The 56,942-nt window shown below is 62.4% G+C and carries 51 protein-coding genes, 1 tRNA gene and 1 pseudogene (1 of these 53 running past the window's edge); 21 read left to right on the top strand and 32 right to left on the bottom strand.

The window, feature by feature from the left end; genetic code table 11:
- The 4 genes from ACNA1V_RS09260 to ACNA1V_RS09245 all read right to left on the bottom strand — a co-directional run.
- Positions 1-142: the 5' portion of a JmjC domain-containing protein gene (locus ACNA1V_RS09260; RefSeq protein WP_415833318.1), read on the bottom strand. Its footprint begins 1,061 nt before the window's first position; the window shows 142 of its 1,203 coding nt (coding positions 1-142); its start codon is at positions 140-142; the stop codon falls past the left edge of the window.
- Positions 139-2,766: a DNA mismatch repair protein MutS gene (gene mutS, locus ACNA1V_RS09255; protein ID WP_415833316.1), complete on the bottom strand. Its 2,628-nt coding sequence runs from the start codon at positions 2,764-2,766 to the stop codon at positions 139-141. Before mutS ends, ACNA1V_RS09260 begins: the two co-directional genes overlap by 4 nt.
- A 263-nt stretch (positions 2,767-3,029) precedes the next feature.
- Positions 3,030-4,328, bottom strand: a complete 1,299-nt coding sequence (locus ACNA1V_RS09250) for a DUF2254 domain-containing protein (RefSeq protein ID WP_415833315.1) — start codon at positions 4,326-4,328, stop codon at positions 3,030-3,032.
- A gap of 157 nt (positions 4,329-4,485) precedes the next feature.
- Positions 4,486-5,109: a LysE family translocator gene (locus ACNA1V_RS09245; RefSeq protein WP_415833314.1), complete on the bottom strand. Its 624-nt coding sequence runs from the start codon at positions 5,107-5,109 to the stop codon at positions 4,486-4,488.
- A 282-nt stretch (positions 5,110-5,391) separates the two neighbouring features.
- On the opposite strand from ACNA1V_RS09245, the gene ACNA1V_RS09240 reads away from it, so the two are divergent.
- Entirely contained in the window at positions 5,392-5,829 is a 438-nt protein-coding gene (locus ACNA1V_RS09240; RefSeq protein WP_415833362.1) for an Lrp/AsnC family transcriptional regulator, read from the top strand.
- Positions 5,830-5,935: 106 nt separating this feature from the next.
- Here ACNA1V_RS09240 and ACNA1V_RS09235 read toward each other — a convergent pair.
- A partial coding sequence (locus tag ACNA1V_RS09235) for a hypothetical protein (RefSeq protein WP_415833313.1) occupies positions 5,936-6,145 on the bottom strand: 210 nt, incomplete at its 5' end.
- Positions 6,146-6,510: 365 nt separating this feature from the next.
- On the opposite strand from ACNA1V_RS09235, the gene ACNA1V_RS09230 reads away from it, so the two are divergent.
- From ACNA1V_RS09230 to ACNA1V_RS09205, 6 genes are all read left to right on the top strand, one after another.
- The gene (locus tag ACNA1V_RS09230; protein ID WP_415833311.1) at positions 6,511-8,157 is read left to right on the top strand and encodes an AMP-binding protein; all 1,647 of its coding nucleotides are present in this window, start codon (positions 6,511-6,513) and stop codon (positions 8,155-8,157) included.
- Between the two features lie 145 nt (positions 8,158-8,302).
- Positions 8,303-9,472 (top strand): ABC transporter substrate-binding protein, encoded by a 1,170-nt coding sequence (locus ACNA1V_RS09225; protein WP_415833310.1) that lies wholly within the window; start codon positions 8,303-8,305, stop codon positions 9,470-9,472.
- Positions 9,469-10,383, top strand: coding sequence for a branched-chain amino acid ABC transporter permease (locus ACNA1V_RS09220; protein WP_415833309.1), 915 nt, complete (start codon positions 9,469-9,471; stop codon positions 10,381-10,383). The genes ACNA1V_RS09225 and ACNA1V_RS09220 overlap by 4 nt, the downstream gene beginning before the upstream one ends.
- Before the next feature lie 3 nt (positions 10,384-10,386).
- Positions 10,387-11,373 (top strand): branched-chain amino acid ABC transporter permease, encoded by a 987-nt coding sequence (locus tag ACNA1V_RS09215; RefSeq protein WP_415833308.1) that lies wholly within the window; start codon positions 10,387-10,389, stop codon positions 11,371-11,373.
- A complete protein-coding gene (locus ACNA1V_RS09210; protein WP_415833307.1) occupies positions 11,363-12,148 on the top strand; it encodes an ABC transporter ATP-binding protein in 786 nt (261 codons plus the stop codon). The genes ACNA1V_RS09215 and ACNA1V_RS09210 overlap by 11 nt, the downstream gene beginning before the upstream one ends.
- Positions 12,142-12,840, top strand: coding sequence for an ABC transporter ATP-binding protein (locus ACNA1V_RS09205; protein ID WP_415833306.1), 699 nt, complete (start codon positions 12,142-12,144; stop codon positions 12,838-12,840). Before ACNA1V_RS09210 ends, ACNA1V_RS09205 begins: the two co-directional genes overlap by 7 nt.
- Positions 12,841-13,036: 196 nt before the next feature.
- Here ACNA1V_RS09205 and ACNA1V_RS09200 read toward each other — a convergent pair whose 3' ends face one another.
- The 15 genes and pseudogenes from ACNA1V_RS09200 to ACNA1V_RS09130 form a co-directional block, all read right to left on the bottom strand.
- Positions 13,037-13,228 (bottom strand): 2-hydroxymuconate tautomerase, encoded by a 192-nt coding sequence (locus ACNA1V_RS09200; protein ID WP_415833305.1) that lies wholly within the window; start codon positions 13,226-13,228, stop codon positions 13,037-13,039.
- 82 nt (positions 13,229-13,310) lie between these two features.
- A complete protein-coding gene (gene dmpH, locus ACNA1V_RS09195; RefSeq protein WP_415833304.1) occupies positions 13,311-14,099 on the bottom strand; it encodes a 2-oxo-3-hexenedioate decarboxylase in 789 nt (262 codons plus the stop codon).
- A gap of 98 nt (positions 14,100-14,197) precedes the next feature.
- The gene (gene dmpE / locus ACNA1V_RS09190; protein WP_415833303.1) at positions 14,198-14,980 is read right to left on the bottom strand and encodes a 2-oxopent-4-enoate hydratase; all 783 of its coding nucleotides are present in this window, start codon (positions 14,978-14,980) and stop codon (positions 14,198-14,200) included.
- Between the two features lie 389 nt (positions 14,981-15,369).
- The gene (locus ACNA1V_RS09185) at positions 15,370-16,296 is read right to left on the bottom strand and encodes an alpha/beta fold hydrolase (RefSeq protein ID WP_415833302.1); all 927 of its coding nucleotides are present in this window, start codon (positions 16,294-16,296) and stop codon (positions 15,370-15,372) included.
- Positions 16,277-17,737: a 2-hydroxymuconic semialdehyde dehydrogenase gene (locus ACNA1V_RS09180; RefSeq protein WP_415833300.1), complete on the bottom strand. Its 1,461-nt coding sequence runs from the start codon at positions 17,735-17,737 to the stop codon at positions 16,277-16,279. Before ACNA1V_RS09180 ends, ACNA1V_RS09185 begins: the two co-directional genes overlap by 20 nt.
- Before the next feature lie 49 nt (positions 17,738-17,786).
- Positions 17,787-18,194, bottom strand: coding sequence for a GlcG/HbpS family heme-binding protein (locus ACNA1V_RS09175; RefSeq protein ID WP_415833360.1), 408 nt, complete (start codon positions 18,192-18,194; stop codon positions 17,787-17,789).
- Positions 18,195-18,286: 92 nt separating this feature from the next.
- Positions 18,287-19,117, bottom strand: a complete 831-nt coding sequence (locus ACNA1V_RS09170; RefSeq protein WP_415833299.1) for an acid phosphatase — start codon at positions 19,115-19,117, stop codon at positions 18,287-18,289.
- A 128-nt stretch (positions 19,118-19,245) separates the two neighbouring features.
- Entirely contained in the window at positions 19,246-20,196 is a 951-nt protein-coding gene (locus ACNA1V_RS09165; RefSeq protein WP_415833298.1) for a catechol 2,3-dioxygenase, read from the bottom strand.
- A gap of 274 nt (positions 20,197-20,470) precedes the next feature.
- Positions 20,471-20,812, bottom strand: a pseudogene (locus ACNA1V_RS09160) (2Fe-2S iron-sulfur cluster-binding protein); the annotation flags it as partial.
- Positions 20,813-20,885: 73 nt separating this feature from the next.
- Positions 20,886-21,950: an NADH:ubiquinone reductase (Na(+)-transporting) subunit F gene (locus ACNA1V_RS09155; protein ID WP_415833297.1), complete on the bottom strand. Its 1,065-nt coding sequence runs from the start codon at positions 21,948-21,950 to the stop codon at positions 20,886-20,888.
- 31 nt (positions 21,951-21,981) lie between these two features.
- Positions 21,982-22,338: a phenol hydroxylase subunit P4 gene (locus ACNA1V_RS09150; RefSeq protein WP_415833296.1), complete on the bottom strand. Its 357-nt coding sequence runs from the start codon at positions 22,336-22,338 to the stop codon at positions 21,982-21,984.
- A 14-nt stretch (positions 22,339-22,352) separates the two neighbouring features.
- Entirely contained in the window at positions 22,353-23,897 is a 1,545-nt protein-coding gene (locus ACNA1V_RS09145; protein ID WP_415833295.1) for an aromatic/alkene/methane monooxygenase hydroxylase/oxygenase subunit alpha, read from the bottom strand.
- 38 nt (positions 23,898-23,935) lie between these two features.
- Positions 23,936-24,217, bottom strand: a complete 282-nt coding sequence (locus tag ACNA1V_RS09140) for an MmoB/DmpM family protein (protein WP_415833294.1) — start codon at positions 24,215-24,217, stop codon at positions 23,936-23,938.
- 15 nt (positions 24,218-24,232) lie between these two features.
- A complete protein-coding gene (locus tag ACNA1V_RS09135; RefSeq protein ID WP_415833293.1) occupies positions 24,233-25,231 on the bottom strand; it encodes a ferritin family protein in 999 nt (332 codons plus the stop codon).
- A 41-nt stretch (positions 25,232-25,272) separates the two neighbouring features.
- Positions 25,273-25,506: a phenol hydroxylase subunit gene (locus ACNA1V_RS09130; RefSeq protein ID WP_415833292.1), complete on the bottom strand. Its 234-nt coding sequence runs from the start codon at positions 25,504-25,506 to the stop codon at positions 25,273-25,275.
- 304 nt (positions 25,507-25,810) lie between these two features.
- Between ACNA1V_RS09130 and ACNA1V_RS09125 the strand changes: the two genes are divergently transcribed.
- Both ACNA1V_RS09125 and ACNA1V_RS09120 read left to right on the top strand, forming a co-directional pair.
- Complete coding sequence (locus ACNA1V_RS09125) at positions 25,811-27,556, top strand: sigma 54-interacting transcriptional regulator (protein ID WP_415833291.1); 1,746 nt, start codon at positions 25,811-25,813, stop codon at positions 27,554-27,556.
- A 2-nt stretch (positions 27,557-27,558) separates the two neighbouring features.
- Positions 27,559-28,317 carry a GntR family transcriptional regulator gene (locus ACNA1V_RS09120; RefSeq protein WP_415833290.1) on the top strand — a complete coding sequence of 253 codons (759 nt, stop codon included), beginning with the start codon at positions 27,559-27,561 and terminating at the stop codon, positions 28,315-28,317.
- Here ACNA1V_RS09120 and ACNA1V_RS09115 read toward each other — a convergent pair.
- The 8 genes from ACNA1V_RS09115 to ACNA1V_RS09080 form a co-directional block, all read right to left on the bottom strand.
- A complete protein-coding gene (locus ACNA1V_RS09115) occupies positions 28,314-28,958 on the bottom strand; it encodes a Maf family protein (protein WP_415833289.1) in 645 nt (214 codons plus the stop codon). The genes ACNA1V_RS09120 and ACNA1V_RS09115 overlap by 4 nt on opposite strands.
- Before the next feature lie 116 nt (positions 28,959-29,074).
- A complete protein-coding gene (gene rlmH, locus ACNA1V_RS09110; protein ID WP_415833288.1) occupies positions 29,075-29,545 on the bottom strand; it encodes a 23S rRNA (pseudouridine(1915)-N(3))-methyltransferase RlmH in 471 nt (156 codons plus the stop codon).
- A 90-nt stretch (positions 29,546-29,635) separates the two neighbouring features.
- The gene (gene rsfS, locus ACNA1V_RS09105) at positions 29,636-30,046 is read right to left on the bottom strand and encodes a ribosome silencing factor (RefSeq protein ID WP_415833286.1); all 411 of its coding nucleotides are present in this window, start codon (positions 30,044-30,046) and stop codon (positions 29,636-29,638) included.
- 107 nt (positions 30,047-30,153) lie between these two features.
- Positions 30,154-30,756, bottom strand: a complete 603-nt coding sequence (nadD, locus tag ACNA1V_RS09100; RefSeq protein ID WP_415833359.1) for a nicotinate (nicotinamide) nucleotide adenylyltransferase — start codon at positions 30,754-30,756, stop codon at positions 30,154-30,156.
- Between the two features lie 32 nt (positions 30,757-30,788).
- Entirely contained in the window at positions 30,789-31,700 is a 912-nt protein-coding gene (gene hemF, locus ACNA1V_RS09095) for an oxygen-dependent coproporphyrinogen oxidase (RefSeq protein ID WP_415833284.1), read from the bottom strand.
- A 29-nt stretch (positions 31,701-31,729) separates the two neighbouring features.
- Positions 31,730-33,025, bottom strand: a complete 1,296-nt coding sequence (gene purD, locus ACNA1V_RS09090; protein ID WP_415833283.1) for a phosphoribosylamine--glycine ligase — start codon at positions 33,023-33,025, stop codon at positions 31,730-31,732.
- Positions 33,026-33,154: 129 nt separating this feature from the next.
- Positions 33,155-33,886, bottom strand: coding sequence for a YebC/PmpR family DNA-binding transcriptional regulator (locus tag ACNA1V_RS09085; protein WP_415833282.1), 732 nt, complete (start codon positions 33,884-33,886; stop codon positions 33,155-33,157).
- Positions 33,887-34,054: 168 nt separating this feature from the next.
- Positions 34,055-35,566 (bottom strand): amino acid permease, encoded by a 1,512-nt coding sequence (locus ACNA1V_RS09080; protein ID WP_415833281.1) that lies wholly within the window; start codon positions 35,564-35,566, stop codon positions 34,055-34,057.
- Positions 35,567-35,812: 246 nt separating this feature from the next.
- Between ACNA1V_RS09080 and ACNA1V_RS09075 the strand changes: the two genes are divergently transcribed.
- Positions 35,813-37,342, top strand: a complete 1,530-nt coding sequence (locus tag ACNA1V_RS09075; RefSeq protein WP_415833280.1) for a helicase HerA-like C-terminal domain-containing protein — start codon at positions 35,813-35,815, stop codon at positions 37,340-37,342.
- Positions 37,343-37,357: 15 nt separating this feature from the next.
- Here the strand turns inward: ACNA1V_RS09075 and ACNA1V_RS09070 are convergent, their stop codons facing one another.
- On the bottom strand, positions 37,358-38,287 hold the full coding sequence (locus ACNA1V_RS09070; RefSeq protein WP_415833279.1) for a DMT family transporter: 930 nt from the start codon (positions 38,285-38,287) through the stop codon (positions 37,358-37,360).
- A 141-nt stretch (positions 38,288-38,428) separates the two neighbouring features.
- Between ACNA1V_RS09070 and ACNA1V_RS09065 the strand changes: the two genes are divergently transcribed.
- The 3 genes from ACNA1V_RS09065 (at position 38,429) to ACNA1V_RS09055 (ending at position 41,584) form a co-directional block, all read left to right on the top strand.
- Positions 38,429-39,412, top strand: a complete 984-nt coding sequence (locus ACNA1V_RS09065; protein WP_415833278.1) for a quinone oxidoreductase family protein — start codon at positions 38,429-38,431, stop codon at positions 39,410-39,412.
- Positions 39,413-39,648: 236 nt separating this feature from the next.
- Complete coding sequence (locus ACNA1V_RS09060) at positions 39,649-40,206, top strand: hypothetical protein (RefSeq protein WP_415833277.1); 558 nt, start codon at positions 39,649-39,651, stop codon at positions 40,204-40,206.
- The gene (locus tag ACNA1V_RS09055; RefSeq protein ID WP_415833276.1) at positions 40,199-41,584 is read left to right on the top strand and encodes a YfaP family protein; all 1,386 of its coding nucleotides are present in this window, start codon (positions 40,199-40,201) and stop codon (positions 41,582-41,584) included. Before ACNA1V_RS09060 ends, ACNA1V_RS09055 begins: the two co-directional genes overlap by 8 nt.
- A gap of 149 nt (positions 41,585-41,733) precedes the next feature.
- Here ACNA1V_RS09055 and ACNA1V_RS09050 read toward each other — a convergent pair whose 3' ends face one another.
- Together ACNA1V_RS09050 and pepN are read right to left on the bottom strand one after the other, a co-directional pair.
- Complete coding sequence (locus ACNA1V_RS09050) at positions 41,734-42,753, bottom strand: class 1 fructose-bisphosphatase (RefSeq protein WP_415833275.1); 1,020 nt, start codon at positions 42,751-42,753, stop codon at positions 41,734-41,736.
- A gap of 39 nt (positions 42,754-42,792) precedes the next feature.
- Positions 42,793-45,501 carry an aminopeptidase N gene (gene pepN / locus ACNA1V_RS09045; RefSeq protein WP_415833274.1) on the bottom strand — a complete coding sequence of 903 codons (2,709 nt, stop codon included), beginning with the start codon at positions 45,499-45,501 and terminating at the stop codon, positions 42,793-42,795.
- Between the two features lie 279 nt (positions 45,502-45,780).
- On the opposite strand from pepN, the gene ACNA1V_RS09040 reads away from it, so the two are divergent.
- From ACNA1V_RS09040 to mnmA, 6 genes are all read left to right on the top strand, one after another.
- Complete coding sequence (locus ACNA1V_RS09040; protein ID WP_415833273.1) at positions 45,781-46,425, top strand: DUF4136 domain-containing protein; 645 nt, start codon at positions 45,781-45,783, stop codon at positions 46,423-46,425.
- Positions 46,426-46,736: 311 nt separating this feature from the next.
- Entirely contained in the window at positions 46,737-47,570 is an 834-nt protein-coding gene (locus ACNA1V_RS09035; RefSeq protein ID WP_415833271.1) for a carbon-nitrogen hydrolase family protein, read from the top strand.
- A gap of 78 nt (positions 47,571-47,648) precedes the next feature.
- Complete coding sequence (gene tldD, locus ACNA1V_RS09030) at positions 47,649-49,106, top strand: metalloprotease TldD (RefSeq protein WP_415833270.1); 1,458 nt, start codon at positions 47,649-47,651, stop codon at positions 49,104-49,106.
- Positions 49,107-49,458: 352 nt separating this feature from the next.
- Positions 49,459-50,520, top strand: coding sequence for a 3-deoxy-7-phosphoheptulonate synthase AroG (gene aroG, locus ACNA1V_RS09025; protein WP_415833269.1), 1,062 nt, complete (start codon positions 49,459-49,461; stop codon positions 50,518-50,520).
- Positions 50,521-50,800: 280 nt separating this feature from the next.
- Complete coding sequence (locus ACNA1V_RS09020; RefSeq protein ID WP_415833268.1) at positions 50,801-52,210, top strand: FAD-binding oxidoreductase; 1,410 nt, start codon at positions 50,801-50,803, stop codon at positions 52,208-52,210.
- A 66-nt stretch (positions 52,211-52,276) separates the two neighbouring features.
- Positions 52,277-53,407 (top strand): tRNA 2-thiouridine(34) synthase MnmA, encoded by a 1,131-nt coding sequence (gene mnmA / locus ACNA1V_RS09015; protein WP_415833267.1) that lies wholly within the window; start codon positions 52,277-52,279, stop codon positions 53,405-53,407.
- A 180-nt stretch (positions 53,408-53,587) separates the two neighbouring features.
- On the opposite strand, the gene ACNA1V_RS09010 is transcribed toward mnmA, so the two are convergent.
- Complete coding sequence (locus ACNA1V_RS09010; protein ID WP_415833266.1) at positions 53,588-54,190, bottom strand: glutathione S-transferase family protein; 603 nt, start codon at positions 54,188-54,190, stop codon at positions 53,588-53,590.
- Positions 54,191-54,505: 315 nt separating this feature from the next.
- On the opposite strand from ACNA1V_RS09010, the gene purB reads away from it, so the two are divergent.
- Positions 54,506-55,882, top strand: a complete 1,377-nt coding sequence (gene purB, locus ACNA1V_RS09005) for an adenylosuccinate lyase (protein WP_415833265.1) — start codon at positions 54,506-54,508, stop codon at positions 55,880-55,882.
- A gap of 76 nt (positions 55,883-55,958) precedes the next feature.
- Positions 55,959-56,034: transfer RNA gene (locus ACNA1V_RS09000), tRNA-Thr, on the top strand.
- The last annotated feature ends 908 nt before the right edge of the window (positions 56,035-56,942 follow it).

Genomic DNA, 56,942 nt, shown 5'->3' with positions numbered 1-56,942 from the left:
TGCGCAAGCCGGGAATCTTGACGGGAGGCTTGATGCCGGGAACGGCCTGGCGAATCAGCAGGGGTTTGCGCTGCCAGTAAGTGCGCATGAATTCTGCGGGGCTGATGCCGCCCAGCAGGGTCAGCGGGGTATCCAGGTTCATTGCAGCAGGCCTTTCAAGCGGTAGAGGGCGTCCAGGGCTTCCCTGGGTGTGAGGCTGTCCGGGTCGATGTCGGACAAGGCGGTGATGGCGGGATGGGCTTCGGTGTCGGCCTCAAGGGTGGCGGGCTCGGGTTCGTCGAAGCTCTGGCTGAACAGACCCAGTTGCGGCGTGGGCTGCCCCTGGCTTTCCAGGCGCTCCAGTTCGCGGCTGGCATGGCGGATCACGGCCGCAGGAATGCCGGCGCGCTGGGCGACCTGAATCCCGTAGCTGCGGCTGGCGGGGCCTTCACGGACTTCATGCAGGAACACGATGCCGCTGGCCGATTCCGCTGCGGCCAGGTGCACATTGGCCGCCAGCGGAAACTCGGCGGGCATGCGCGTCAGTTCAAAATAGTGGGTGGCGAATAAGGTCAGCGCGTGGTTGTGCGTCAGCAGGCGGTGGGCAATCGCCCAGGCCAGCGCCAGGCCGTCATAGGTCGAAGTGCCGCGGCCGATTTCATCCATCAGCACCAGGCTGTGTGCCGTGCTGGCGGAGAGAATCGTTGCCGCTTCGGTCATCTCCATCATGAAGGTGGAGCGGCCGCCGGCCAGATCGTCGGCAGCGCCGATGCGGGTGAAAATGCGATCCAGACTGCCGATGCGGGCTCGGGTCGCCGGCACGAAACTGCCGATGCGGGCCAGCAGCGCAATCAGTGCCACCTGCCGCATATAGGTCGATTTACCGCCCATGTTCGGCCCGGTGACGAGCAGCATCAGGCGCGTCGGATCCAGCTGGCAATCATTCGGCGTGAAGCGTTCTATGGCATTTTCCACGACTGGATGGCGGCCCGCTTCAATACTGATTTCTGCCTGTGCAGACAGCTCCGGCCGCACCCAGGCGTGGGTACGGGCGTGGTGGGCCAGGGCGCCCAGGGCGTCAAGTTCGGCCAGGGCTGCGGCGCAGGACGATAGTGCCGGCGCATGGGGGGCCAACGCGTCGAGCAACTGTTCGTAAAGCCATTTTTCACGGGCCAGTGAACGGTCTTTGGAGGACAGAATCTTGTCTTCCCAACTCTTCAATTCTGGCGTGATGTAACGCTCGGCATTCTTGAGCGTCTGGCGGCGCCGATACTCCGTCGGCACTTTCTCGGCATGCAAGCGCGAGACTTCGATATAGAAACCGTGGACGCGGTTGTACTCCACCTTCAGGTTGTTGATGCCGGTACGCTCGCGTTCGCGGGCCTCCAGGCGCATCAGGAACTCGCCGTTATCGCTGGCCAGGGCTCGCAGCTCATCAAGCTCGGCATCGTAGCCGCTGGCGATCACGCCGCCATCACGAATGGCGGCGGCAGGCTCTGCCGCAATGGCGCGCGCCAGCAATTCACCCAGGCCGGTGTCGATTTCCAGACTGGCGGCCAGGTAGTGCAGGTGGGGCACATGGCTATCCTGCGCCTGGGGCGCCAGCGCTTGCAGCACGCCAGGCAGGGCCAGCAGCGCTTCGCGCAGGCTGGCCAGTTCGCGTGGGCGCAGCGTGCGCAGCGCCAGACGGGTGGCAATGCGCTCCAGGTCGGGAATGGGCCGCAGGGCTCGCTGCAAACCGTTGAGCAGGGCTTCCGTCTGCCAGGCCGATGCGCCCGGCGCGGCGGCCAGCAGCGCTTCAATCGCCTGCTGGCGCGCCAGCACCGGCGTATTGTCACGCAAGGGATGGTGCAGCCAGCGCTTGAGCAGGCGGCTGCCCATGGGCGTATTGCAGTGATCCAGCAAGGAAAACAGTGTTGGGCTTTCCTCTCCTGACAGCGTACGTGTCAGTTCCAGATTGCGCCGGGTATAGGGATCGAGCACGACATACTGGCCGCTGCGATCCACCTTGAGCGACTGCACATGGGTCAGGGTCTGTGCCTGGGTGCGGGTCGCATAGCGCAGCAGGGCGCCGGCGGCGCACTGGGCTGCGTCCAGGTCCTCGGCATCGAATCCGGCCAGCGAATCCGTGCGGAAATGGGCCAGCAAATGGCTGCGCGCACCCTCATATTCGAAATGCCAATCCGGCGTACGGGCGATGGCGCCCTCGAAGGCCACGGGCAGTTCTGCCTGATCGGCAATGATGAGTTCCGCGGGAGCGATGCGGTGCAGCTCCGCTTCCAGCTCGCTGGGGTCGCATTCCGAAACGCGGAAATCGCCGCTGGCCAGATTCAGCCAGGCCAGTCCGTGACGCAGCTTGCGCGGCGCCTTGCCCGTGGTGGCAAGGGCAGCCAGAATACGGTCGGACTTGCTGGGCAGCAGGGCGTCGTCCGTCAGGGTGCCGGGTGTCACGATGCGGACAATCTTGCGCTCCACCGGCCCCTTGCTGGTGGCCGGGTCGCCGATCTGCTCGCAAATGGCAACGGAAATATTCTGCGCAACCAGCTTGGCGATGTATTGATCCACGGCGTGCACCGGGATCCCGGCCATGGGGATCGGGGAGCCCGCCGAATTGCCGCGTTTGGTCAGCGTCAGATTCAGCAAACGCGCACCGCGCTCGGCATCCTCATAAAACATTTCATAGAAGTCCCCCATGCGGTAAAGCAGCAGCAGCGGGCCGGCCTCTTGCTTGAGTTCCAGGTACTGCCGCATCATCGGCGTGTGGGCGGAAAGATCGTTCTTTTGCATCGAAACTTTGGAAATGGCTGGGTAACAGCGGCGAAAATGCCTGGATTTGGCGCATGGCAGGACTGCAGCGGTCGCTGTTCAGGCGGCGGGAGCATGCGACTCCGCTAGCCCGCCTGTGACGGAATAGGGTATTTGACCATGTTAGGGCGGCGAGATGCTACCTGTTGTGGGCTGGCATGTGTCCACCCCTGGCATGATCCGTTTGTTGGTTGGTGGAGCAGGCACTGACCACGCGCCTGGCAACATGACACTCGCAGCAGCGTTCAGAGCGATTCATGCGCGGCACGGCGCAACTGCAGCTTTTCCTGCTCAAGCACCAGCACCTGTTCGGCGCGGGCCAGTGCCAGCTCCGCTTGCTCCAGCGCAGCAGCGCGGAAATCGGTGCTGCCGGTGCGTGCCAGCGCATGCAAAGTACGTTGCAGGCGCAGTTGAACTTCTATCATCCCGGCGCTATTGCGGGCGATCAGCGTAAAGGCATCCGCAAACAGTTCGGCGGCGGTGATAGGCGCGACATGCACATGTGGATAGAGCACGGGTTCGGCCAGCGGCTCCTGGCAACCGTCTGCCCAGCGTTGCAAAAGCCGCGCCATCCGCCCGATGATATCTATGGCGGTACCGGGATCGTTGACGGCACGGGCGCCGATTTCACCGATAACCGTCAGGCAGAAACGCGGATCCTGGTCAAAACAGCGCTCGGCGCCCAGCGTAAAACTGGCCCGGCAGGTTGACATCGTGGCGTCGTCCGGGCCTTGCTCCGTCTCGGGTTGCAGCCAGACCAAAGGGGAGTCGGCATAAACAAAGGTGCCGGGAATGGCCAGCACATAGGCCTTGCAACCCGCCTCTTTGCAGCATTGCGCCAAGGCATTCATATCCAGGAACTGAACATTGCCGATACTGCCGGCGCGTACCGCAATGGCGCCGGCGGGAATATCCGTCTTGGGAGACCACAGCGGCAGGCCGCCCAGATAAGGATGAACCAGCCGCGCCTCCAGCGCTTGCCTGGCGGTCTCCTCGATGCGGCTGGAAGTATCGGTCACGCGGCCCAGGCGCGTCAGATGGTCAATCCAGCGCAACAGGGAAATGACAACCAGCGCAATCACCGCAACCGTCACGACGAACATGACAAAGCGCCCGCGCTCACCGTAGGCACCGGTCTGCAACACAATAATGCCCACAATACTGAACAGAAAAGAACCGATAAAGGCTGACAGGGCATTCTGGGTAATCCTGTCCTCCATCAGCAAGCGGGTCGCCCTGGGGGTCACATTATTCGTTGATGCATCATAAGCAGCGTTCATGATGCTCAGAGAGAAAGTCGTCACGGCCAACATGCTGGAGGCCATGATCTGCAGCAGCGTGAACACCGAGTTATCGCCGATATTAGACGGCACCTCCCAGGGGGGCAGATAGCGCTCCACCAGGGCAGCCAGCATCGCCGCCACGATACCGAGCAAACCGATGAGTGTCGTATGCACCCACAGCCTGCGCGACAACTGCTGGAGGAACCAGCGCCAGCTGGACGGAATGGCGGTTGCCAGCCTTGTACTACCGTGCTTGCTCATGGACGCCCCTGTGTATGGAACAGGGCAATTCAGCTGTCGGCCTGCCTGCCCCGGTGACTTTCCTTCAGAATCAGATCAAGTATAGCGGGCGCCCCGGACAAATGAATGCCCCTGTCGGCAGCGTGCCGGCAGGGGCAGAACAGGTACGGAAAATTATTCAGCGCGTGAAATACTGCACGGAAGCCTGCATGGATGGCAGCACTGAACTTGCCAGCAACAAGGCCATGCCCCAATTGAACCAGCGCATCCGGTTGGCATCGGCGGCCAGATCCTGCAGGCGTGAACCCATATAGGCCCAGGCGCTGATGGCCGGCAGGCTGACCACCGTATAAATCAGGCCCAAGGTCAGGAACAGCGTCAGACTGCCATTGGTATTACTGGTATAGGAAGTGACCGCGCTCAGCGTAATGATCCAGGACTTCGGGTTCACCCACTGAAACAGGGCGGCACCGACAAAACCCAGCGGCCGCCCGCGGGCGCTCTTGGAAGAAGGCGCTGCGCCAGCCGTTGCAATACGCCAGGACAGGTAAAGCAAATACAAAATACCCAGCACGCGAATGGTCTCGAACAGCGCGGGGGAGGCCGTCAGCAAATTGCCAATCCCCAGGCCAACGACCGCCACCATAATGCCGAAGCCCATGGCGACGCCCAGAATATGGGGAATACTGCGGCGGAAACCGAAATTCAGACCGGAAGCGGTCAGCATAATGTTATTCGGCCCCGGCGTGATCGCAGTGACCAATGAATAAACCAGGAAAGAATAGAACGTAGCCAGTTCCATGATGCGATACGAATCAAAAAAACGAAACCAGGAAAGCAAGAAAAAGACTTGCCGGGGGGATGCAGCCGTGACGAACCGGCATCACGCTCGTGGCGGCCCTGCTTGACCGGAATGGCCATAGAAACGCTGCAGGACGGAGAACGTGGGAAACATGGCTATTGATTTAAAATATTCAGTGTTTTTTGTAATTTAACTTATATTGTTCTGGTGTTTGAAGGGGGGAGATCATAGGTGGAAGAAAAAACGAATCGCGTTAGGAAAGGCGTTGGGGCGGGTGCGGCCTTGGATGATGTTGACCGAAGATTGTTAAGCCTGATTGCGGCAGACGCGACACGCAGCTACGCTGCCCTGGGTGAAGCCTTGCATCTCTCTGCGCCGGCGGTACATGAACGGGTCAAACGACTTAAACAAGACGGCGTCATAAAGGGAACGGTTGCCGTACTCGATGGCCCCTCGATTGGCCGTCCCTTACTCGCGTTCATCCAGGTCAAAACCCGCAACTGGGCCACCACGCTGGAGCAGAACGACTTCACGGGCTTTCCGGACATCGAAGAAGTCCACACCATCACAGGCCAGAGTGACGTACTCCTCAAAGTACGCACCCGCGACACCCAGGCCCTGGAAGAAATTCTGGCGCGCATCCAGGGCTTCGAAGGCATAGACGGCACTCACTGCATCGTTGCCTTATCCACCTACCTGGAACGGGGACCCAGCCCCTGAAGAAAATCAGGCGTACTTTTCCCTGATACGTATTCTGATTTGATACGTGTTCTGACATGCCAGCGTTGGGGCAAGCCCGGGATGCAGGGCAGTGGAGCGTGCCGAGTCAGGTGGTGTCAGCGGGGAGGCAAGGACGCACATGTTTGAGCGAGACGCTTGCGGACAGTCCGGTGGACTGTCCGCCTCGCGAGTTGTGTGTCCGCCCCGCTGGCGCCGCCTGACTCGGGAAGTTCTGGCGCAGCCAGAACCACGCGATCTGCCCTGCATCCCGGGCTTGCCCCAACGCGTCCTTAGCAGTGACTCCCGCTGCGCCAATNNNGCANAANATCCAGCGCGTCCTTAGCAGNGACTCCCGCTGCGCCAATACAGCAAAAAATCCAGCGCGTCCTTAGCCGTACCCCCACTGCGCTCGTCCACCCGCGCCCCCGCTATGCCCACATCGCAGCACTTGCAGCGCGACCTCTCCCGCAAAGCAATACATGAACAAGCAAGCAAACCCCGCCTCCTGGAAAAACTGAGCAACACCAGTCCTGACGCGGCCTGGGGCGGCTCACCCGAGGGTAATTCCTAGATAGTTCCAGTGCCTGAATTTAGCTACATTGCTTTAAAAGTAAAATATGTATTTATAAAATAAATTTCCGGCCGGGCACCCTCCTGGCGGGTTCACAACCCGAGGTAAGCATGGAAGTCTCCGCACACGTTGACACCTTCGCACGCGACAATCTCCCGCCCCAAGACACCTGGCCGGTCATGCTTGACTCCCCGGACACCCGCTACGCCGCGCGCCTGAACTGCGCCGTAGAACTGGTAGATCGACACATCAGCGAAGGCCGTGGCGAAAACATCGCACTGCGCTGGCAAAACCACGACGGCACCCACGCCGCCATGAACTACCGCGAACTGCAGGCCCTCACCAACCGCATGGCCCGCGTCCTCATCGACGACATGAAACTGGTACCGGGCAACCGCATCCTCCTGCGCGGCGCCAACCACCCCCTCATGGCCGCGGCCTGGCTGGCCGCAGTCAAAGCAGGCCTCGTCACCGTCCCCACCATGCCGCTCCTGCGTGCCAAAGAACTCAAACAAGTCATAGAAAAAGCGCAAATCAGCGCCATGCTCTGCGACGCGCGGCTCGCTGAAGAAGCCGAATACTGCCGCACGCCTGGGCATGAACACTACTGCGAAAGCCTCCAGCAAATCTGCTTCTTCAACCAGCCTGGCACCGAATCCCTGGAAGCCCGGGCAGCGGCGCAACCGGACGACACCTTCACCGCCTGCGACACGGCGGCCGACGACGTCTGCCTGATCGCCTTCACCAGCGGCACCACAGGCATGCCTAAAGGCTGCATGCACTTTCACCGTGACGTACTGGCCATGTGCGACCTCTTCGCACACCACATCCTCCAACCCGGCCCGGACGACATCTTCTGCGGCACGCCACCGCTTGCCTTCACCTTCGGCCTGGGCGGCCTCCTGTGCTTCCCGCTGCGTGTCGGCGCCAGCGTCGTCCTGGCCGAAAAACTCTCGCCCGCCAGCCTGCTGCAAACCGTCCAGGACTTCCGCGTCTCCATCGTATTCACGGCGCCCACCTTCTACCGCCAAATGGCCGCCCTGGCAGGCAACTACGACCTCTCCAGCCTGCGCCGCTGCGTCTCGGCGGGCGAAGCGCTGCCCGATGCCACACGCCAGCTCTGGAAAGAAGCCAGCGGCATAGAAATGATAGACGGCATCGGCGGCACGGAAATGATCCACGTCTTCATCTCCAGCCGTCCCGAAACCGTGCGGCGTGGTGCGATCGGCCAGGTCGTCCCTGGCTACGAAGCCTGCATCGTCGATGCACAAATGCAACCGGTGCCCGACGGCACGCCGGGCCGCCTGGCGCTGCGCGGCCCCACGGGCTGCCGCTACCTGGCCGATGACCGCCAGAAGGTATTCGTCCAACAAGGCTGGAACCTGCCTGGCGACGTCTTTGTCCGCGACAAAGACGGCTACTTCTTCTACCAGGCGCGCAACGACGACATGATCGTCTCGGCGGGCTACAACATCGCCGGACCCGAAGTCGAAGACGCACTGCTGCGTCACCCTGCCGTAGCGGAATGCGGCGTCATCGGCTGGCCGGACGACCTGCGCGGCCAGGTCGTCAAAGCCTACATCGTCCTCAAAACCGGCCATGCCGGTAACGACGCCATGGTCGAAACCCTGCAGCGCTTCGTCAAAGAAAGCGTGGCGCCCTACAAATATCCGCGCCTGATCGAATTTGTCGAAAGCCTGCCCCGCACCGAAACAGGCAAATTACGCCGCTTTGCCTTGCGCCAGGAAGCGCACTGAACCGCGCATGGCGCCCACTCTCGGTGTTTACCCGAGAGGCGCGCTGGGCGTACCTGGGCGGAACGCGGGACAGCGTAGTATCGAGCAGTGCCAGCCGGCCAGCACACCCATCGGCCGGTTCCATCACCCTACTGGAGACACACACATGATCAGGAAAACCATTGCTGTCGGCGCCATGCTGGCAGGGGCCTGCGCAGTCGCACAGGCCCAGGATCCGGTACGTATCGGTTTCATCACCACCCTCTCCACGCCGGCAGGCTACATCGGCGAAGACCTGCGCGACGCCTTCAACCTGGCCATCGAACAAGGCGGCGGCAAACTGGGTGGCGTACCCGTGGAGCTGGTCGTTGAAGACGACGCCCTCAAACCCGCCAACGCCAAACAGGCGGCCGACCGCATGGTGCAATCCGGCGTGCCCATTTTCACCGGCGTCATTTTCTCGAATGTGCTGGCAGCGGTAGTCCCCAGCGTGACCAAGGCAGACGACTTCTACATCAGCCTCAACCCAGGCCCGTCGAACTTTGCCGGTCAGCGCTGTGACCCGAACTACTTCGTGGTGTCCTACCAGAACGACGCGTTCTACTCGGCCGGCGGCGTGGCAGCCAATGAACTGGGCTACAAAAAAGTGGCCGTGCTGGCACCCAACTACCAGGCCGGCCGCGACGCCATCGCGGGCTTCAAGGAAAACTTCCAGGGCGAAATCGTCGCGGAAATCTACACCAAACTTGATCAATCCGACTTCTCTGTCGAACTCGCCCGCATCCGCTCCATCGCGCCTGATGCGGTGTACCAGTTCCATCCGGGCGGCACAGGCATCAACTTTGCCAAGCAATACGCCGCAGCCGGCCTGACCAAAGAAATCCCGATGATCATCCCGAGCTTCTCGATGGATGCCCATATGCTCAAGGCAACCGGCGATGCGGCCGAAGGGGTGTACACCACCGGTATCTGGGCACCGGATACCGACACACCGCAGTCGCGTGCCTTTGTGGAAGCCTTCCAGAAAAAATATGGCCGTGTGCCCACCGACTACGCCATGCAGGCCTATGACACGGCGCAGCTGATGGGCACCGCGCTCAAGGCCGTCGATGGCGACATGTCGCGCAAGGACGAATTCCGCGAAGCCATGCGCAAGGCGGACTTCGACTCGCTGCGCGGCAACTTCCGCATGAACGTCAACCAGCATCCCATCGAAGACTACTACCTCATGCAAATCGTCCGCCAGGACTCGGGCGAGCTCGCACCGCGTACCGTGCGCAAGCTGATGACGGACCATGAGGACAGCTACGCCAAACTCTGCAAGATGCCATCATGACTTTTTTTCTCGAACAGTTGCTCAACGGCTTGCAGTTCGGCGCCATGCTTTTCCTGCTGGCAGCCGGACTGACCCTGATCTTCGGCATCATGGGGGTCGTTAACCTGACACACGGCTCGTTCTATATGGTCGGGGCGTACTGCGCGGCCTACGCCATTGCCAATACCGGCTCCTTCCTGGCCGGCATCCTGGCGGCCCTGCTGGGCGCAGGCATTTACGGGCTGGTGGTTGAAGTGCTGGTGATACGCCGGCTGTATCAGCGTGACCACCTGTATCAGGTGCTGGCAACGTTTGGGTTGCTCTTATTCACCAACGAGGCGGTCAGCCTGATTTTCGGGCGCCGCCCGCCCTTGGTGAATATTCCTGAAATTCTTCAGGGGGCTGTGACGCTGGGGACGGGGTTCCAGTACCCGGTCATCCGCCTGGCGTTCATCCTGGTCGGCGCGCTGGTGGCGTTGGGCTTGTGGCTGCTGGTCAACCGCACGCGCATCGGCATGCTGATACGCGGCGGCGCCGACGATCACGGCATGGTGGAAGCGCTGGGCGTGGACATCCGCCGCCTCTATACGCTGGTATTCGGCCTGGGCGCATTGCTGTGCGGCCTGGCGGGCGTCATGGCGGCGCCGCTGCTGGCCGTGGAAATCGGCATGGGCGAACGCATCCTGATCACCACCTTCGTCGTGATCGTGATCGGGGGTGTCGGTTCGGTGCGCGGTGCGCTGGCCGGTGCCTTGCTGGTGGGCATGGTTGACAGCCTGGGGCGGGCCTATCTGCCGACCCTGCTGGGGGAAATGTTCCCGCCGACGATTGCCGACCCGCTGGCGGCCGGTTTCGCTTCGGCCAGCATCTATGTACTGATGGCCATCGTCCTCATCATCAAGCCGTCAGGTCTGTTCCCGGCGCGGAGCTGAAACATGATTCAAAACTCCTTCAATTCCAGGCGCGCCCTGTTCGGCTGGGGCGGCCTGCTGGTGTTGGCCCTGCTGCCGGTACTGGCCGACATCTTCGGCTCTCCGTACTGGGTCAATCTGGCCACGCGCTTTCTGATCTATGGCCTGGTGGCGGTCAGCCTGGACCTGGTCATCGGCTATGGCGCCATGGTCAGCTTCGGCCATGCCATGTTCTTTGCCATGGGCGGCTATGTGGTGGGCATCATCTCCTTCCACACGTTTGAAGCCGGCCCCCTGTTTGGCTGGGCAGGCAGCAACGAGGCGCTGGTGGTCTGGCCGCTGGCCCTGGCCTGCAGTGCCTTGCTGGGGCTGGTAACCGGCTGCCTTGCGCTGCGTACCCGTGGCGTACAGTTCATCATGATCACCCTGGCATTCGGCCAGATGCTGTATTTCATCCTGGTCTCGCTGCAGGTCTATGGCGGCGACGATGGCTTGTTGCTCAATGAGCGCAACCATTTGCCTGGCGTGGATCTTGCCAGCGACAGGCAGCTTTATTACGTTTGCCTGGCCTTGCTGGCCATCTGGACGTTGCTGTGCATCCGTGTGGTCAACTCGCGCTTTGGCATGGTGTTGCAAGCCTTGCGCCAGAGCGAACGGCGTGCCGTGAACCTGGGCGTGGCGCCGGTGCCGCACCGCTTGACGGCCTTTGTGCTGTCCGCCGTGGGGACGGGGCTGGCCGGTGTCCTGTGGGCCAACTATTCCGGCCTGGTAACGCCGGACATGGCAGCCTGGACCAAGTCCGGGGAATTCATGGCCATCGTCATCCTCGGGGGCGTGGGTACGCTGCTTGGACCGATTGGCGGCGCGGCCGTCTTCCTGGGGCTGGAGCAGGCGCTGTCTGCCGTGACGGAGCACTGGCTGCTGTACATGGGGCCGTTGCTGGTATTGGTGGTGCTGCTGGCGCAGCGCGGCTTGTTCGGACGACTGCTGGAGAAGCGCAATGGCCAATGAACCTCTCACGCAAAGAGCGGATGGCGCTGTTCCCTTGCTGCGCATTGCCGGCCTGCACAAAGCCTTCCATGCGGTCAAGGCGACCAACGGCGTGGATCTGACGGTGTTCAAGGGTGAGATCCATGCCATCATCGGGCCCAATGGTGCAGGTAAATCGACCTTGATCACGCAAATCTGCGGGGAAATCCTGCCGGATTCGGGTGTCATCGAACTGGAAGGGCAAGACATTACCCGCTTGCCCCCCTATCAGCGCGCCAGGATGGGCCTGGGGCGTTCATTCCAGATTACCGAGCTGTGCCAGGAATTCACGGCGCTGGAAAACGTGATTCTTTCCGTCATGCTGCTGCAATCGCGCGGCTTCGGGATGTGGCGCAACCCGCGCAATGACCGGGACCTGCATGAACGCGCAATGCATTGGCTGGACAAGGTCGGGCTGGCTGACCGGGCGCTGGCGCGCACGGCAGATATGGCGCACGGCGAAAAGCGCCAGCTGGAGCTGGCGGTTGCGCTGGCGCGTGAACCGCGGCTGTTGCTGCTGGATGAGCCGATGGCAGGCATGGGCGGGGATGAGTCCGCACGCATGACCCGCCTGTTGGCGGAAATCAAGCAGGATTACGGCATTTTGCTGGTCGAACACGATATGGATGCCGTGTTCGCGCTGGCGGATCGGGTCAGTGTCTTGGTGTATGGCCGCATTATTCACACCGGAGACCCGGCCTCCGTACGGCAGCATCCAGATGTCCGTGCGGCCTACCTGGGAGAGGAAGCATGCTGAAAGTACAGGAACTTGCCGGCGGCTATGGCGGCAGCCAGGTGTTGTTCGGCATGTCGTTCGAGGCCGACCAGGGCGAGGTGATTGCCCTGATCGGACGCAATGGCATGGGCAAGACCACCACAGTGAAAACCGTCATGGGTATGTTGCCTTCCCGTGGCGGGCAGGTCAGTTTCCGGGGCAAACCGCTGGCGCGCCTGGCGCCCAGCGTGGTGGCACGCCTGGGCGTAGGGCTGGTGCCGGAAGGCCGGCGCGTGTTTGGTTCCTTGTCGGTAGAGGAAAACCTGCTGGCGACGGCGCGGCGCGAGCCTGGGCGCGACAGCTGGGATCTGAAGCGGGTCTATGCCTTGTTCCCGCGTTTGCAGGAGCGCCGCAAACAGTCCGCGCGCACCTTGTCCGGTGGCGAACAGCAGATGCTGGTGGTAGGGCGTGCGCTGATGACCAATCCGCACTTGCTGATTCTGGATGAAGCCACCGAAGGCCTGGCGCCATTGATCCGCCAGGAAATCTGGACTTGCCTGCGTCAGCTCAAGACGGAAGGGCAAACGATTCTGGTGATAGACAAGAACCTGCCGGAAATGGCGACGCTGGTGGATCGCCATTACATCGTGGAGAAAGGCAAGGTGGTGTGGTCAGGCAGTCCTGCGGCCCTGGCCGGGGAGACAGGCCTGGCCAGCCGTTACCTGGGGGTTTAGCGCCCGGGCGTCAGCGCCGGCATGGGGGCAGACACGCCTGGCGGGAGATCCCGCCAGGCGTGTCTGTTTTGCAAGTCTTGTCATGACCAGCGCCGCGGATGTCAGGCCCTTGCGGGTCAGGCAGCGTGGGCCGGCGCCCCGACGCAGCTGCTTCCGAATGCCGCAGCAACCCGCTGGCAGGCAGGCGGGGTGAGGGTCAGCGGCCCAGATCCTTGGCCGTGACCCCGGCAATGCCCCAGTTTTCCTTGGGCACTTCCTGAATCCAGACACGGACGTTGGCGACCGGTGCGTCCAGCGCTTCTACCAGTGCCTGGGTGACTTTTTCGATGACGGCTTTCTTCTGCTCGGCCGTACGTCCTTCGAGGATATGGATTTGAGCAAATGGCATGGTGTTGTCCCGGCAGGGTTTCGTATCAGGCAGCGATGCTGCCGCCGGAGCGGCGGACAGCATCCGATCAGACGGACAGCGTTCAGGCAAAACGCAGCGAGACGCTGCCCATTCCGTGCACCCGCAGGCAAACGTGGTCGCCAGCCGCCACGGCCACGGCTTCGGTCACGCCGCCAGACAGAATGACGCTGCCAGCCGGAATTTCCAGGCCCTTCTTGCCCAGGTGGTTGGCCAGCATGGCAATGGCGGCTGCCGGATGTCCCAGCACGGCGGCGCCTGCCCCCAGTGCAACCGGTTCACCGTTCTTTTCCAGCACCACGCCGACCGTGCGCAAATCCGTCTGGTCAGGGCGCAGCGCCTGGCCGCCCACCACAAAACGGGCCGCCGAGGTGTTGTCTGCCACCACGCTCTTGAGGTCGAACTTGAAGTCGCGGTAGCGGCTGTCGATGACTTCAATGCCGGGCAGGACGAACTCCGTGGCCGCCAGCACCGCACCGATATGGCAGCCCGGACCCTTGAGCGCGTGCTTGAGCACGAACGCGATTTCCGGCTCCACCTTGGGGTGAATCAACTCGCTGGTCTTGATTTCCGCGCCTTCGGGCACGCTGTACTCATCGACCAGGAAACCGAAAACCGGCGTTTCCACGCCCATCTGCTTCATCTTCGCATGCGAAGTCAGGCCGGCTTTCAGGCCCACCACACGCGCGCCACGAGCCAGCTTGCGGCGCAGGATTTCGTCCTGGATGGCGTAGGCGTCATCCCAATCCATGTCCGGATGGTCGTTGGTGATTTTCGGGGTATCGCGCACTTCCAGCTGGCAGTTTTCCAGATGTTCAGCCAGTTGCTTGATGGTTGCAGGAGTCAATGCCATGTCGTCATTCCTTGTGTATAGATTGGGGGATCCATCCGTCCGGCGGAGGGATCGGGAGTGCATGGAGAACTTGAACTGAGACGTTTGAACCAAGGGGCTCAAACGAAGCGCACCGAGCAGCCGCCGATGCCGCCGATGGTCACGCGCAGGTTGTCGCCGGCCTTGACTGGCACCATGGCTGCCAAGGAGCCGGACAAAATGACTTCACCGGCTTCCAGTGCGATGCCCAGGCGGCCCAGCGTATTGGCCAGCCATGCCACGGCATTGGCCGGGTGCCCCAGGGCGGCAGCGCCGGCGCCAGTGGCGACGACTTCACCATTTTTTTCCAGCACCATGCCGCAGGTATAAAGGTCCACATCGCGCACATCGACCAGCCGGTCGCCCAGGACGAACACGCCGCAGGAGGCGTTATCGGCCACGGTATCCTGAATCTTGATTTTCCAGTCGCGGATACGCGAATCCACGATTTCAAAGCAGGCCATCACGCCCTCGGTGGCTGCCATGACATCGGCAGCGGTAACGCCCGGCCCCTTCAAGGTCTTTTTCAGGACAAAGGCAATCTCGCCTTCGGCCTTGGGCTGAATCAGGCTGTCAGCGGCGATCGGTTCGCCTTCGTTATAGACCATGCCGTCGGTGAGCCAGCCGAAGTCCGGCTGATAGACGCCCAACATGTTCATGACGGCCTGGCTGGTCACGCCGATTTTTTTGCCGACCACGCGTTCGCCGTCAGCCAGGCGCAGTTGCTGCATTGCCTGCTGGACGGCATAGGCATCTTCGATGCTCATGTCCGGGTGGCGTTCGGTCAGCGGCGCGATGACCTGGCGTTGCCGCAAGGCCTGATAGAGTTCGGCGCCGAGTTGCTGGATCAAAGGCTTGTCCATGGCTATGTTCCTGTGGTGCTTTAGGGTTCGAGGTTGAGGACGGTACGGAAACCGACATGCTAAGTGGACATGGCGGCTTCCTGAGGCTGGCGCGACGCAGGGCGGTAGCGCACGCAGAAATTCTGGGCGCAGGGAAAGGAGCCCCCCTTGACGACGCGGGTGGGCGCGCTTGCCTGGGCTGTTGTCCGGGCTGTTGTCCGGGCTGTTGTCCGGGCGTTTGCCGGGCGGGATGCGGATGCCTGCGGGTCGTGATAAGGGCGAGAAAAAATGAAACGGTTGACGCAAAGCGATTCTTCATGGCACTGCCGCCAGAGCGGGTAAAAACCGGGCCGGCACAGCCAGCCCGGGGGAATCCAGGGCCGCTTGAGCGGCCCTGTTACGCAGGCCGCTCAAGCGGCTTCTTTTGTATCCTGGCGCGTGCCGGTTTGCCGGTCTGCCAATGCCTTGGGTTCTGCCTGGTCCGCTTCGGCGAGGAAGTCTCCTACCAGGCGGGAAAAGCGCGCCGCATGCTCGATCTGGGTCCAATGGCCGCAGTGCCCGAACACATGCAGTTGAGACCGTGGAATCCATTGCGACAGCGTGAGCGAGTTCTGCAGCGGAATGACCTGATCTTCGCGGCCATGAATCACCAGGGTTTCATGCGGCAGGGTGCGAATGTCCTCTTCGTGGCTGGCCAGCGCATCGACCCAACGCTGGCGCGGGGCGGGGAACATGGCGCCGAAGGCTTCCTGCACGCCAGGGCGGATGCTGGCCTGGTAGCGCAGCTGGGCCAGTTCATCGCTGACCAGATTGCGGTCGTGAGCGAAGATATCCAGTACCTGGCGCATGCTTTGCGGTGAGGGCGTGTAACCCCAGACGGAATCCAGGCCGGGCGTCAGGGCGAAGGGCACGCCTACGCTGCCCATCAGCACCAGCCGGCGCACCCGCTCCGGGTGGCGGATGGCCAGCGCCAGCGCCAGGGCGCCGCCAAACGAGTTGCCGACGATATCGGCCCGTTCGATGCCCAGGGCATCCAGCACGCCCAGCGCCTGTCGTACCCAGACCCAGGAAAACAGGTCATGGCGCACGCCCGGCAGCGACAGATCCAGCCCTTCGCTATAGCCGAAGCCCGCCATGTCGGGCGCGATGACGCGGGCACCTTGGGCCAGCGTCGGCATGACCGTGCGCCAGTTGGCCCAGGCCGACACGCCGGGGCCGGAGCCGTGGATCAGCAGTACCGGCGCACCCGAGCCCATGTCATGAACATTGGTGCGCAGGCCGCTGGCCATGACGCTGCGGCCGATCTCCGGATTGGTATCAGAGCTTGATGCAGACATTTTTCAACTCCGTGTAGAACTCCAGCGAATGCACGCCGCCTTCGCGGCCGATGCCGGAGTGCTTGGCGCCGCCAAACGGCGTGCGCAGGTCGCGCAGGAACCAGCTGTTAACCCAGGAAATGCCCACTTTCATACGCTGCGCCACGCGATGCGCGCGTGCCACATCGCGTGTCCAGATCGCTGCGGCCAGGCCATACTCGCTGTCATTGGCCTTCTTGAGCGCTTCTTCCTCGGTGTCGAAGGGGGCGATGTGGCAGCACGGGCCGAAGATTTCTTCCCGAATGACCCGGGCCGTTTCCGGCAGGCCCGTCCATATCGTCGGTTGCACCCAGGCGCCGTCGGCCAGTGCGCCCGCCATGGCCGGCTTGCCGCCACCGGTCACGACCGTCGCCCCTTCCTCTGCCGCCAGCTGATAGTAGGACAGCACCTTTTGCTGGTGCTCACGGCTCACCAAGGGGCCCAGCTTGGCATCCGGGTCGTCCGGCAGGCCGATCTTCCAGCCCTCGATCTGGCGCGCAAGTTCCGCGACGAATTTATCGAAGATGGGGCGCTCCACATAGACGCGCTCGGTGCCCAGGCAGACCTGGCCGCTGTTGACGAAAGCCGAACGCAGCGTTCCTTCGATCGCGGCATCGAAATCGCAATCGGCAAAGACGATGGCGGCGTTCTTGCCGCCCATTTCCATGCTGACCGGACGGGCGCCCTTGGCGGCTGCCTTCATGATGACTTCGCCCGTGCGGGTTTCGCCCGTGAAGGTGATGGCATCCACATGCGGGTGGGTCGTCAGGAATTCGCCGGCTGAATCCGGGCCAAAGCCATGCACGACGTTATAGACGCCCGGCGGGATACCGGCTTCGTTCATCACTTCGCCCAGCAGCGCCGCCGTCTGCGGGGTTTCCTCCGAGGGCTTGACCACGACGGTGTTGCCGCAGGCCAGCGCCGGGCCGACTTTCCAGGTCATCAGCAGCAGCGGCAGGTTCCACGGGCAGATCACCCCGACCACACCCACCGGGCCACGGTAGCCGTAGTTGATCGCGCCACGGCCGTCCGGCGTCTGCATTTCAAAGAACTCGGTCGGCACATTCTTGATGACGTCGGCGAAGATCTTGAAGTTGGCCGCGCCACGAGGGATGTCGATGTGGCTGGCGATGCTGCGCGGCTTGCCGGTATCGGCGCACTCAGCCGCCAGGAACTCGTCGAAGCGGCGGTTGATGCCATCGGCCACGGCATACAGGCGCTCGACGCGCTCGGCCACCGTCATCCGTGCCCAGGGGCCGTCCAGCGCGGCGCGGGCAGCGGCCACAGCGCGATCGACTTCGGCCTTGCCGGCTTCATGCACCTGCGCAATGACGCTGTGATCCATGGGCGAGTGCTTGGCGAACTGTTTCTGGGTCGCCACATATTGGCCGTCGATGAAATTGAGAATCTGTTTCTGGGTCATGGCTGATATTCCTTTTGCTTTTTTGCTGCGGCTGCGCCGCAAAAGGGGGTTAGTCGTTCGAGGCCAGCGCGGCGAGCCCGGCCCCGGCTATGAGTTCGTCCTGGGCTTCGCTGCCGCCGGAGACGCCAATGCCGCCCAGGCGCTGACCGTCGATCTCGATGGGCAGCCCGCCGCCGAAGGCCACGAAGCGCGGCCTGCGCAGCAGCCCGTCCTGCACGGCGGGGGAGTGCGCCTGCAGGGCGTCGGGCCACTTACCGGTTGCCAATCCGAAGCTGGCAGCGGTGTAGGCCTTGTCGATGGCGATGTCTATGGAGTGCAGCGGGGCGCCGGGCTGGCGGATGAATCCGACCAGGATGCCGGCGTGATCCACGACTGCGATATTGACCGCCAGGCCCAGGGCTTCAGCCTGGCCTTGCGCGGCGTCGATCATGGCCAGTATCGCCGTGGGGCGCAGCATGGGCTGTGTCACGATGATGTCTGCGGCAAGCGGGGTCGTCATTGAGCGTCTCTCGGGGTGGTTGCAGGAAAAGGGCGGAACGATGCGAAGGCTTACTGGCCTGACCTTGCCGTGCTGCAATTCGCCGGCGTGGCCGTGCCCTGGCTTTCCAGCGCCGCAATTTCTTGCTTGGCAAGCGCCATCTGCGCCAGGAAGGTCGGGTCTGTATGCAGGGTGGCCACGGAGGCAGCGCCCATCAGGCGGCCGGCGTCCACATCGCTTTGCCAGTGCACGCCGCACACGACCCGGCTCTGGCCGTAGTCGTAGGCGCGCTGGAAGAGCGCGTCGGCACGGTTGGGCATCAGCTCGGCCAGCACCAGGCCCCAGGCCCAGCCCAGGGCGGCATGGCCGGAGGGGTAGGAGCCGTTCTTGGCCAGTGACGCTTCTTCTTCCGGCGTACAGCTGGCCTGCTTGTTGTAAACAAAGGGACGGGTGCGGTTGTAGTGATCCTTGGCCTTGAAGGTCGAGAGGGCCGAATCGGTCATGACGCGGCGCAACAGGGTTTCCAGGTGTGGCGTCGCATCGCTGTTGAGGGGAATGCCGGCTGCGCAGTGGAAGGCTTCCGTCGCCTGCGGGAACTTCAGGCGCGCATCGCTGCGAGCCAGGTCGCCACGCGGCTGGTCGAGCAGGACGCGGGTGCTGGTAAAGGCCAGTTCGTCGGTATCAAAGGTCGGGGTGCCTGGCTGCGGCGGCGCTGGCAGCAGCGCCAGGCTGTCGGGCAGGTTCTCTATGGGCAGGTAGCCGCGCATCAGGCCGTGGTGCAGCGAGGCCTCACCGATACTGGCAGGGTCGGTAGGAGGGGCTTTGCTCGTGGTGCTACAGGCTGCGAGGGACAGCAGGCTGCTCAGAACGAGCGCAATGGGGGCAGGGCGGCGAAGGTTCATTGTTGTGCTCGGCAGATGGGTTGCAGTGGCGGCTTGGTGGTGCATCTGTGGGCTGCCCGGTGGTGGCGTCAGGATGCCTGCGAGGCCGCAGGCATCCTGACAGCTCCTGCTGGGGGGATGGCAGAAGATCAGGTATAGACGTCGGTGAACGAAGGCACGAGGTCGCCGGTATGGTAGAAAATGCCGCTGCCGAGCATGTCTTCGGTCCAGGTGGTCACCGGACGATCCGGCTGGGCCAGGTAGCCCAGGCCGGCGAAGGTCTCGTTGCGGTTGCCGCTGGGGTCGAAGAAATAGATCGTTTCGCCGCGCGTGATGCCGTGGCGCGTGGGCGCGACGTCGATGCGCACCTTGTTCTTGGCCATGATGTCGGCCGACTTCAGCACATCGTGCCAGGAGTCCAGGAAGTAGGCGATGTGGTGCAGGCCGCTGGTCGGGCCGCCGACGAAGGCGATGTCGTGCGGCGTGGTGGTGCAGGCCATCCAGGTGGCGGCCTGGATGCTGTGGTCGGGGCCGGCCAGTACCTGTTCGGTCGTGAAGAAACCCAGCACTTCATGCATGAAGCGCGTGTTGGCCTCCACCGTGTTGATGCCCGCTTCCGGGTTCAGTTCGCACATCAGCAGACAGTGATCCAGCCAGTGCACGCCGCAGCCCTTCAGGCCATCGGGCCAGGGGTCTGGGTTCAGCGAGCCCACGCCGGTGCCGGCGAATTCCTTGTCGGCGTACAGGCGCAGGTCGTGGCCGCTGGGCAGGTGGAACTGCAGCTGGCGGCCGGTGAAGGGCAGGGCGCCTGCCGGAATCATGGTCGTGCGCAGGCCCCAGGCCTCGATGCTGGCCTGCAGCTCGTCGAGCACGGCGTCGTTGCGGACCTTATAGGCCAGATGGTTCAGGCCGCCCTGGTCGGCCTGGGTGAGAATCAGCGAGAACTTGTCCCACTCGTCCCAGCATTTCAGGTACACGTGGCCGGCGTCATCCTGGTGCACCACCTGCAGGCCCAGTACGTCCTGGTAGTGGTGAATGGCCGCCTGCATATCCATGACTTTCAGGCTGGCGTGGCCGATGCGTAATACGGGGCTGCTCATAGTCTGTCTCCTTGTCTTTCTGGTCTTTCTGATTAGGGCCGGGGGGCATGCCCCGGTTCACTGCCTGATGTGGCCGCTCAGGGCCGTGTCAGGACAGCGCCAGTGCGGCGCGGTCCTGCGGTTCAAAAACGGAAGCAACGAGGGTAGGCGCCGGGCCATTCCCGTGCGCAATGCTCGAAGTGCTCGAAGTGGCCGAAGTGGTCGAAGCGGGCGAAGTGGCCGAAGTGGGCACCGCGCCGCCGTTGCCTGGCGAGCCGCCTGCGGCGCTGTCCGCTGCGGGCGGGCAAGGCGGACGGCAGAACGGTTTGCGCAGCAGCGGGCTGACTTCCAGCACCACGGCCTCCACCGGCGCCACGCGGCAGGCCAGGGTGTAGCCTTGCGCTTCCTCCTCCTGGCTGACGTGGGCACGGCTGACCGGCCCCAGCGCCCGCACGCTGCCTTCGATGATCTTGACTTTGCAGACACCGCAGCCGCCGCTTACGCAGCCCACCGGAATGCCCTTGCGGCCGAGTTTCAGCATGCCCTTGAGCAGGCTTTCTTCCAGCGAACATTGGTAGGTCTCGTCCGATTGCACGACGCGAACCGGCACTTTCTGGCAGGGTGTCAGCGGCAGCATAGATGTCTCCTTCTGTTGCGGCATGGCGCGGTATGTTCCGCGTTTCCATGTGGATCCAAGATTCGATAGCGACCTAAATACGCTTGAACAAGGCGCTGCGGACGTTATTGGCATCGGCAGCCGAGAGGAATTTCTCGGTATAAATGTCGCGTTCGAATAGGCGGCCTTGCATCAAAGTGCCGATACAGGCTTCGATCATCGGTGGGGGGCCGCACAGATAGGCTTTACGGCCTGAAAAGTCTCCCGCCACATGTTGTTGCGCGACATCGTGCACGAAACCACGCGGTCCATCCCAATCCGAATCCGCCGGTTCGTCCGAGAGCGCGGCGACATATTCGAAGTTGGGGTAGCGCTGCGCCAGCTCGCGGAACTCCTGGTCGTAGTACAGCTCAGCGCGGTTGCGCTGTCCATACACCAGCGTGATGCGATGGTCGCAGCCGCTTTCCAGCAACTCCAGAATCATGGAGCGCGGGCTGGACAGGCCGGATCCGCCTGCCATGAACAGCATCGGCATGGCGGCCGAGCGGCGCACGAAGAAGCGTCCGTAGGGGCCGCTGACATCGAGCTGCTGGCCTTCCTCCAGGCTTTCGTGCAGCCAGGTGGTGCCGGCGCCACCGGGAATACGGCGCACGTTGAGTTCGATTTCCGTGGCCTGGCCGTTGGCATCGGGCGGGTTGGCGATCGAAAAGGCACGTGTGCCCTCGATGCCGGGAATGTGAACCTGGACATACTGGCCAGCCTGAAACTCGATGGGCGTATCGAGTTTCAGGTGAATGGCCTTGATGGTTGGCGTGAGGATTTCGATACGGGTGACGGTACCGGCGAAGTCGCGCACCGGGATGATGCGCGCGTCGGGGTCCTCGTCGATATCCGCTTCGATCACCGCGTCGGATTCCAGGGTCGCGCAGCAGGCCAGGGTTTTGCCTTCGTCGCGTTCAAAATCCATCAGTGCGAACGGGTTGGCGTTGCCATGATCTATGTCCCCTTCGGCGACTTCGACCTTGCAGGTTCCGCACAGACCGTGTCCGCACGCATGCGGGATGTAGATGCCCTGGCGCAAAGCGGCATCCAGCAAGGTCTGGCCTTCCTCCACGTCGATGGTGGCGCCCAGGGGTTCTATCGTCAGCTGATAGCTCATGTTTGCTTCTCCTGTACTGTCTGCGCGTCGCTTAGCTGTGGCTGCCGGCGATCCCCGTCAGCCCAGGTGTGCGAAAGCGGATGACATCCTTGTGGCCGATGCCGTTTTCCGCCAGGCTGCGCTCGGCCTGGGGCTGCCAGGGCTGGCCGTCCTTTATCCATTCCACCTGACTCCAGTCGATCTGGGCAAAGTCTGGGTGCTGGCTGTAGATGGTCGGCAGGATGCCGTCGCGCAAGGCGGTGAACGGCGTATCCGGCGGAACGGGCAGGCAGACCGGCGAGCAGAAGGACATATGGCCATCCCAGCCGATATAAAGCAACGGCGCGGGGAAGCGATCCACTGAGTCGCGCGGGGGAAAATCATAGGGAGCAAGAGTGCGCAATGCCATGGTGGGTCTCCTCGTCAAACGCTGCGGCCAGTCCAGCTGGCGAAGTTTTTCTGGTCGGGCGAGCCGTCGAATTCCATGTTGTCCACGCCCTGCTGAATGCCGTACCAGTCGAGCACGGCGGCCAGCGGATCGAAGCCTTCGGCGGTTGGATCGACATCGGGCTTGAAGCAGTTGCCCTGATAGATCTGGTGCACCGGCAGCCAGGACTGGATGAACTTCTGCGGCTCGTGGTCGAACACCTGCTTGCAGCCATCGCTGCAGAAGTGGAACTTCTGGCCCAGGTAGCTGCTTTCGCGGTAGCAGATTGCCGTCGGGTCGCCCGGTTCGGTGAAGGCCATGGGAATCTGGCAGGTATTGCACAGCATGGGCAGCGCGTTGTTGTAGAAGCGCTTGCCTTCCTGTTGCAGCTTGCGGTAATGCAGCAGGCGCGGACGGTAGAGCTTGTCGAAGGTATCGGGGTACTTCTGCGACAGCCAGTCCAGTTCCTCGTCCTCGGGCACCCAGGTGTGCATGGCTGCAGCGCCGCAGTAGTTGTAGAAGATGTTCCAGGCCTGGTGGCTCAGGTGATCCTTCTCCTCCATGGCTTGCTTCCAGCCCAGCGGCTCGCGGATGCCATAGCGGGCCAGGTCGCGGAACAGCGCCCCGCCATTGGCCTCGCCGTACATTTCCCAGGCTTCCTTCCAGCTCATCACGCGCTTGGGCAGCATGTAGTCCTGCATCATGGCGACCAGCGTCAGCACGCGGTAGCCGCGCCAGAACCATTTGTCGATCCAGCCCTGCACGATGGGCACGTTGGCCGGGTCCTGCTCCAGCATGAACTTGATGCACTCGATGCCCAGCGTCATGTGGCGCGATTCATCCGATTGCGCCGAGAAGCCGAAGGTCACGGTGGACAGGTCGCCGTTGTGTGCCGCGCCGGACATGAAGGGCACGAACAGCAGGTTGGTCAGCACATACTCGAACGAGAAGCTGATGGCGGTCAGGAACTCGAAGGGGCCGGAGGTCAGCGCATCTTCGAAGAAAGACTTGGGCACGGACAGGTACCAGACGCGGTCGAACCACTGGTTCGAGTTGTGCATGCCGTTGAAGTACTTGTTGTAGTGCGACAGCGCGTGCGTTTCGGTCTGGAAGTGGCGCAGCTCGTCGATGGCCTGCATTTGCGTGGCCACGCGGGCGCCTTCGCCGGTGAAGTGGCGGCCCAGGTGCGCGAAGCCGCGGTAGGCGTAGTACTCCAGCGGCGTGACACCCTGGATGAACAGCTTGAGCGCATTGATGTAGCGGGCGTCGGAAACGCTCAGCTGGCCATTGTTCTGGGCAAAGGCCTCGATCACGGCGTAGAGCTTCTTTTCCTTTTCGCCCTGGTATTTCCAGTAGGCGTCCATGGTCAGGCGGAAGGGGTCTTCCCACTTGTCCCAATCGTGGATCTTGATGCCCTCGAACTTGTCGTAGGGAAACACCTTGTCCATGGGCTGATAGCTGGTTTCCCAGCCCAGGCCGCGGGTCATGGTGGCGTAGCGCTCTTTCAGGCCGAGTTTCTTGCGGGTAACTCTGGTATCCATTTTTTGTCTCCGTTTCTGTCTGTTTTTGGCAGGGAGGCTCAGGCGCCCCAGCTCAGGGTCAATTGATCGTCGTCCTCGTCGATGTTGCCCGACAGGGTGACAAGGTTGACGTGCAGTTGCTGCAGGTCGTACGGCTGGCCCGTATGCTCTTCGATCGTGGCGCGCTGGATGCTCAGGCGCCCCGGGGCGTCGATTTTCACCAGGCCCGGGGAATAAACCGCGCTGGCGTTCGGATTGTCCTGCAGGATGGCATCAACCACCGGGCGGGATTCCTCATTGGCCTGGAAGGCGATGAAAACATTGGAAGTCGTGCTGGTCATGGCGTCGGTCTCGGGTCAGTTCAGGGAAAGGCCGATCTTGGCCATGCGGGCATTGAGTTCTTCGCTGGCGGCGTGCAGCGCGGCTGCGCCGTCATCCTGCATGGCCAGCTTGGCGACGGGAACCAGGACTTCCTGGGCACGCGCGCCGTGACGAGCCAGCCATTCCTGCAGCTGCGCCTTGTTCTCGGCGGATTCGGCGGCCATGACTTTCAGAACGGCGTCGGTCCAGCGTGCCGATTCCTTGTGCCATTCCGGCATGAAAACCGTCAGCATCGCCAGGGGCGTACCGCCTTGCTGCGCCACATGGCCGTCGATGTACTGGCCATAGATCAGCGGATAGAGCAGGCCGTCGAGCACCACGTTCTGCAGAACGAACAGTTCGACCGGATCCATGACAATGAAGGAATCCTCGATGAAGCGGCGCAGCGGTTGCCAGGCCGGCGCTTCCAGCCAGTCGGCCTTGCCGGCATCCAGCAGCGAGGTGTCCGTGCCCATCAGCAGGCCCAGGCGCGTTAGATACTGTGCGGCACCCAGGTGATCCATTGCGTGCATCAGAACCGGCGCGGAAAACGCCGTGCCATAGCTGCGGCTACAGATGCTGCAATTGTTCATATTGCCGCCCCAGGCCACATGGCGCAGCGGCATCAGCGTGGCGGCGATATTGGCGCGCAGCGCATCGGGCATCATGTCCAGCAGGTCGCGCGATTCGACGAACTGGTAGTTGGAGTCCATGGCTTCCTGCTGGCGTGCGCGGGCCATGGTCCAGGTTGCGTAATAGAACTGGCGCGGGTCGCGCAGCGAGTTCCAGTCGGCCATGCGGATGGCCGTACGACGCTGGTCGAACAGCTCGTACTGGGGTTCCCAGGTGGCGCGGTAGTGAAAGTTTTCCGTGGGCTGGGTGCTCAGGATGGCTTCCAGATAGCGCGAAGCAGGCTTGTCGCCGGTATAAGCTTGGACGCGATCGAAGGTTTGACGCAGGGGCTGGATTTCCCGTGCCTGTAAATCAATGTTCATGCCTAGTCTCCTGTTGTTGTCGGTATGGCTGCATGCTTGCTTCAGTCTTCGTGCCCGGCTTCGTGCGGCGGAAGCATTTCTACGTTGTTGGCCTTGCAGAAGGCTTCGAAATCCGGGGGCATCAGAATCAGTTCCACGACCAATTCCTTCCAGCCCACGGAAAACTCAAATTCGATAAAGCCGTTATCACGCTGGCCAGTGACCCTGACATAGCGCTTGCTCAGGTCAACGGCGGGCAACGGGATGGAGGTGTCGTCTGTCGTCAGGGCACTCATGGGAATTTTTCCTTTTTGGCTGTCTGTTCCTGCTTTCTTGCAATAAGCGTGCCAGCTCCAGGAAATATCGATAAAACCAGGGTAAGCCCTTAAAAAATGAATCCGGGAACCCGGTTTCTACGGGGTGAAAAGAGAATCGTATTCATTTGATCGGCGGCGATTTACCCCGCATTGCAGCGCATCATGATGAGATGATGAATTCATCATCGAGGAATGCATGAATTCCGTATCAGGGAAAACAGCAGGATGCACGCGCACCCCAAAAAACGATAATCAGGCGCATAAATATCGATAAAAAAGAGACATGCCAGATACCAATACCCCTGTTTTCCCGTCTGACCGGGATCTGCGCCGGCTGCTGCGCTTTTCCCGTATGGATGGCCGGATCTGGCTGGCCGGCCAGCGCATGCTCTTGATGCATGCGAATACGCTGCGCGCCATGCGCAAGGAGATCATTCAGAGTTTTGGTTTGGAGCAGGCACGTACTCTGCTGACACGTGCTGGCTACTCCGCAGGCGAGCAGGATGGGCTGCTGGCCCGCCAGGTGCGGCCGGATCAGGGCGTGTTCGAAACCTTTGCCATCGGGCCGCAACTGCATATGCTGGAAGGCGCGGTGCAGGTCGAACCCCTGGTATTCGATTACCAGCCGCATGCCGATCCGGCCAAACGGCATTTCCATGCCATTTTCAATTGGTCCTATAGCTGGGAAGCGGAAGCGCAGATGCAGGAATACGGGCCGCAGGAGGATCCGGCCTGTTGGATGCAACTCGGCTATGCCTCCGGGTATTCCACGGCCTTTTTCCAGCAGCCGGTGTTGTTCAAGGAAGTACGGTGTACGGCCTGTGGGCACGCGCACTGCCAGATCGAAGGCCGCTTCCTGCACGAGTGGCCGGAGGCGCAGCGCGATGCCCTGAAGCAGGAGCCGGTGTCGGTCGAACAAACCGTGACCGCCTTGCGCCAGGAAGTCGAAGCCTTGCGCGGTCAACTCGACCAGAGCCGCCAGCGCACGCAATTGGTGGGGCAGTCGCCGGCCTTTGAACGCGCCTTCATGCTGTTGCAACGGGCGGCGCCGACACAGGTGACGGTGCTGTTGACCGGCCCGACCGGTGTCGGCAAGGAGCAGTTCGCCCGGGCGCTGCATGCGATGAGCGACCGCGCCGAGCAGCCTTTTGTTGCCATCAATTGCGCAGCCTTGCCGGCAGACCTGATCGAAAGCGAATTGTTCGGTGTGGAAAAGGGCGCCTATACCGGTGCGGTGCAGACCCGCCTGGGCCGGTTCGAGCGTGCGGATGGCGGTACCTTGTTCCTGGATGAACTGGGGGAGCTGCCCCTGGCCGCCCAGGCCAAGTTGCTGCGGGTGTTGCAGCAGGGGGAAATCGAGAAGCTGGGCGGTACGGAGGTGCGCAAGGTCAACGTGCGCGTGGTCGCTGCCACGAACGTCGATCTGGAACGAGCAGTGGAAGCCGGAACCTTCCGGCGTGATCTGCTGTACCGGTTGAATATCTACCCGATCCAGATTCCATCCTTGTGTGAGCGCCTGGATGACATTCCGCTGCTGGCCCGGCATATGCTGGAACAATACTGTACGCAGCATGGCAAGCGCGTGGCCGGTTTCAGCGGACCGGCCATGGCGGCGCTGTGCAACCACGATTGGCCGGGCAATGTCCGCGAGCTGGCCAACCTGATAGAGCGCGGGGTGATCCTGACGCCACCGGAACAACCCATTGACGCGGCAACCCTGTTTCCTTCGCTGGAAATGCCCCTGACGGATCACCTGGCGGCTTCAGGCCAGCTGGCCTCTGCTGATGATGAAACCAGTGAAGGCGATGCGGCAACCTTGTCGCAGCCGGGGAGCCTGCAGAGCGCCAGCGGCGTGTATTACCTGTTGCAGAAACAAGGCCTGGGCCTGGAAGATCTGGAAGGCCTGTTGCTACAGGAGGCTTTGGCCCAGGCGGGCGGAAACATGGCGGCGGCGGCACGGGCGCTGAAAATGACACGGCCCCAGCTGAGCTACCGTTTATCCCGCATCCGTTGCAAAGGAGAGGAATAGGCATGTCTAAGCGATCGTTTCTGGCACAGCTGACCGCGACGCTGGAGTGCGGCGAAGGTGACGATGAACTGCGGACGCTGACCGAGCAGACCTATGCCAGATTGCGGGCCGACATTATCGAAGGGCATTTGCAGCCGGGCAGCAAATTGCGCATCGACCATCTGCGGGGGCAGTATGGCGTCAGTGCGGGTACCTTGCGCGAATCGCTGACCCGTCTGGTCAGTGATGCCTTGGTGACGGCGGAAGGACAGCGTGGTTTTCGTGTCTCGCCCATTGCGCTGGAAGACCTGGAAGATCTGACCCAGCTACGTGTGCATATCGAGACGCATGCCTTGCGCCTGGCGATCCGGCACGGGGATGGCGCCTGGCGTCAGGGGCTGGAGGCGAGTTTTGCCGCCATGTCAGAGTTTGAACAGCCCTTGACCCTGGCACGCCGGCGCCAGTGGGAAATTCTCAATGCACGTTTTCATGAGGCCTTGCTGGCCGGTCACGAATCCCCCTGGACACGGCGTGTGCTGCGTCTGCTGACGCGTCATGGCGAGCGTTATCGCTGTTTTGCCATGCAGTTGTCCGGCATGACGCGTGATGTCCACCTGGAGCACAAAAGCATCTTTGAACTGGCCATGGCTGGCGAAGATGCGCGTGCCGCGCTGGCGCTGGAAGCACATATCTGCGCGACGCCGTACTCGCTGATGCGGGCCTTGCGGGAGGGCAGTATCGTTTTGCCCGGCATCGTGGCGGAACGTGGCGTACCGGTCTAGCCCAGCACGGGCCGTCCTGCGGCGCGCAGGAGTTCTGCGGTTTCGTGCAGGGGCAGCCCCATGACGCCGCTGTAGCTGCCATCCAGGCGTTCGATGAAGATGGATGCCAGTCCTTGAATGCCATAAGCACCTGCCTTGCCCTGGGCTTCCCCGCTGGCGCAATAGGCCTGGATTTCCGTTGCGCTCAAGGGTTTCATCCAGACCAGGGAGACAGACTCCCGTTCCAGCGTCCTGGCGTTGAGCGGATCGTACAGCGCGACCCAGGTGCGGACTTCATGGCGCTGCCCGGAGAGGCTGCGCAGGATGCGGGCGGCATCAGCGGCATCCACGGGTTTGCCAAGCAGTTCCTCGCCCAGCGCGACGGATGTATCCGCGCAGAGTATCAAACCGCGGGGCAGGCCTTGCTGTTCGACCCAGGCGACTGCACGCTGGGTTTTGTCCAGCGTGGTGCGTTGGGCGTAAGCGCGTACGCTTTCATCAGGCAGGCGCGGTTCATCCTCTCCTGGCGGCGACGGCACGCGCAGCACAGTGTGGTCCAGGCCAATCTGCGTCAGCAGTTCGCTGCGTCTGGGGCTGGCCGAGGCCAGATAGAGTGGCAAGGCAGCGGCAGGATGGGGCGTAGGGCTGGCAGAGAGGGGCATGGGGCGGTGGGCCTGATGGCGTGGCGGCACAATCAAGTCGTGTTGGCGCCGTTAGCAGTGGCGACACGGCGATGATGGGCCTATGGTTCTGTGATGCTGTGGCGGTGGGGCCTGTCTCAGCTGCGATGGTAGGGATGGTTTTGCAGGATGGTCCAGGCGCGGTAGAGCTGTTCAGCCAGCATGACCCGCACGAAGGGGTGGGGCAATGTCAGGGACGAGAGCCGCAGTGCCAGATGACCGCGCTGCTTGAGACTGGCATCCAGACCGTCCGGGCCGCCGATGATGAACGCGACGTCCCGTCCTTCCTGGCGCCATTCCTGCATGGCCTGGGAGAGCTTCATGGTGGTGTAGTCGCGCCCATGTTCATCCAGAATGACCAGCGTGCATTGGGGCGGCAGGGCGGTCTCGATGCGGCGGGCTTCGGCATCCATCATTTGCGCGGGCGTTTTACCGCCACTGCGGGGTTCCGGCTTGATTTCCCGCAGCACCAGCGGAAAATCGGCCGGCATGCGTTTGGCGTATTCGTTCCAGCCGGCTTCGATCCAGTCCGGCATGCGCTGGCCCACGGCCAGGATATGTAGTTTCACGGCGATGGCGTGGCAGCGGCGCAGGCGCTGCACGGGAAGAGGAGCGCCGCTCGCGGCTCAGGCCGGAACGGCGCGGGTGGCAAGAAAGGATCAGGCGTCCTGATCCAGGTTGGCATGCGGGTAGCCGGGGGCGATGGGCACCGGGCGGGTGGATTCCGGCAGGAGTTTGACCTGCACGGGTTTGTCGCCCCAGATTTCTTCCAGGTTGTAGTACTGGCGAATGGCGGGTTGCATGATGTGAACGACGATATCGCCCAGATCGACCAGCACCCATTCCCCGGTTTCCATGCCTTCTTCGGCCAGCACCGGGATGCCCAGTTCACGGGCGCAATCGCCAACGCTCTTGGCCAGCGCGCGGGTCTGGCGGTTGGACGAGGCAGAGGTAATGATGACGCGGTCGAACAGGCCGGTCAGATGGGTGGTATTGAATACCTTGATGTCCTGTGCCTTGACGTCTTCCAGCGCGTCAAGCACGGCGCGTTGCAGTTTTTGTATATCCATGCGGGAAATATAGCGCGATCAGATGCAGCGTGGCTGCGGGAAAGAGGTGTGTTGCCGGAATGATGCAGGCAAGTGATGCCTGATGCCGCCCTTATGGGCGGCTTCAGTCAGGGATGGCCGGCCTCGCGGTAAAGGCCATGGGCATTGATATAGTCGGCCACGGCAGGGGCGACCAGGTCTTGCAGGGATTCCCCGCGCGCCTGGCGCGCCCGGATGTCCGATGCCGAGATCTGACGGGGAGTGAAGGGAATGATTTCCAGCTGGCGGCCATGCGTGGCCAGAGCGGCCGCCAGGGCAGGGGGAGGCGCGAGGGCAGAGCCGGGCCGTTGGGCCACGGCAAGGTCGATGCGCGCAATAATGTCCTGCCAGTCGCGCCAGGTGCAGAAATTGACCAGTTGATCCGTGCCCAGCAGCCAGACATAGCGAACGCCAGCGGGCAGTTGCCGGATGGTATCTATGGTGTAGGTCGGCCCGCCGCGATCCAGTTCGCTGGTGTTGATGGAAAACCGATCCTGGCCGGCCAGGGTCAGGCGCAGCATATCCAGGCGCTGGGCTTCGCTGGCCTGCAGCGGACGGCGCTGCCAGGGCTGGGCGGCAGGAATGAACTGCACGCCCGCCAGGTGAAGCTGGGTCAGCGCTGCCTGCGCCAGCGCAAGATGCGCCAGATGAACGGGGTCGAAACTGCCGCCCAGCAGGCCGATGCGCGGCAGGGAATCAGTAGCGCAGACAGGAACGACAGGCATTAAATCCAATCTCTGGGCGTCAGGAATTCATACAGCCGGGCTTCCGGCGAACGCGGTTCCGGCTGCCAGTCGTACCGCCAGTGCGCCACAGGCGGCATGGACAGCAGGATGGATTCCGTACGGCCGCCGGATTGCAGGCCGAACAGGGTGCCACGGTCGAACACGAGGTTGAATTCAACATACCGGCCGCGCCGGTAAGCCTGGAAGTCGCGTTCGCGTTCGCCATATTCCTGAACGATGCGGCGCTCGACGATGGGCAGGTAAGCCTGCAGGAAACAGTCTCCCACCGAACGCGTCAGGGCAAAGGCGCCATCGAAATCCGGGACATCCAGGTCGTCGAAGAAAATGCCGCCGATCCCGCGCGTTTCCTTGCGATGCTTGAGATAGAAATACTCGTCGCACCAGCCTTTGAAGCGCGGATAGTACTCCTCGCCGAAAGGAGCGAGGGCATCATGACAGACCTGGTGAAAATGACGGGCGTCGTCTTCATAGGCATAGTAGGGCGTCAGATCCAGTCCGCCGCCGAACCAGAAACGGTCGCCGTCGTCGATGCCTGGCCGAGCCTTGGCAACGAACAGGCGTACGTTCATGTGCGTGGTCGGCACATAGGGATTGCGCGGGTGCAGCACCATGGAAATGCCCATGGCTTCCCAGGGGCGGCCTGCCAGTTCGCGCCGGTGGGCGCTGGCAGAGGGCGGCAGGGTGGCGCCCTGCACATGGCTGAACAGCACGCCGCCGCGCTCCAGGAATTCGCCGCCTTCGATCAGCCGGGAAATCCCGCCGCCGCCTTCCTCGCGCTCCCAGCGGTCTTCGCGGAAAGGCTCATTGCTGACCTGTTCCAGGCCGGCGACGATGCGCTGCTGCAGGTCAAGGAAATATTGCCTGGCAGATGACAGGGGAATGGACGGCATGATGCGGCTCCTGCGGGAAGTTGTAAGGGTCAGGCCGCGCCCGAACCTCGTTTGAACGCGCGCCAGCCGATGTCCGTGCGGTATTGGCGTCCATCGAAATGGACGCGTTCCACCGTGTCATAGGCCAGATCGCGGGCGATGCGCAGCGAATCTCCCAGGGCAGTGACGCACAACACGCGGCCGCCGTTGGTCAGAACATCCTGGCCGTCATAGCGCGTTCCTGCGTGGAACACCATGACGTCGGAGTGATCGGCCGGCAGGCCGGTGATGGCGTCACCACGGCGGGGTTCGCCGGGGTAGTTGGCCGCTGCCAGCACAACGCCAATCGCCGTGCGCCTATCCCAGGTGATTTCCGCCTGGTCGAGCGTACCTTCCACTGCATTTTCGAGGACATCGACGAAATCGCTTTTGATCCTCATCATGATGGGCTGAGTTTCCGGGTCGCCCATGCGGCAATTGAACTCCAGCACCTTGATCGGGCGGGCCGGGTCGTCGCCCGGAGCGATCATCAGGCCGGCGTACAGGAAACCGGTGTAGGGAATACCGTCGCGCGCCATGCCCTGCACGGTCGGCAGAATCACTTCGCGCATGATGCGGTGGTGCATTTCGGGTGTAACCACGGGCGCGGGCGAGTAGGCGCCCATGCCGCCGGTGTTCGGGCCGGTGTCGCCGTCGCCCAGGCGCTTGTGGTCCTGGCTGGTGGCCAGGGCCAGCACATTGCGGCCATCCACCATGACGATGAAGCTGGCTTCTTCGCCTTGCAGGAATTCTTCGATGACGACACGCGCCCCGGCTGCGCCCAGCGAGCCGTCGCCCAGCATGGCATCCACGGCCTCATGGGCCTGTTCCAGCGTTTCCGCCACGACCACGCCCTTGCCGGCCGCCAGGCCATCGGCCTTGATGACGATGGGCGCGCCCTGGGCATCAATATAGGCGTGAGCCTGGGCCGGGTCGGTGAAGGTCTGGTAGGCCGCCGTGGGAATATTGTGGCGGAACAGGAAAGCCTTGGCGTAGTCCTTGGAACTTTCCAGCTGTGCGGCCGCCTTGGAGGGGCCGAAAATCTTCAGCTTGCGGGCACGGAACACATCCACCACGCCTGCCGCCAACGGTGCTTCCGGCCCGACCACCGTCAGCGCGATTTGTTCGCGCTGGGCGAAATCGGCCAACTCTTCGGGATCGGTGATGTCCACGTTTTCCAGGTTGCGGGCGAGCGCCGTGCCGCCGTTGCCCGGTGCGACATAGACTTTGTGGACGCGTTCCGATTGCGCCAGGCGCCATGCCAGGGCATGTTCGCGGCCGCCCGAGCCGATGACCAAGAGTTTCATGTTTGAGTCAGAAGGGTGGTTGCCACGCCTTGCGTGGAGGATACTGCCAGGCCTGCATCCGCTGCCGGATGCAGGCTCTGTTTTTTTATCGGTGGCAGCAGGTTGCCCTGCCGCGCTGCCGGGACGGCCTTATTCGGTTTCGTCCAGGACGGCGGTGGTAAATACCTCCTGGACATCGTCCAGGGCTTCCAGCGCATCGAGCAGCTTTTGCATCTTGGCAGCGTCTTCGCCAGCCAGTTCGGTTTCGTTCAGTGCCTTCATGATGATGCCATCGACTTCGGGCGTCAGCTTCGCAGCCAATAGCGCGTCGCGCACGGCGGCGTAGTCGCCCGGTGCGGTGATGACTTCGATCACGCCTTCCTCATCGGTCTGGATATCTTCGGCGCCGGCTTCCAGCGCGATTTCCATGACCTGTTCTTCGGAGGTGCCCGGCGCGAAAATGAACTGGCCGCAATGCTTGAACATGAAGGCCACCGAGCCTTCCTGGCCCAGATTGCCGCCGTTTTTCGCAAAGGCGTGGCGGACTTCGGCCACGGTGCGGGTGCGGTTGTCCGTCATGGCATCGACGATCACAGCGGCGCCGCCGATGCCGTAGCCTTCGTAGCGGATTTCTTCGTAATTGGCACCATCGCCGCCGCCGGCCCCGCGCGTAATGGCGCGCTGGATGTTGTCCTTGGGCATGTTGACGTCGGTGGCCTTGTCCCAGGCCAGGCGCAAGCGGGGGTTGGTGGCCGGGTCAGGGCCGCCGGCGCGTGCGGCGACAGTGATTTCACGGATGATCTTGGTCCAGATCTTGCCGCGCTTGGCGTCCTGACGCCCTTTGCGGTGCTGGATGTTAGCCCACTTGCTGTGTCCGGCCATAGTGCTCTGAAATAAAGGAAAAAAACGGAAAGAACCGGGATTTTAGCTTGCTTGAGGCTTCACGGGGAAAATCAGGCGCTGCCCCGCAGGGGAATGCCGTCGAGCATTCTCTTGCGGGACGCCAGGTGGCCCTGCCCCTGCCGCCAGGAGGGGCTGTCCGTGCCGGATTTACTCGGGCTTGCGTGCGGCCGGCCCCGACAAGGAATCCGGGAAGGTCATTTCGTCCAGGCGGACAAACCGGCCGCCCTTGATCAGCCTGTAGCCCAGCCAGATCAGCAGGAACAGCGGCAGGCCGATATAGGTGGCGACGACGCCCAGCCAGTCGATCTGATCGTTGAGGAAGGCTTCATAGTTTTGCCCCAAGGTGATGATCAGGCACAGGACAAAGGCAAAGATCGGGCCGAACGGGAACAGGCCGGCGCGATAGGGCAGCAGGCTGAGATCACGCCCCTGGTGCATATAGCCACGGCGGAAACGGTAGTGGCTGATGGCAATTCCCAGCCAGGCGATAAAGCCCGTCATGCCGGAGGCATTGAGCAGCCAGATATAGATCGCGCTGGGGCTGAAGATGGACGCCAGGAAGCACAGCGCCGCGACGGCGGCAGTGGCCAGCAGGGCATAGCGCGGAACGCCGTTGACCGACAGGCGGGAAAAGATGCGTGGTGCTTTGCCTTCCAGCGCCAGGTTGTAGAGCATCCGCGTGGAGGCATACATGCCCGAATTTCCGGCCGACAGCACGGAAGTCAGGATCACGGCGTTCATGACGGCGGCGGCCGATAGCAGGCCGGCTTTTTCGAACACCAGGGTGAACGGACTCACACTGATGTCCGAGACATCATTGCGCAGCAATTGCGGATCCGTATAGGGAATCAACAGGCTGATGACGAAAATCGCCAGGACATAGAACAGCAGAATGCGCCAGAATACCTTGCGCACGGCACGCGGAATATTGCGTGCCGGGTCTTCCGATTCGCCGGCTGCGATACCGATCAGTTCCGTGCCCTGGAAGGAAAAGCCTACGACCATCGCCACACCGATCATGGTGGCGACGCCGCCGGCGAACGGCGCATCGCCTATCGTCCAATTGGACAGGCCGCTGTGCTCGCCACCCTTGAGAATGCCCAGCACCATCAGGAAGCCGGCGCCGATGAAGCACAGCACGGTCACGACCTTGATTGCGGCGAACCAGTATTCGGTTTCGGCAAAGCCCCGCACTGACTGGTAATTCAGCGCAAAGAGCAAGCACAGGAACAGGGCGCTCCAGATGATGCCGGGCACATCCGGGAACCAGTAGGCCATGACCAGCTGCGCGGCCACCAGATCGACGGCAATCGTGACGGCCCAGTTGTACCAGTAGTTCCAGCCCAGGGCGAAGCCGAAGCCATCATCGACATAACGGGCGCCATAGGTAGCGAATGAACCGGAGACTGGCATGCAGGCCGCGAGTTCGCCCAGGCTGGTCATCAGGAAATAGACCATCAGCCCGATCAGGACATAGGACAGCAGGGCGCCGCCGGGGCCGGCTTGGGAAATCGTGGCGCCGGAGGCAACAAACAGGCCTGTGCCGATGGAGCCGCCGATGGCGATCATGGACAGGTGCCGGGCCTTGAGTTCGCGCTTGAGGCCGCCCGCAGGCGGAGACGATGTTTGGGAAGGGGCAGATTGGCTGCTTGTGGTCACGGGAGGGCGGGCGTGCCGGCACGGCCGATGCCGCTGGCGCGGCGCAGGCCGGAAGAGGCAGCGCATTGGATGAAAAACCGGCGAATCATAGCAGCGTCCCCGGCTTCGGGTCACCGAAAACCTTATCCGAGGACAGACGGCTCTCCATGAAAAATGGGATCGCTGGATGTTAAAGACGGGAAAGTGGGCTGCGACGCACACTGGAAAGCCCTACACTCGGCTTTATTTTCTTCCTGGGAAATACCCATGAACGCCGCCCCGATTCTTGTTGCCCGCAACGCCGAAACAGAAGTCTGCTTGCTGCCTGCCCTGGCCAACCGTCATGGTTGCATCACCGGGGCCACCGGCACCGGCAAGACCGTGACCCTGCAGGTATTGGCGGAAGCGTTCTCGCGCCTGGGAACGCCGGTATTCATGGCCGACGTCAAGGGCGACCTGACCGGGCTGGCGCAAGCCGGCGCGGCTTCCCCGAAGCTGTCGGCGCGTCTGGAAAAGCTGGGCCTGCCACAGCCGCAATGGGGCGCTTGCCCGGTGGAGCTGTGGGATGTGTTCGGCGAACAGGGCCATCCGGTGCGCGCCACGATTTCCGATATGGGGCCGATGCTGCTGTCGCGCATGCTCAATCTCAATGCGACCCAGGAGGGAGTGCTGTCCCTGGTGTTCCGGGTGGCGGACGACGAGGGCCTGCTGCTGCTCGATATGAAAGATCTGCGCGCGATGCTGCAGAACGTGGCGGATCGGGCAGCGGAATTGCGTACCCGCTATGGCAATGTTTCCAGCGCTTCAGTGGGGGCGATCCAGCGCGCCTTGCTGACGCTGGAGAGCCAGGGGGCCGACCAGTTCTTTGGCGAGCCCATGCTGGATATTGCCGATCTGATGCGCACGGACGCCCAGGGGCGCGGTGTGGTCAATATTCTGGCGGCAGACAAGCTGATGCAGTCCCCCCGCTTGTATTCGGTTTTCCTGCTGTGGCTGCTGGCAGAGCTATTCGAGCGCTTGCCGGAAGTCGGTGATCTCGACAAACCGCGCCTGGTGTTCTTCTTTGATGAAGCCCATCTGTTGTTCAACGATGCGCCGGCGGCATTGCTGGAGAAAATCGAGCAGGTTGTGCGCCTGATCCGCTCCAAGGGCGTGGGGGTGTATTTCGTGACGCAGAATCCCGCCGATATTCCGGAAACGGTGCTGGGGCAGCTGGGCAATCGCGTGCAGCACGCTTTGCGGGCCTTCACGCCACGCGATCAGAAGGCCGTCAGGACGGCGGCCGAGACCATGCGTCCGAATCCCAGCCTGAACATCACGGCAGCGATTACCGAATTGGCCGTAGGCGAGGCGCTGGTGTCCCTGCTGGATGAGCAGGGCCGCCCCGGCGTGACGCAGCGTGCCTGGATAGGCGCGCCGGGTTCGCAGATCGGCCCGATTCCGCAGGAGCAGCGGCAAGCGCTGCGTCTGGCCTCACAGATGGATTTGCGCTATGGCCGGATGGTGGATAGGGAGTCCGCGTATGAAATCCTGGCGGCACGGGCGGTGGCGTCCGTCGCCGGTACGCCGGCGGACGCCGCTGCAGGAAAGATGGCTGAGACGGCGGTGGCGCAGCAGGACGACGCAGGCAACCCCATGCTCAAGGCGGTCAATGAGTTGCTGTTCGGTTCTACCGGGCCTCGCGGCGGGAAACGGGATGGCGTGGTGCAGAGCGTTGTTAAAAGCACGGCACGGTCCATGGGCAATTCGCTGGTGCGCGGCATTCTGGGTTCCCTGATGGGATCCAAGCGGCGTTGATGCCGAGAGGCGTCCTTAGTCGGGTGCCGGTGGCAAGGGCGGGCTGGCTGGCGTGGCGGCGCGTCGGCGTGCGGAGAGCACGATGGCGCAGAGAATCAGGGCGGCGCCGGCCAGCATGCGTACCGACGGACGCTCATTGAAGAGCCACCAGGCGCCCGCAATGGCATAGACGGGTTCCAGCGCAATAATCATGCCGCTGCTGCGTGCGCTGAGCCCGGCCAGGCTGGCTACGAACAAGCCGTGCGCGAGCCCGGTGCAAAGCAGGCCGAGCAAGGCCAGATTGAGCCAGTCCATGCCGTCCAGCTGCAGCCATCCTCGGGCGGCGAAGGGCAGCAAAATCAACGTGACGGTCGTGTTTTGCCAGAAGGCCACCTGTGCTGCCGGCAAGCCGCGGACGGCGCGTCGGTTGGCTACCGCCAGGACAGCGAAGGAAAAACCCGATGCCACGCCCCAGAGCAGGCCGATGGTGCCGTGGCTGGCAAGATGGAACGAGGGTGTCACCAGTACCAGCCCGGCGCTGGCCAGTCCCAGCAGCAGCCCTTCATCGGGGCCGATGCGCTCTTGGAACAGGGCGCAATCCAGCAGTGCGATAAATGCCGGAAAACTGGCGAAACCCAGTGTTGCCATGGCCACGCCACCGGTTTTGACCGCCGTGAAAAAAGTCACCCAGTGCAGCGCCAGCAGGGCGCCGGTTGCCAGCAACAGGGCGGATTGGCGTGTTGACAGGCGCGGGGACAGGCTGGCGCCACGCCAGCAGGCAAACCCTGCCAGGGCGGCGCTGGCAAACAGCGCCCGTCCGAAGGTGACGGTGACGGCATCGGCATGAATCAGTGCGCCGAAAATTCCGCTCAGGCCGAAGAGCAGGGCAGCCAGATGGGCCTGCAGTCGGGATGCCGCTGGCGAGGCGGGGCGTGTTGCGGACAGGGCGGGGCGGTGAGAGGTCATGGGTGATGCAGGGGAATAGGGGAGGATCAGCCGGGCCGACCCTAAAATGATGGCACGAAACCCTGGTGTCGCGCGAGTTTGCCAGCGTGATTCCTGCCTGCGCCGAATGCAGGCATCCGTCCCTCGAACAGGAGCAAAGACATGAGTACACAGGCCAAGGCAATGCGCATCAGCCGTTATGGCGGCCCGGAAGTGCTGGAGTGGGTGGACATCGAGGTGCCGCCGCCTGCCCCCGGCGAAGTCACCCTGAGGCAGACGGCAGTGGGGCTGAATTTCATAGATATCTACTTCCGTACCGGCCTCTACCAGCAGCCTTTGCCGCATGGGTTGGGCTATGAAGCGGCGGGAGAGGTGATTGCCGTGGGGGAGGGCGTGACACGGCTGGCCGTGGGCGACCGCGTGGCCTATGGCCAGAGCGAGTTGGGCGCCTATGCCTCGGTGCGCAATATGGACGCCGGCCGGTTGGTCAAGGTGCCGGCCGGTGTGAGTGATGAAGATGCGGCTGCCTTGATGCTCAAGGGGCTGACGGTGCAGTACCTGTTTCGCCAGACCTACCGCTTGCAGGGCGGGGAAACCATCTTGTTTCACGCGGCAGCGGGTGGCGTGGGCCTGCTGGCATGCCAATGGGCCAGGGCGCTTGGGGTCAGGCTGATCGGTACGGTCTCCAGCCCGGAGAAAGCCGAACGTGCGCTGGCGGCAGGGGCCTGGCAGGTCATTGATTACTCGCGGGAAAACATCGCGCACCGCGTGCTGGAGTTGACGGAAGGACGCAAGGTGCCGGTGGTCTATGACGGCGTGGGCAAGGATACCTGGGAGGATTCCCTGGACTGCCTGGCGCCGCGCGGCCTGATGGTGAGCTTCGGCAATGCCTCTGGCCCGGTGACGGGCGTCAATCTCGGCATTCTGGCAGCCAAGGGGTCGCTTTACGTGACTCGGCCCACGTTGGCGACGCATATTGCCACAACCGAGGCCCTGCAGGCAGCTGCCGACGAACTGTTCGAACTGGTACTGGCTGGCAAGCTGGCCGCGCAGATATCGCGGCGTGCGCCGCTGGTCGAGGCGGGCCGGGCGCAGGAGGCGTTGCAACAGCGTGAAACCACCGGTGCGACCATATTGCTGCCGTGATGCCGTGATGCCGTGATGCCGGGGAGTGGCGGCGCGGCTACTCACGGACACAATGGAAATAATTTGTTTGGCGTTTGCCAGATTAGAATTCAGCGGTTTTTTGAATGCCTGCCCAGGCCGGGCGCTGTCCAGATGGATGGCACCGGGCCGGGCAGTTTTCTTTTTCCGCGGCATGTTCCGGTATCTGGCTCAATCGCCGTGGCTGGACGAGGCGGGTTCTCATGGAGCGATACCACATGAATTTTTCCTTGCGCAAGTCGTGGCTTGCGCCGTTTTGTTTGAGCCTGTCCCTGGCTGCTTGCGGTGGCGGGGATGATTCCGGCGGCTCGGACGGCGGCGGTACTGCCCCTGAAGAAAATACGCCCGCAGCGAGCATCGCAGCGCTGGAGCGGGACGGCACCTTGCCCGCATTAGATCGCAGCGAGAGCCTGGCCGGGGAGGACAGCGATGCCAATGGCGTGCGTGACGATATTCAGGCATGGGTGCAGCAACTGCCTGCCAACGATACGCAGAAACAGGCGTTGATGCAGCTGGCCGCAGCCAACCAGCAGGCATTGCTGGTGGATGTCGCGGATGAACCCGCGCTGCGCCAGGTGGTTGCCCAGCAGATGGCGGGCGTGAAGTGCGTGGTGCGCCGCGAGGCGGATGTGCTGGGCGGCGAAAACACGGTGACCGGCCTGCGCGACCGCACGGCCAATACCGAAGTGCGTGCCCGCGCCTATATGCGCTACATGGAAGCCGTCAATGGCTACGTCATCAAATCCCCGGATGGCAATGGGTGCGGCGATGAGTAAGGGCTTGCGGTTTGCCGCGTTTCCGTTCGCTCCGTTTCCGTTGGCGCGCTCCTATCGCACGTTTGCCGTCGGCCTGGCCGCTGCCGCTGCGCTCTCGCTAGGGGCCATGCAACCCGCACTGGCGCAAGAGGCGCCTGCCAGTCTGTGCGAATCCAGTGGCTATGTACTGGGCTTTTTCAACGGCGTCTGGAACGACCCGACCGAGGCTGCGCACGGCATGGAGCGGCTGATGCTGCTGGCTGGCGACAGCTATGGCGGTGAGCGCGTGACTGCCGAACTGTTCTACAACACCTCGGGCAAATTGGCGGATCGCCCGGATGTGACGAGCCTGGAAGATGTTGCTGAAGTTTTCATCCAGCGCTCCGGTGAAATCGACGGCGTACTCAAGCAGCGCTGGGAATATTTCTGGAGCACCTTGAGTGGCGCCGGTGAGTCGTCGCTGTGGGAACGCCTGAAGGAGAGTCACCAGGCGTTTGGCGATGCCTACCAGGCCTGGAAAGAGACGGTGAAGGCCAAAATGGTGGCCGTCCTGGCGGGCATGGCGTCCAAGCCACCGACGGAAGCGGATTACATCCGCCACAATGCGCGTATCCAGGGGCTGGTGACGGAACGCAAGAAACTGCTGCTGGTGGCGCATTCCCAGGGGAATCTGTTCGTCAACAAGGCCTACGACGAAGCTGTCAGGGTCAGCGCTTCCACGGAGAGCGCCAAGGTGGTGCATATCGCCAGTGCGGCACCGACGCTCAATGGTGAGTACACCACGGTGGATATTGACCTGGTCATCGGCGGCTTGCGCGCCGTTGCGGGCAGCACGCCGGCCGCCAACCTGAATATCCCGTTCTCCAAGACGGATGCGTCCGGCCACAAGCTGATCGAAACCTACCTGGATGGGACACGCGCCGCGCGCGGTCAGATTCAGGCGCAGATGGCAAAGGCGCTGGGAGAGCTCAAGGCGCCGGCCACTGCGGGGGAAACCGGCTTCTTTACCGTGACACTGACCTGGGATGGCACCGGTGATGTTGATCTGCATACTTTCGAACCGCAAGGCGCGCAGGTCTATTACTCCAGGCGGCGCGGCCAGAGCGGTTATCTGGATACGGATAACGTCAATGCCTACGGGCCGGAGCATTACTACGCCAGTTGCGATGCGAACGTGCTGCAAGCGGGCGTGTACCAGATCGGCATCAACAATTACGCGCGCGCCGAGGGCCGTACCGCGACCGTGCAATTGTCCTCTGCCAAGGATGGGGAATTGCTGACGCGCCGCCTGCCGGTGGGCGAAGTCCGTGGGACAGCGGGCGATAGCTCACCGATTCCGGTCTTCAATGTTCAGGTGACACGGAGCGCCGACGGTGCCTGGAGCGTCGCGCCCCAGTAAGAACGGCTGGCCCTGAACGTGAAGCGGCCCGCCCGGTCTGTCATGGCCGGGCGGGCCGCTTTTTCTTAAGCCTGGCTCAGCCGGCTTGGCTGTCAGGGCGCTGGCCGCGTGGAGTCAGGCAAACGCCAACCCTGTGCGGCTGGCTGGAATCAGTGCTTTGCCGCGTCTGCTTCCGTGTGGTACTGGCCGACACGCTCGACTTCGTTGCGCGAACCCAGCACGACGCTTACGCGCTGGTGTAGTTGCGTGGGCGGCACATCGAGAATGCGCTGGCGGCCGTCAATGGCGGCGCCACCGGCCTGCTCGACCAGGAAACTCATGGGGTTGGCTTCGTACATCAGGCGCAGCTTGCCGGGTTTGGACGGTTCGCGGGCATCCCAGGGGTACATGAAGATACCGCCGCGCATCAGGATGCGGTGCACATCGGCCACCATGGAGGCGACCCAGCGCATATTGAAATTCTTGCCGCGCACACCGCTTTCGCCAGCCAGGCATTCGTCGATATAGCGCTTGACCGGGGCATCCCAATGGCGCTGGTTCGACATATTGATGGCGAATTCCTTGGTGTCGGCCGGGATCTGGATGTTGTCATGCGTCAGCACCCAGGCGCCGATGTCGCGATCCAGCGTGAAGCCCACCACGCCGTGACCGAAGGTCAGCACCAGCAAGGTTTGCGGGCCATACACCGCATAGCCGGCGGCAACCTGTTGCGTGCCGGGCTGCAGGAAGTCCGCCTCGGAGGCGTCCTGGCCACCCTTGGCTGTCTTGAGGATGGAGAAAATGGTGCCGATGGAGACGTTGACGTCGATATTGGATGAGCCATCCAGCGGATCGAACAACAGCAGGTATTCCCCCTTGGGGTAATGGCTGGGAATCTTGCGGATGGTGTCCATTTCTTCCGAGGCCATGGCAGCCAGACAGCCGCCCCATTCATTGGCTTCGATCAGGATATCGTTGGACATGACGTCCAGTTTTTTCTGGACTTCGCCTTGAACGTTTTCGCTTTCCAGGCTGCCCAGCACGCCACCCAGCGCCCCTTTGCCGACCGAATGGGAGATGCTTTTGCAGGCGCGGCTGACGGTCTCGACCAGCTGGCGCAGAGCTTCAGGCACGCATTGGTGGTCGCGCTGCTGCTCGATCATGTATTGAGTCAGGGTTTTACGGGACATGGTGTTCCAGAAAATAGTGAAAAGACGGGAAATGGGAATTCAAAGGGCCAAGGCCTTGGCGGTAATCTCATCGACGTTGCGCGACAGCGGCTGGTGCGCGCGGACGCGTTCGATCGCCGCGCGCATCGGTGCGCTCAACGCGGGAGCATGGGCTGCCCAGTTATCCAGCCCACGGGCCAGACGGGCTGCAATTTCCGGGTTGATGGCGTCCAGCGCCAGCACTTGTTCGGCCCAGAAATCGTAGCCTGCGCCATCGGCCTGATGCAGGCCGGAGGCATTATTGAGGCAGAACTGGAAAACCAGGGAACGCGCCCGGTTGGGATTGCGCAGCGTGAAGGCGGGATGGGCCAGCAGGCGTCGGGCCGCAGCAACATCGGTGGCGCGCGAACTGGCCTGCAGCGCAAACCATTTATCGACGACCAGCGGGTCATGCTGCCAGGTGTCATAGAAGGCCGCCAGTCGCTGCTCCGTGTCGGCGTCGCGGCTGTCATTGACCAAGGCAGTGAGCGCCGCCAGGCCATCGGTCATATTGCTGGCCGTGTCGTACTGGGCCAGGGCTAGTTCGCGCGCACCGTCCACCTTGCCGGACAGCAGGTAGGCCAGCGCCAGGTTGCGTAGGGCGCGCTTGCCGGCGGAGGGGGCGTCGGGCGAATACGGGCCTGCTACCGCATTGGCATCGTAGGCTACCCGCCAGAGCGGCGCCAGGGCGCGGCCCAGTTCGGCGCGCAGGAAGTCGCGCGCGGCAGAGATGGCGGGCGGGTCCATTTTTTCCATGCGCTGCGCCAGGGTTTTTTCCGAGGGCAGCGCCAGGGCGCGGGCGCGGTAGCCGGCATCCAGGCCGGGGGCGCTCAGTTGGGCGCGCCAGGCATCCACAAAGACCGGGTCGGCGCGCATCGGTTCGCCAGCGCGCAGGCGTGCCGCATTGGCCAGCATCTGTCGGGCGGCCAGTTCCTGCCCGGCTTCCCAGCGCGCGAAGGGATTGCCGTCGTGTGCCGAGAGCAAGGCCAGATCGGCATCCTGCCAGTCATAGTCAACGATGACGGGCGCCGAGAAATTGCGCAGCAGCGACGGTGTTGGCGCTGCCGCCATGTTTTCGAAGCGCCATTGCTGGCGTGCTTCGGTGAGTTCCAGCAGGAAGGTATCAGCCTGCTGGCCATTCAGGACGGGTGCCAGTGCCTGGCCATCAGCGGCGATAAAGCCGATGGCAAAGGGGATGTGCAGCGGCGCCTTGATGAAATCGGGGCCACGTTCTTTTTCCACGCCTACTGGCGGGTTGCTTTGCGAGAGCGTGACCACGCACGATCGGGTGGTGGCGTCATACTCCAGTTCGACGCGTACGCGCGGCGTGCCGGCCTGCTCGTACCAGCGGCGGAATACGGCCAGATCCTTGCCGGGGTGCAGGCGTTGATAGACTGACTCCATCGCATTGACGAAGTCGTCGCAGGTGACGGCCTGGCCGTCATGGCGCCGGAAATACTCGCGTATGCCTTCCTGGAAGCCGGCTTCGCCCAGCAGCGTGTGCTGCATGCGGATGACTTCGGCGCCCTTCTCATAGACCGTCGCGGTGTAGAAGTTGCCGATTTCCTGATAACTGTCCGGACGGATGGGGTGCGCCATCGGGCCGGCGTCTTCCGGGAACTGTGCGGCGCGCAGCACGGTGACATCGTCGATGCGCTTGATGGTGCGGGCACTGGCGGCGGCATCGGCGTCCAGGCCGGCAGCCATCATGTCGGCGGTGAATTCCTGGTCGCGGAAGACGGTCAGCCCTTCCTTGAGACTCAGTTGGAACCAATCGCGGCAGGTGACGCGGTTGCCCGTCCAGTTATGGAAGTATTCGTGTCCGATAACGGCTTCAATGGCACGGTAGTTGCCATCCGTGGCGGTTTGCGGGTCGGCCAGCACATAGGCGGCATTGAATACGTTCAGCCCCTTGTTTTCCATGGCGCCCATATTGAAGTCGCGGGCGGCGACGATCATGAAGCGATCCAGATCCAGTTCCAGCCCGAAGCGCTGTTCATCCCAGCGCACCGAGCGCTCCAGCGATTCCAGTGCCCAGGCGGTCTGGCTGCCCGAGCCCGGGTCGGCATAAACCTGCAACAGGGCGTCGCGGCCGCTGCGCGTGCGCAGCGTGCTTTCGCGGCAATCGAAATTTCCGGCCACCAGGGCGAACAGATAGCTGGGTTTGGGGTGCGGGTCTTCCCAGACGGCCTGATGGCGCCCATCGGCCAGGGTGGTCGTTGCAATCAGATTGCCATTGGACAGCAGCAGGGGATAGTCGGTGCGATTGGCGCGCAGCGTGACGCGATAGCGCGACATGACGTCAGGGCGGTCGGCGAACCAGGTAATGCGGCGGAAACCTTCGGCCTCGCACTGGGTGAACAAGCTGGCGCCGGAGACATACAGCCCCATCAAGGTCGTGTTCTGGGCCGGGTGGCACAGGCTGGTGATCTGCACCAGCGCATCGGCGGGCAGGCCATGGATGCTCAGCGCGCCGCTGGCGCCGTCGAGCTGGTAGCGTTCGGCATCCAGCAATTGCCCATCGACATGAATGGCATGCAGCATCAATGCTTCGCCATCGAGGACCAGCGGGCTGTCGGCTGGCGCATCCGGCTGGCGCGTGACGCGCATGCGGGACACGACCCGGGTCGCCTGGGCGGCCAGGTCGAACTCAAGTTCGATGGACGGAATCTGGAAAGGATAAGGCTGGTAATCCTGACGCAGGATTGTGGTCGAGCTGGCGTGGCGCATAGCGAGGTCATCATGCTTAAGATTGAACGGCTACATTGTAGTCGTCCGCGCGCCTGAACTGTGGCGGGCTGCGATAGCGGGGCCTGCCACAGGTCGGGCAGGCAGGTGGGCGGCAGGCCCCAAGCGCCTCAGGCATGTCGTCCGCTAAACTTTTTTGGGCCTGGACTGTCAGAGCAATAGAATATTCAGCGACCCGATTCAGTGGCTCAATACTCAGTGGCCCAGTTTTCGCGGCCCAGTTTCAGTGACTCAGGCACCGGGGTGCCAGGAGATACCTTCATGTTCCGTACAACAGGAGTTTCATCCGGATGGCGCATGCCAGGCTGGCGCCTAGGCCTGGGGCTGGCTGTATTTATGCTGGCGGGCTGCGCGTCCAGTATTTCCGCACGGGTGACGAGCTTCCAGCAGTGGTCGGACAGCTATGAGGGCCAGACCTACGAGATCGAGACCCCGGAACACAGCCGGGGCAATCTGGAGTATGCCTCGTACGCTGACATGCTGCGTGCGGCGCTGGGCGCGACCGGGCTGGTCGAAGCCCGGACGGGGCAGCCAGCGCGCTTCCTGGCCGGCTTCGAGTACCAGATCAAGCCGGTAACGGCGCTGGTTGAAGAGCCGGTCTGGTGGGGCATGGGGCCGCCGGGGTTCAGGCCGCGCTTCTATGGCTACGGTTATGGGTATGGCTATTGGGGCGGCCCGCCGGAATGGGTGACGCGTCCGGTGGCCGCCAAGGAATACCGGCTGACAGTCACGATACGGGACAAGGACAACCATGACGCCGAGGTTTACCGTTCGACCGCCGAACATCTGGGCGCGGGCGATGCCGACAACCTGGAAGTGGCGCCTTATCTCTTCCGTGCGGTCTTCGATCATTTCCCGGGCAATAACGGCCAGGTGCGCAGGGTGAACTACCAGCTGGCGGATTAGCGCGTGTCGAACGTGTCGAATGGGCGTCCGGGTTGATCGGTGGGTTGCGGCAACGGGGTGTGGCAGCGGGGTGGGGCGGCTGGCCGCGGTATCGCAGAAGCCCAGGGGAACCCAGGGCGTACGGGCACGGGCTTTCCGCCGGGGGCGTGACGCTTTGCCCGGCCTGCGGTTCGCTGCGCAGGCCGCGGCGGCCCCCTGCCGGGGCAGGGAAACTGCTACGATCCTGACGGTGTGCCGGCGGGTCTGAGCGCCGGCGGCAGGCAGCAGGCGGCGTGCCTCTGTCTCGATCGCATCTCCCAGGGGAAATTGGCATGTCGGAAATTGCAGCTGCTGCGGTGGCAAACACAGCTTTGCCGGTCGCAGGAATCCAGATGGTGTCCACGCCTGATGTCCAGGAAAATCTGGCGCAGGCAGAAGCGTTGATTGCGCAGGCAGTGGCAGGGGGCGCCCGGCTGGTGGCCTTGCCGGAGTATTTTTGTCTGATCGGCCTCAAGGACGAGGACAAACTGGCCATTATCGAAGAAGATGGCGCCGGCCCGCTGCAGTCCTTTTTGTCTGAACAGGCGCGCCGGCATGGAATCTGGCTGGCGGGAGGAACTATTCCGCTGGCGACGGGCGATACCGGCAGGCTGTTCAATGCGCAACTGGTCTATGGCCCGGATGGCCGGCAGGTGCAGCGCTATGACAAGATCCACCTGTTCAGCTTTACGCGCGGCCAGGAGTCCTATGATGAATCCCGCGTCATCCGGGCGGGGGCCGAGGTTCGTACGTTTGACACGCCTTGCGGGCGGGTCGGGCTCTCTACCTGTTACGATCTGCGTTTTCCGGAAATGTACCGGGCCATGGGGGCCGTCAGCCTGTTGCTGGTGCCCGCGGCCTTTACCTACACCACGGGCAGGGCGCATTGGGAAATCCTGTTGCGCGCGCGGGCCATTGAAAATCAATGCTATGTTCTGGCGCCCGCCCAAGGCGGGCGGCATGCCAGTGGCCGGCGTACCTGGGGGCATGCCATGTTGATCGACCCCTGGGGCGAGATCGTTGATGTCCTTGAGGAAGGTGCAGGGGTGGTCAGTGGCGTGGTGGATCCGGCGCGCATCGCCAGCATTCGTACTGATTTGCCTGCGTTGCGTCATCGCGTGCTGTGACGCAGGCCGCCGTGCACCGGCTGCTGCACCGCATGACGGGCAGCGCCGGACGGCCAAACCAAATTGCTTGAAGAGTCTATGAAACGAATTGATCCCGGGCTTGATGCCCTCAATACCGCCAGATCCATACTGCTGGATCCCTGGGGTTTGGATGAAAGCCATCTGGCGCGAGCCCTGGGCGAGATTTTTACGCATCGCGTCGATTATGCCGACCTCTATTTCCAGCATACTCGCAGCGAGGGCTGGAGCCTGGAAGAAGGGGTGGTCAAAAGCGGCAGTTTTTCCATTGAACAAGGCGTAGGCGTGCGTGCCATTGCTGGCGAGAAAACTGCTTTTGCCTATTCCGATCACCTTTCAGCGGATGCCTTGCTGGCTTCGGCGCGCACGGTGCGCGGCATTGCACGGCGCGGCGCGGGCCGCCAGCAGGTCGTGACGGGGGACGCGGCCGCCGGGCGGGCGTTGTACCCGGCCGTCGATCCCTTGCTGACGCTGGAAGCGCCGGATAAAGTGGCGTTGCTGGAGCGCGTGGAGCGCATGGCCCGCGCACGCGACCCGCGCATCATTCAGGTCATGGCCAGTCTTGGTGCCGAGCATGATGTCATTCTGGTGGCTGGCAGCGATGGCCGCCTGGTGGCGGATGTCCGGCCGCTGGTCAGGCTGTCGGTCAGCGTGATCGCCGAACACCAGGGCCGCCGCGAAATCGGTCATGGCGGTGGTGGCGGACGTGCCGGCCTGGCCTACTTCACCGATGCCGTGCTGCAGGGCTATGTCGAACGTGCCGTGCATGAAGCCTTGGTGAATCTGGAGGCCCGCCCTGCGCCGGCAGGGGAAATGACGGTGGTCATGGGGCCGGGTTGGCCGGGCATCCTGTTGCACGAAGCCGTGGGGCATGGCCTGGAAGGAGACTTTAATCGCAAGGGTTCCAGCGTGTTTGCCGGACGTGTGGGCGAGCGGGTGGCGGCCAAGGGCGTGACGGTTGTTGACGACGGCACCCTGGAAGGGCGGCGGGGCTCCCTGAATGTCGATGATGAAGGGAATGCCACGCAGCATAATGTGCTGATCGAAGATGGCATTTTGCGTGGCTACATGCAGGATTCATTGAATGCCCGGTTGATGGGCGTTCCGCTGACGGGCAATGGCCGGCGGGAATCCTATGCCTATCTGCCGATGCCGCGCATGACCAACACCTATATGCTCGGTGGCCAGACACCGCCGGAAGAGATCATCGCGTCGGTGAAAAAAGGCCTGTACGCCGTCAACTTTGGCGGTGGGCAAGTGGATATCACCAGTGGCAAGTTTGTGTTTTCCGCTTCCGAAGCCTACATGATCGAAGACGGCAAGGTGACCTATCCGGTCAAGGGCGCGACGCTGATCGGCAACGGGCCGGATGCCATGAACCGGATCAGCCTGATCGGCAACGACATGGCGCTGGACGGGGGCGTCGGCACCTGTGGCAAGGAAGGGCAGAGCGTGCCGGTAGGCGTGGGTATGCCGACCCTGCGTATGGAAGGGCTGACGGTGGGCGGCACGGCCTGATGGCGGCAGCCCGCGCTGCCATGATGGGGCGCCAGGCATCCTGAGATGACGAAAATGGCGGCGTTGCCGCCATTTTTGTATTTTTGCCACGTTTCGGAAAAACGAATGCACAGGATGAAAATGCCGCTAGGCAGCTGAATTTTTTGTGCTACCATGGATTACATGAATATCCTCAATGCACGATTTTATTTTGCGTACTATTTTCCGATGCCGCTGGCGGAGGAAGGGACGCGTCGTACCTGAGGTTTTCTACCCGTTTCCCTGAAAAAGCCGCCAGCACTGTCTGGCGGCTTTTTTTCGTATGTCGTCGGGCGCAGTTGGCGCAGAAATTATCTAAAACAGGAGTGTCTCCGTGTCTCACAATACCGATGACCTGCGGATCAAAGAAATCATGGAACTGGCTACCCCGGCTGAGGTGATCAGCGAATTGCCGTGTTCGGCGCGAGCTTCCACTGTGGTTCATGATGCGCGCCAGGCCGTGCACCGTATCCTGCATGGCGAAGACGACCGGCTGGTGGTCGTGATCGGCCCGTGTTCCATTCATGATCCTGCTGCTGCCCTGGAGTATGCCCGCCGCCTGCAGCCCATCCGCGAACAATTGTCTGACCGCCTGGAAATCATCATGCGGGTGTACTTCGAGAAACCGCGCACCACGGTCGGCTGGAAGGGTTTGATCAATGACCCCAGCCTGGATGGCAGTTTCAACATCAATGCCGGTTTGCGCCTGGCGCGCCGCCTGCTGCTGGAAATCAACGAGCTGGGCATGCCTGCCGGCTGCGAGTTCCTGGACATGATCACGCCGCAGTACATCGCTGACCTGGTGGCATGGGGGGCGATTGGCGCCCGTACCACGGAAAGCCAGGTGCACCGCGAACTGTCGTCCGGCCTGTCGTGTCCGGTCGGTTTCAAGAACGGGACGGACGGCAATGTCAAAATTGCGCTAGATGCGATTCGTGCGGCGTCGCAGCCGCACCATTTCCTGTCGGTGACCAAGGGTGGCCGTTCCGCCATTGTTCGTACCGCCGGTAATGACGATTGCCATGTCATTCTACGTGGCGGCAAACAGCCCAACTATGACCATGCCAGCGTCGAGGCTGCCAGCGCGCTGATGCGAGCCAATGGGCTGGATCCGCGCATCATGATTGATGCGAGCCATGCCAATAGCAGCAAGAAACCGGAAAACCAGCCTCTCGTGGTCGCGGATATCGCGTCGCAGGTCAGTGCCGGGGATGATCGCCTGGTGGGCGTGATGGTCGAGAGCCACCTGGTCGCCGGGCGCCAGGATCTGGAAGAGGGCAAGCCGCTGGTCTATGGCCAGAGCATCACCGATGGTTGCATCGGCTGGGAAGAGTCGGTGGCGGTGCTGGAGCAGCTGGCCGCAGCCGTGCATACGCGCCGCGAAGTCTTGGTGTAAAAATGCTATCCTAAACGTCGCCTGTTCTGGCGGGAAGATTCCCGCAGCACGGGCCCGTTTCCTGCGGGGAGGCGCAGGCGCAGGAAGATATCCTGCGCGTAGCGCCTCCCCGTGTTGCTTTTCAGGCGTCCTGATTGCTGACGCATGGGGCAAGTGGGAAACGGGTGCGTGCGGATCAGGCGGCTGCGCGGCTCGGGCCGCGTCTCTATTGATAATAAACGGCGCGGCAATCCAGCCTTATGGGCGACAGTGATTCGCGTGCCAGGAAGACAACACCATCATGAATGCCCATATTGAATCCATCCAGGCGCCTCGCGCCATTCCGGCGGCTTTTCTGGAGCGCCTGCGCGAACGTTTCGGCAGCCGCTGTTCGGAAGCCGCGGCAGTGCGCGAACATCATGGCCGTGACGAGTCGCCGTACCCCGTCATGGCACCCGATGCCGTCGTGTTCGCTGAATCGACGGAAGAAGTGGTATTTGTGGCCAGGCTCTGTAATGAGTTCGGCGTTCCCCTGATTCCCTACGGTGCGGGGTCTTCCCTGGAAGGGCATGTGCTGGCGGCACAAGGGGGCGTGGTGCTGAATGTGCAGGCGATGAACCGCATCCTGTCGGTGGATGCCGGCGACCTGACGGCAACCGTGCAGCCGGGGGTATTGCGGCAGCAGCTGAATGCCGAGTTGCGCGACACGGGCTTGTTCTTTCCTATCGACCCCGGCGCCGATGCCAGTATCGGCGGCATGGCGGCGACCCGCGCCTCGGGAACCAACGCGGTGCGCTATGGCACCATGCGTGAAAATGTGGTGTCGCTGACGGTGGTGACGGCCGACGGCAGAGTGGTGCGGACCGCCGGTCGCGCACGCAAGTCGTCCGCTGGTTACGACCTGACCCGCATTTTCGTGGGCAGCGAAGGAACGCTGGGCATTATCGTCGAGGTGACGGTACGTTTGTATCCGCTGCCGGAGGCGGTGTCGGCGGCGATCTGTCACTTCAATACGCTGGATGACGCCGTGCGTTGCGTGATCGACACGGTGCAGATGGGCGTACCGGTGGCGCGTGTGGAGTTCATGGATGCGGCATCGGTTCGGGCCGTGAATCAGCACAGCAAGCTGACGCTGCGTGAAACGCCGCTGCTGGCTTTTGAATTTCATGGCAGCCCGGAGGGTGTGCGTGAACAGGCCGAGATTGTGCAGGAGCTGGCGCGCGAGCATGGCGGCGAAAATTTTGAATGGGCCGAGCGTCCGGAAGACCGGAACCGCCTGTGGTCGGCGCGTCACAATGCCTACTTCGCCTCGGTGCAATTGCGGCCCGGGTGCCTGGCCAGCACGACCGATGTCTGCGTACCGATTTCCCGTCTGGCAGAAAACGTGACGGCCGCTGCGGAGGATCTGGCGACTGCCAGCTTCCCCTCCACCATTCTGGGCCATGTGGGCGATGGCAACTTCCATGTGCTGATGATGCTCGACCCGAACAGCAAGGAAGAATGGGAAGAGTCCGAAGCCATCAATCATCGCATCGTGCGCCGCGCCATCGAGGCCGATGGTACCTGCACTGGCGAACATGGCGTAGGCTTGCATAAAATGCAGTTCCTGACCGAAGAGCACGGCGAGGATGCCATTGCGCTGATGCGTTCCCTCAAGCATGCCTTTGATCCCAACAATATCCTGAACCCCGGCAAGATCATCGCCTGGTAAAACATTGCCCGGTATGGGCGTTTCCCTGTTAAAGGACGGCGGCGCGGTGTGCTGCGCCGCCGCACTGTGAATTTCATGTCTGCTTCTTCTTCCACTTCATCCCGTGGCCGTGTCGTGATCGGCATGTCCGGCGGTGTCGATTCTTCTGTCTCCGCCTGGTTGCTCAAGCAGCAGGGCTATGAGGTGGTGGGCCTGTTCATGAAGAACTGGGAGGACGACGATGACTCCGAATACTGCTCCAGCCGCCAGGACTGGCTGGATGCGGCCAGTGTGGCGGATCTGGTGGGCGTGGATATCGAGGCCGTGAATTTTGCGGCCGAATACAAGGATCGCGTATTCGCCGAGTTTCTGCGTGAATATTCAGCCGGCCGCACGCCCAACCCTGACGTCCTGTGCAATGCGGAAATCAAATTCCGGGCATTTCTGGACCATGCCATGAGCCTGGGCGCGGACTGGATTGCCACCGGCCACTATGCCCGCGTGCGGCGCGTGCCGGCGGGCAGCGGCGTGCGCAGCGAATTGCTCAAGGCACTCGACGGCAGCAAGGATCAGAGTTATTTCCTGCACCGGCTGAGCCAGGAGCAGCTGTCGCGGGTGCTGTTCCCGCTGGGGGAAATACCCAAGACCGACGTGCGGCGTATTGCTGCGGAACTGCAGTTGCCCAATGCTGCAAAGAAAGATTCGACAGGCATTTGCTTTATCGGCGAACGACCGTTCCGGGAGTTCCTGAACCGCTATCTGCCCACGCAGCCCGGCCCTATCCTGACGCCGGAAGGCGAGCGTCTGGGCACGCATCAAGGACTGGCGTTTCATACCCTGGGGCAACGCAAAGGCTTGGGGATAGGTGGTGTCAAAGGTCATCAGAATGATGATGGCACGGCACAGGCCTGGTATGCCGCCCGCAAGGATCTGAAGAAAAATGTGCTGTATGCCGTGCAGGGGCATGAGCACCCCTGGCTGTTGAGCCACACCCTCACGGCGCAGGATGCCAGTTGGGTGGCAGGCGAGGCGCCGGCGCCAGGACGCTACGCTGCCAAGACGCGTTATCGACAGCAGGATGCGGCCTGCACCTTGCAGGCGGATGGCCAGGGCGGCTTTACGCTGACTTTCGATGATCCGCAGTGGGCGGTCACGCCAGGGCAATCAGCGGTGCTGTATCAAGGTGAGGTTTGCCTGGGCGGCGGCATTATTATCTGAGCCGGTTTCGGGGCGTTTCGCCCAGGCGCGGCGATGGAAACGGCATGCGGGTTCGACCGGCATGCCGTTTTTTTTGTGAAGCGCAATGTGTCTGGGCGCAGGCAGCAGCGAACACGCCTTGTAGCCCGCAGCAGGCGGATGGATAGCCCTGGCCGGGCTTTGGATTGCGTGATGGCAGTCTTACTGCTGGGTGTCGGAAAACGAGGGGCGCGTCAGCAATTTTTCGTGCAGGCGCACCAGGTTGGCATGTTCGGTACGCCAATCCAGTTCGGGGAATTCGTTGTCCAGATGGCAAAGGGCGCAGCCCACTGCAATATCGGCCAGGCTGAAGTTGACGCCCATGCAGAACAGCTGTTCGCCCAATTGCTGGTTCATGGCTGCCAGGGCGGCATGCACCGTGTCGAACTGCGCGGCAACGATAGCGCTGCTGCGCTGTGCTTCGGGCCGGCTGCGTTCTTCGTGGATGGTGCGGCAGGCGTCCAGCAGGCCATCGGCCAGCGCTTCCCAGCCTTTGGCGGCGGCACGCTCACGGCCAGAGGGCGGGATCAGCCGGCCAACGGGAGACAGGGTATCGAGATACTCGACAATCACGCGTGAATCGTACAGCGACGCATCGTCTTCCATGACCAGACAGGGTGTCTTGCCCAGCGGATTGTGGGTTCGCAACGATACGGTTTCGGGAACGGCGTCCTCAACGTCCCATTGAACGTTCAGTTTTTTCTCAGCGAGGACAATCCGTACTTTACGTACGAAGGGATTATTCAGCGAACCTAGCAGTTTCATGAAAGCAACGTGATCAGGCAAATGCGGTGGCAGTATATCCCAGTGAATTCATTCAACCAGATTTACCGTGCCAAGACATAATGTTTCCGGAGCAAGGGCCGTATCGTCATGGCAGGCGTGAAGCTGGCCGATGGCGCGAATCTGTGTGAGATCCGGAAAAAGAACGATGTGCGCGGAACCGGCTGTACGCGGCAAGCGGCAGGTACAGCGAAATCAGGCCACAGAGTGCCTCCTGGGGAGTGTAGCCCGGGCGTGCGAGGTTTCCGGATGCTAGAATCCGAGTCTTCGCAAATTGTTGTTTTTTTGTCAGAAATCATGCAAATCGCCGATCAGATCAGTTCCCTCAATGCCCTGTCGCCGCTTGACGGGCGCTACGCCGGCCGGGGCGATGCCCTGCGTGGCCTGTTGTCCGAAGCTGGCTTCATGGCCCACCGGGTGGAAGTTGAGATTGCCTGGCTGATCGGCTTGTCCGAAGCCGGGCTGCCCGAATTGCCGCGTTTTTCCGAGCGTGCCCGTCAACGCCTGCTCGCGCTGGTGGAAAACTTCAGCGAAGCCGATGCCGCGCGCATCAAGGCCATTGAGCGTACGACCAATCATGATGTGAAGGCCGTCGAGTACTGGCTGAAGGAACAAGTGGCCGGTGATGAAGAGCTGGATCGCGCCGCCGAGTTCATTCACTTTGCTTGTACCTCCGAAGACATCAACAATACATCGCATGCGCTGATGCTGACCCGCGCGCGTGAACAGGTGCTGCTGCCCGCGCTGGAAAAAGTGTATGCCAAGCTCGCTGGCTTGGCTGATACCCATGCCGAACAGCCGTTGCTGGCGCGTACCCATGGCCAGCCGGCCAGCCCTACCACGCTGGGCAAGGAGTTTGCCAACGTCGCTGCCCGCCTGCGCCGCGCGATCGACAATATTGCCAAGGTACAGCCGCTGGCCAAGCTCAACGGCGCGACGGGCAACTACAACGCGCATTATTCGGCGTATCCGGAAATCGAGTGGCCGGCATTCAGCGCCCGTGTGCTGGGCGGCCTGGGCCTCACGCAGAACCGCCATACCATCCAGATCGAACCGCATGACTGGATGGCCGAACTGTTCGACGCCGTGGCGCGTGCCAATACCATCATCCTGGATCTGGATCGTGACATCTGGGGTTATGTCTCGCTGGGTTACTTCAAGCAGCGCCTGAAGGAAGGTGAGGTCGGTTCCTCGACCATGCCGCACAAGGTCAACCCGATCGACTTTGAAAACTCCGAAGGCAATATCGGCCTGGCCAATGCCATGCTGCGCCACCTGTCGGAAAAGCTGCCGGTGTCGCGCTGGCAGCGTGACCTGACCGATTCCACCGTATTGCGCAACCTGGGCGTGGCATTCGGCTACGCGCTGGTAGCCTATGACGCCTGCTTGCGCGGCCTGGACAAACTGGAAGTCAACGCAGCCGCCATCGACGCCGATATCGACGCCTGCTGGGAAGTGCTGGCCGAGCCCGTGCAAACGGTGATGCGTCGTTATGGCCTGCCGCAACCCTATGAGCAGCTCAAGGCGCTGACGCGTGGCAAGGGCATTACCCAGGACGCACTGCGTGAGTTCATCTCTGGCCTGGCATTGCCGGACGAGCCCAAGGCCCGCCTGCTGGACATGACGCCGCGCAGCTATCTGGGCATGGCCGTCAGCCTGGCACGTGAGCTGTAATAAATTTCTTGCGCATCACTTGTGCTATCTGAAAATTTCCGTGCTATAATTTAATTCTTATCGCAGTACAGGTTTCGCCGGTGTAGCTCAGTTGGTAGAGCAGCGCATTCGTAATGCGAAGGTCGGGAGTTCGACTCTTCTCACCGGCACCAAATGCCTTGAAAAGGCCCCTTGTTTACAAGGGGCCTTTTTATTTTCCCGCGTGGCTGGCTTTGATGCGCAGCGAGTCCGGGGTGGTTCCTGGCGCCATTCTGCCCCTCGTGGGCGCTTGCTACGACAGGTAAGGGGAGTTTGGGCATGGGCCTGCTTGTGGCGCGTTCAGAAAGGCGCTGCAAAGAGGCTGGGCCTTCCGCCAGGAAGGTGAGGGGGCAGTCGTTTGCGGTGCGAGCAAGCTTGCCAGAGATTCAGAAAAGCCCAGGCTTAAGCCAGGGCTTTTCTGTTTTTGGGCGCGTGTGCGGCCTTCGTGTCGGTGTTGGCAATCCGGTTCGTTGCCATGCCGGGTCCTGATTCTTCCGTCCCTATCCCCTGGTGGCGCCGGTGCGCAAGCCTGCCCAGGCCCCTGGTATGCTTAATTTTTGATCATTCTTTTGCAAGTGTTTGATTTTAATTGGCTTTGATGGGGTGTCCAGTGGGTGCTAACAGGGTTATTCACAGTTGCTGTGAGTAAGTGGCACGCATGCGGCTGTTCTGCCCGGAAGCGGGGGCCAATCCGCTGGCAGGCAGGTTTTTCCGCTTGTGGAGACTCGCTTGGGTGGCAGGATGACAGGATTGATCAATTTTTGATCATGCTATTGCAAGATCATGTAATAAAAGCCATTTTCCACTCTTTCCCGCAGGTGCTAACAAGCTTATTCACACTGGCTGGGGGTAAGTACCCTCAGGTGTCTGATGGCTATTCAGGCCTGTGCATGCATCGCAGGAGGGGCTTCAGCCAGTGGGGGGCAGGTCTTGAACCGGTGGTATTCGTTCAGATGGCATTCATTGGGCGTCTTAACGTTAGCCAAGGTACGTGGCATGGAGTCTTGAGGCGGGTACCGGCGGGGGTATCGGGGTATAGGCC

It is taken from the genome of Kerstersia similis, from assembly GCF_965139615.1.
Lineage (GTDB): Bacteria > Pseudomonadota > Gammaproteobacteria > Burkholderiales > Burkholderiaceae_B > Kerstersia > Kerstersia similis.
Note: the sequence above shows the minus strand (reverse complement) of the source record. Positions and strands in the feature narration are given on the sequence as shown.

Bases quoted from the DNA above. Each gene is read 5' to 3' on its own strand.
- mutS (WP_415833316.1), bottom strand. From the start codon at position 2,766: ATGCAAAAGAACGATCTTTCCGCCCACACGCCGATGATGCGGCAGTAC.
- ACNA1V_RS09250 (WP_415833315.1), bottom strand. From the start codon at position 4,328: ATGAGCAAGCACGGTAGTACAAGGCTGGCAACCGCCATTCCGTCCAGC.
- ACNA1V_RS09245 (WP_415833314.1), bottom strand. From the start codon at position 5,109: ATGGAACTGGCTACGTTCTATTCTTTCCTGGTTTATTCATTGGTCACT.
- ACNA1V_RS09230 (WP_415833311.1), top strand. From the start codon at position 6,511: ATGGAAGTCTCCGCACACGTTGACACCTTCGCACGCGACAATCTCCCG.
- ACNA1V_RS09225 (WP_415833310.1), top strand. From the start codon at position 8,303: ATGATCAGGAAAACCATTGCTGTCGGCGCCATGCTGGCAGGGGCCTGC.
- ACNA1V_RS09220 (WP_415833309.1), top strand. From the start codon at position 9,469: ATGACTTTTTTTCTCGAACAGTTGCTCAACGGCTTGCAGTTCGGCGCC.
- ACNA1V_RS09215 (WP_415833308.1), top strand. From the start codon at position 10,387: ATGATTCAAAACTCCTTCAATTCCAGGCGCGCCCTGTTCGGCTGGGGC.
- ACNA1V_RS09210 (WP_415833307.1), top strand. From the start codon at position 11,363: ATGGCCAATGAACCTCTCACGCAAAGAGCGGATGGCGCTGTTCCCTTG.
- ACNA1V_RS09205 (WP_415833306.1), top strand. From the start codon at position 12,142: ATGCTGAAAGTACAGGAACTTGCCGGCGGCTATGGCGGCAGCCAGGTG.
- ACNA1V_RS09200 (WP_415833305.1), bottom strand. From the start codon at position 13,228: ATGCCATTTGCTCAAATCCATATCCTCGAAGGACGTACGGCCGAGCAG.
- dmpH (WP_415833304.1), bottom strand. From the start codon at position 14,099: ATGGCATTGACTCCTGCAACCATCAAGCAACTGGCTGAACATCTGGAA.
- dmpE (WP_415833303.1), bottom strand. From the start codon at position 14,980: ATGGACAAGCCTTTGATCCAGCAACTCGGCGCCGAACTCTATCAGGCC.
- ACNA1V_RS09185 (WP_415833302.1), bottom strand. From the start codon at position 16,296: ATGTCTGCATCAAGCTCTGATACCAATCCGGAGATCGGCCGCAGCGTC.
- ACNA1V_RS09180 (WP_415833300.1), bottom strand. From the start codon at position 17,737: ATGACCCAGAAACAGATTCTCAATTTCATCGACGGCCAATATGTGGCG.
- ACNA1V_RS09175 (WP_415833360.1), bottom strand. From the start codon at position 18,194: ATGCTGCGCCCCACGGCGATACTGGCCATGATCGACGCCGCGCAAGGC.
- ACNA1V_RS09170 (WP_415833299.1), bottom strand. From the start codon at position 19,117: ATGAACCTTCGCCGCCCTGCCCCCATTGCGCTCGTTCTGAGCAGCCTG.
- ACNA1V_RS09165 (WP_415833298.1), bottom strand. From the start codon at position 20,196: ATGAGCAGCCCCGTATTACGCATCGGCCACGCCAGCCTGAAAGTCATG.
- ACNA1V_RS09155 (WP_415833297.1), bottom strand. From the start codon at position 21,950: ATGAGCTATCAGCTGACGATAGAACCCCTGGGCGCCACCATCGACGTG.
- ACNA1V_RS09150 (WP_415833296.1), bottom strand. From the start codon at position 22,338: ATGGCATTGCGCACTCTTGCTCCCTATGATTTTCCCCCGCGCGACTCA.
- ACNA1V_RS09145 (WP_415833295.1), bottom strand. From the start codon at position 23,897: ATGGATACCAGAGTTACCCGCAAGAAACTCGGCCTGAAAGAGCGCTAC.
- ACNA1V_RS09140 (WP_415833294.1), bottom strand. From the start codon at position 24,217: ATGACCAGCACGACTTCCAATGTTTTCATCGCCTTCCAGGCCAATGAG.
- ACNA1V_RS09135 (WP_415833293.1), bottom strand. From the start codon at position 25,231: ATGAACATTGATTTACAGGCACGGGAAATCCAGCCCCTGCGTCAAACC.
- ACNA1V_RS09130 (WP_415833292.1), bottom strand. From the start codon at position 25,506: ATGAGTGCCCTGACGACAGACGACACCTCCATCCCGTTGCCCGCCGTT.
- ACNA1V_RS09125 (WP_415833291.1), top strand. From the start codon at position 25,811: ATGCCAGATACCAATACCCCTGTTTTCCCGTCTGACCGGGATCTGCGC.
- ACNA1V_RS09120 (WP_415833290.1), top strand. From the start codon at position 27,559: ATGTCTAAGCGATCGTTTCTGGCACAGCTGACCGCGACGCTGGAGTGC.
- ACNA1V_RS09115 (WP_415833289.1), bottom strand. From the start codon at position 28,958: ATGCCCCTCTCTGCCAGCCCTACGCCCCATCCTGCCGCTGCCTTGCCA.
- rsfS (WP_415833286.1), bottom strand. From the start codon at position 30,046: ATGGATATACAAAAACTGCAACGCGCCGTGCTTGACGCGCTGGAAGAC.
- hemF (WP_415833284.1), bottom strand. From the start codon at position 31,700: ATGCCGTCCATTCCCCTGTCATCTGCCAGGCAATATTTCCTTGACCTG.
- purD (WP_415833283.1), bottom strand. From the start codon at position 33,025: ATGAAACTCTTGGTCATCGGCTCGGGCGGCCGCGAACATGCCCTGGCA.
- ACNA1V_RS09085 (WP_415833282.1), bottom strand. From the start codon at position 33,886: ATGGCCGGACACAGCAAGTGGGCTAACATCCAGCACCGCAAAGGGCGT.
- ACNA1V_RS09075 (WP_415833280.1), top strand. From the start codon at position 35,813: ATGAACGCCGCCCCGATTCTTGTTGCCCGCAACGCCGAAACAGAAGTC.
- ACNA1V_RS09070 (WP_415833279.1), bottom strand. From the start codon at position 38,287: ATGACCTCTCACCGCCCCGCCCTGTCCGCAACACGCCCCGCCTCGCCA.
- ACNA1V_RS09065 (WP_415833278.1), top strand. From the start codon at position 38,429: ATGAGTACACAGGCCAAGGCAATGCGCATCAGCCGTTATGGCGGCCCG.
- ACNA1V_RS09060 (WP_415833277.1), top strand. From the start codon at position 39,649: ATGAATTTTTCCTTGCGCAAGTCGTGGCTTGCGCCGTTTTGTTTGAGC.
- ACNA1V_RS09055 (WP_415833276.1), top strand. From the start codon at position 40,199: ATGAGTAAGGGCTTGCGGTTTGCCGCGTTTCCGTTCGCTCCGTTTCCG.
- ACNA1V_RS09050 (WP_415833275.1), bottom strand. From the start codon at position 42,753: ATGTCCCGTAAAACCCTGACTCAATACATGATCGAGCAGCAGCGCGAC.
- pepN (WP_415833274.1), bottom strand. From the start codon at position 45,501: ATGCGCCACGCCAGCTCGACCACAATCCTGCGTCAGGATTACCAGCCT.
- ACNA1V_RS09040 (WP_415833273.1), top strand. From the start codon at position 45,781: ATGTTCCGTACAACAGGAGTTTCATCCGGATGGCGCATGCCAGGCTGG.
- ACNA1V_RS09035 (WP_415833271.1), top strand. From the start codon at position 46,737: ATGTCGGAAATTGCAGCTGCTGCGGTGGCAAACACAGCTTTGCCGGTC.
- tldD (WP_415833270.1), top strand. From the start codon at position 47,649: ATGAAACGAATTGATCCCGGGCTTGATGCCCTCAATACCGCCAGATCC.
- ACNA1V_RS09020 (WP_415833268.1), top strand. From the start codon at position 50,801: ATGAATGCCCATATTGAATCCATCCAGGCGCCTCGCGCCATTCCGGCG.
- ACNA1V_RS09010 (WP_415833266.1), bottom strand. From the start codon at position 54,190: ATGAAACTGCTAGGTTCGCTGAATAATCCCTTCGTACGTAAAGTACGG.
- purB (WP_415833265.1), top strand. From the start codon at position 54,506: ATGCAAATCGCCGATCAGATCAGTTCCCTCAATGCCCTGTCGCCGCTT.